Below are 56,270 nucleotides of genomic sequence, written 5' to 3'. Positions count from 1 at the left end.
GATCCCCGCGAACACCGCGCGGCGTCCGGCCAGTTCACGCGAGGCGACGACCGACAGCAACTCCGAGGAGGTGACGGGCCGCGTGGCTTTCGGATCCTGCTCGCTCACAGCCGCCTCCCGTAGTTCACCGGCTCGCTCAGCGCCTCGCCGACCGCCAGCCCCGCCCAGAACTCCTCGCCCAGCTTCGCCACGTACTCCGCGTGGTCGGCGGTGCCGTACACCCACTCCTCCAGCCACTCCCGCAGCCGAGCCGGGTCCTTGCTGATCGCGGACCAGGAGCGGTAGAAGGCGTTGTCCCGGTCGTAGTAGCCCTGCGCGAACGAGGGGTGCGCCCCGCGCGGACAGACCACCACCGCGTCGACCGCGTGGGCCGGAATCAGCGTGCGGTTCGGGTCCGAGCGGACCACCTCGTCCGCCACCAGCTCCTCCACCACCACGACCGCTTTCTCCGCCGCGTACACCGCCTCGGCCTGGACGCCGGTCAGCCCCCAGACCTGGGTGTTTCCCCGGCGGTCGGCGCGCTGCGCGTGGACGATCGTCACGTCCGGGTTGACGGGCGGCACGACGTAGATCTGCTCGGCTCCCCCGTCGGCGGCCGGGTAGGGCGAGACGACCTTGCGGATGCCGGGGTTGACGGACGTCAGGTCGCTGCCCGCGTACGAGCGCAGCGGGTAGAACGGCAGCCGCTGCGCCCCCGCGAGATAGCGGCACACCATCCCGTAGTGGCTGTACTCCTCGAACGCCAGCGGCTCCGGGTCGGCGTGCTCGATCCGCCGCCGCAGCTCCCCGAGCGAACCGGCGGAGGAGTTCCCCACGAAGGAGGAGACCAGCCCCGTCACACACCCGGCCGCCAGCATCTGGTCCACCACGATGTCCGCCGTCATCCGGACGACCGTGAGATTCCGGCGGCCCTGCCGGATGATCTCGTGACCGGCGGCGGTGGGGATGAGATGGGTGAACCCTTCGAGGCTCACGGTGTCCCCGTCGCGGACGAAGGCGGCGACGGCCTCCCTCATCGACATGACCTTGCCGGCCGTCCGGTCCACGGTTCTCCTCATCGTCCGCATACGCGGGCCCCACGGTGTCAGGACCCATTGATGGCTGTCCAATACCGAATTAAGGTCGGATCAAGACCCGGGGCATATCAATGACGCGAGGGGGTGCCGCCCATGGAACTGCGCCACCTCAAGGCCTTTCTCGCCGTGGCCGAGGAGCTGCACTTCGGCCGGGCCGCCAAACGCCTCCAGATGGCACAGCCGCCCCTGAGCCAGCAGATCCGGCAGCTGGAGAAGGAACTCGGCGTCCAGCTGTTCCGCCGCAACACGCGCTCCGTCCGGCTCACCGGCGCGGGGGAGACCTTCCTCGACCCCGTTCGGACCGTCCTCGACGACCTCGACACAGCTGTCCGGGCCGCCCGCTCGGCGGGCCGGGGCGAGTACGGCCGGGTGACCATCGGCTTCGCCGGAGCCTCCAGCCACGAGACGCTGCCCCGCCTCACCCGCGCCGTGCGCGCCGCACACCCCGGCCTCGAACTGGTCATGACCGGTCAGACGTACGCCAACGTCGCACTGTCCCGGGTCGCCGACGGCTCCCTCGACCTGGGCTTCGTCCGGCTGCCGGTGACCCGGCCCGGAGTGGAGCACCGGGTGATCGACGAGGAGGAGCTGCTGTGCGCCCTGCCGTTCGACCACCCGCTCGCCCGGCACGAGGCGGTGCCGCTCGGCGAACTGGCGGACGAACCGTTCGTCTCCTTCCCCGCCAACTCCGGCTCCACCGTGCGCGACGCCATGACCGAGGCCTGCGAGAGCGCCGGGTTCACCCCGCGCGTCGTCCAGGAGGCCCCCGACTCGTACACGATCATGGCGCTCGTCGCCGCCGGGGTCGGCGTCACCCTCACGGTCACCTCCGTACGCCACATCCAGCAGAGCGGACTGGTCTACCGGCCCCTCACCGGACCGCCCATCCGCCGCCAGGCGGCCCTCGCCTGGCGTGCCGACAACCCCTCCGCCGCCCTGCACGCCGTGCTCGCCGTCGCCCGGGACGCCCTGCCCACCCCCGTACGTGGACCGGGCGGAGGACCGATTGAGACGCCGGGCCTCTGAAAAGGGGGCACATCCGGTATTGGACCCGCTCAGTCACCGGATGCGAAGGTCACCCCACCACCCGTGCCCCGCCCGTCGCCCTGGTCGCCCTGGTCGCCCTGAAGGAAAGGCCCCGTCGTGCCGCTCGACGTCGTCATCTGCGAACCCCTGCGCACCCCCATCGGCCGGTTCGGCGGGGCCTTCGCCCAGCAGACCCCGGCCGCGCTGGCCGCACGTGTCATCGCGGAGATCGTCGCCCGCACCGGCATCGACCCCACCCGGGTCGACGAGGTGATCCTCGGCCACGCCTACCCCACCAGCGAGGCACCCGCCATCGGCCGGGTCGCCGCCCTGGACGCCGGACTGCCCACTACGGTCACCGGCTCCCAGACCGACCGCCGCTGCGGCTCCGGACTCCAGGCGGTGCTGGACGCGGCGATGCAGATCCGGGCCGGATTCAGCGACGTGGTGATCGCGGGCGGCGTCGACGTGATGAGCGCCGCCCCCTACTACACCCACGACGGACGCTGGGGCATCAAAGGGCCCGGCCTCCAGCTCCACGACGCACTCGCCCGGGGCCGCGTCACCGCCGGAGGCGTCAACCACCCGGTCCCCGGCGGCATGATCGAGACGGCGGAGAACCTGCGCCGGGAGTACGGAATCAGCCGGGCCGACCAGGACGCCCTGGCCCTGCGCTCCCAGCAGCGCGCCGCCCGCGCCGCGGCCGAGGGCCGCTACGACGCGGAGACCGTCCCCGTCACCGTGCGCACCCGGAAGGGTGAACACGTCGTCACCGCCGACGAGCACCCCCGGCCCGACACCACCGCGGAACAACTCGCGGCGCTCCGGCCGGTGATGGCGAAGTCCGACCCGGACGCCACGGTCACCGCGGGCAACGCCAGCGGCCAGAACGACGCGGCCGCCGCCTGCCTGGTCACCAGCGCCGCGACCGCCGAACGCCTCGGCCTCACCCCGCTCGTCCGCCTCGTCTCCTTCGCCCGCGCGGGGGTGCCCGCCGCGACGATGGGCATCGCCCCCGTCGCCGCCACCCGCACCGCGCTCGACCGGGCGGGCCTCACCCTCGCCGACCTCGACCTGATCGAGCTGAACGAGGCGTTCGCCGCCCAGGTGTTGGCCTGCACCAGGGAGTTGGGCCTCGGCGAGAAGGACCACGACGAGCGGATCAACGTCAACGGCTCGGGCATCTCGCTGGGCCACCCGGTCGGCGCCACCGGAGCCCGTATCCTCGCCACCCTCACCCGCGAACTCCACCGCCGCGAGGGCCGGTACGGCCTGGAGACGATGTGCATCGGCGGCGGCCAGGGCCTCGCCGCGGTCTTCGAACGCATCGCGGACTGAGGGACAGGAATCCTTTGAGTAACAACGATCCGGCTTCCGTGATCTTCGAATCCGACCTCACGTTCCGGGTGTGGACATACGGGATCGGACACTCGCAGCTTCTGCTCCGATCCGCCTCGGACGAGTCCGAAGACGACGGAGTGGACCTCCTTTTCGAAGGCGTCGCCGCCATGCGGCTCACCATGCGGTACGAGGCGTTGAAGCTGCATTCCGTGGACGAGGAGGAGTTCAGGGACGTCTTCGCCGGTTCCGGCGTGGACGACAGGTGGCGAGGCTCCTTCGTCATCGTCCGCCTGGCGTCCCGATCGGGTGGAGGCTACGTGCAGTGCGCGAGGATCACCGCTGAACGGCGACGGGGGGAGAGCCCCTCGGGTCCCGATCCGGTCGGGTCGCGCGACATTCTCTGGAGCCTGCGTCCGTAGCCCGAATCCGTCGGCGTGACTGCGGCGGGCGCACGCAAAAGGTCCGGCCGGACAGTCCCCGCTGTCCGGCCGGACCTCGTTCTCCCGCAGGAGGTCTATCAGTCCCGCACGTTGCGGGTACGGCGCATCAGCACCGCACCGCCGAGCAGCAGCGCGGCGCTGGCGCCGGCCGCCAGGCCCAGGTCGGCGGCACCGGTGTCGGCCAGGTGCGCGCCCGGGACGTTGGACCCGGACGTACCGGACCCGGGCGTACCCGAGCCGGGTGTGTCGGTCCCGGGCGTGTCGGTACCGGGGGTGTCGGTCGGCGGCTCGTCGACGGGCGGCTGGTCCACAGGCGGCTCGTCGACCGGCGGCTCGTCGACGGGGGGCTCGTCGACCGGCGGTTCGTCGACCGGGGGCTCGTCCACCGGGGGCTCGTCGACGGGCGGTTCGTCGACGGGGGGCTCGTCCACCGGCGGTTCGTCGACGGGCGGTTCGTCGACGGGGGGCTCGTCGACCGGCGGTTCGTCGACCGGCGGCTCGTCCACCGGCGGGTGGTTGTGCTTCGGGCCGTCGGCGTTCACGCACTTGTTGCCGAAGGCCGGGTTCAGCAGAGCGATCACATTGACGGTGTTGCCGCACACGTTGACCGGGACGTGCACCGGCACCTGCACCGCGTTGCCCGAACCGACCCCCGGCGAACCGACGGCCGCACCCTCGGCCGACGCGTCGGCGTGCGCGGTGCCACCGACCGCCGCCAGGAGGCCCGATGCGGCCGCCATGACGATAATGCTTTTGTTCAAGACCTGTCGCATTACTTGCCCTTCCTTAGGACATTCGCGAGGACTTCGCGTGGGTGCTTCGCGCGCGGAGACGGGCAGCCATCGGGGGGAGCCGCGGCACAGCCGGATCCTGCGGCGAAGCCATGGTGAAAGTGATGAAGACGTGCGCGCTGGACGACTGCCATAACGACTCAGACTCAGGCGGGAAACTCGGATTTGCGTGGAAATTGTGTAATCACCCGAACGGGTGGTGCCGTCGAACCCGGAACATCCCGGTTCGTGGATAAAGAGAAACGATTCGCCGTCAACTGCATTGATTGTCACTGGCGTTGACGGCAGAGAAGTGTCGTTTCCTGCACAGGTCACGGCTCGGAGTCGCCCGCCCTCGACCACCCGTTCGGGCGAGGAGGGTCGGAGGGGTGTGCGCAATTCCTTCACGAACAGGCGGTCGTACGAACAGAGATGGGGGGGCGGCCTCCGTGTCCGGCATTCGGGTGAATGGGCAGAACCTAATGCCGGGCGGCGAGTTGAGCCAGGGTGCTCCGCTACGGGGCGATCGGTACGAGAAGGGTTAATCGTGATCAAGAAGGTTCTGGCTACGGGCGCTGTCGCCGCCTCCATCCTCGGTCTCGGCACGACGCAGGCCATGGCCATCGCCAACGACGGCGGCACCACCACGGTCAACGGCAACGGCGCCTCGCAGGCGTACGGCAACTCCGAGACCCACGGTGACTGGAGCCCGCAGTTCGCGCTCATCCAGGGCTCGCTGAACAAGCCCTGCATCGCCCTGCCGGCCAAGGCGAACCTCGGCTCCCTCATCGGCGTCGTGCCGATCTCGGTCCAGGACATCAACGTCCTGTCCTCCCCGCAGAACCAGCAGTGCACCGAGAACTCCACCCAGGCCAAGGGCGACGAGGCTCTGTCGCACATCCTGGAGGACATCCCGATCCTCTCCGGCAACGGTGCCGGCAACAACTGATCCGCAGCCGCCCTACTCGGGCCCGAGTCCTCGGAGTTCCTCCACCGGGCGGCTCGGGCCCGTCGCCGTTCCGCGACGCGCGCGCACGGTTTCCTCGCCCGCCTCTCCGCCGCGATCCCAGGGGCATTGCGGCATTCGGGCGGATATCCGGGAATCCGCCCGTCGAACAGTTCCCATCCTGGGCGTTCATCGTTACGTAGGACAGCGCCGGAGTCGCGAGCGGTCAGGAAACGGCTCGGGCGGGCACGAAAGACGTGACCGCACCGGACTCCGCCCAGGAAAGGGACAAACAGTGAAGTTCACCAAGGTTGCCGCAGTCGCCGCCGGTACGCTCATGGCGATGGGTGCCGCCGCGCCGGCCATGGCCGACTCGGGTGCCGAGGCCATTGCCGCGCACTCCCCGGGCGTGCTGTCCGGCAACGTCCTCCAGGCCCCGATCCACATTCCGGTCAACGTCTGCGGCAACACCATCAACGTGATCGGTGCGCTGAACCCGGCGTTCGGCAACACCTGCATCAACAAGTGACCCTCTGACCGGCCGGGCCCCGGGCCCGTGACCGGTGGGCCCCGGGCGATGGATGCCGTCCGGGGCCTTTTCGCGGCCCGGCTCCGGGGCCCGGAATCGCGGAAGGCGCCGGAGAAAGTCGTCGCCCCATAGTTTCCCGAATGCGGCCGGATCGTTGATCAGGGAGAAAGCGGCAGAAGTCACAGGTAAAGAAAGCTTGTGTGCGGCACGGGAACGTGACCGAAACAGATGCCGCGCAGAAGGGAACCAGAAAAGTGAAGTACGCGAAGACCGCCGCCCTTGTTGCCGGTTCCGTGGCTGCCCTCGGAGCGGCCGCTCCCGCCTTCGCCGCTACTACGCCCACGGCCCCCAACTTCAGCCTCGACAGCGGCCTCAACCAGGTGATGGCCAGTGCCCCGCAGGTCGTGGACCCGGTGGTGGGCACGGTCGCCGAGACCGCCGAGACGGTCTCGAAGGACGGCACGGTCGGCAAGCTGGCGGGCCAGGCAACCGGGGTGGCCGAGGGCGCCGCTCCGCTGCTGGGCGGAGTTCCCCTCGGCGGCTGACCGCCGCAGCACGACCGTTCCACCTGGTTCTTCCACCGATCCGCATCACTCCCCAGAAGGGCTCCTTCATGTTCAAGAAGATCATGGCCTCGGCCGCCGTCGCCGCCTCGGTCGTCGGTGTCTCCGCCGCTGCCGCCGCACCCGCCATGGCCATCGCCAACGACGGCGGCACCACCACGGTCAACGGCAACGGCGCCTCGCAGGCGTACGGCAACTCCGAGACCCACGGTGACTGGAGCCCGCAGTTCGCGCTCATCCAGGGCTCGCTGAACAAGCCCTGCATCGCCCTGCCGGCCAAGGCGAACCTCGGCTCCCTCATCGGCGTCGTGCCGATCACGCTCCAGGACATCAACGTCCTGTCCTCCCCGCAGAACCAGCAGTGCACCGAGAACTCCACCCAGGCCAAGGGCGACGAGGCTCTGTCGCACCTGCTGAACGACATCCCGATCCTCTCCGGCAACGGCGCCGGCAACAACTGAGACCGGGTAGCCCGGGTCCGCTCCGGCCGACCCGCGTGGGGCCAGTCCATCCGTACGGCGATCGTTCCTTCGCCGGACCGGACGGACTGGCCCTTCGTCGTGTGCCAACGCCTCCGGCCGGGTTGTCCGGTTGGGCCGGATGCCGTAGCACCGGCTGACGATCCGGGCCGGGCCGGGTAGGGCCTCCGTATGGATCCGTACGACAGTCAGACCCCGCAGGGCGGAGCACGGCGGCCCGCGACGGGCGGCACACCGATCTACGACCGGCTCGTCGCCGAGTGGCAGGCGGCCGGAGGCCTCCACCCCCTCTCGGAGCCGCACCGGGACCAGGCGCCCCCGCACGGCGGGTTCGTACCGGCGGCCCGCACCTCGGACGAGGGTTCCGGAGCCGGGGCCCCCGGAGGGTGAGCCCCCGAGGACCGAGGAGTGGCGTCGACCTTGCGCCGGAACGAACCCATTTGAGTGGTACTGCGCAACCGATCGGGGGTGGTGGCAGTTGATCAGTACGTTCCACAACGGGACGCTCCGAAAGGTGAAGTTGATGAAGAAGATGATGGCCGGCGCTGCAGTGGCCGTGTCCCTGCTCGGTCTGTCCGCAGCCGCGGCTCCCACGGCCATGGCGATCGGCAACGACGGTGGCACCACCACGGTCAACGGCAACGGTGCCGAGTCGGAGATCGGCAACGCCGAGACGGAGGGCAACTGGAGCCCGCAGAACCAGCTCGTCCAGGGCACCCTGAACAAGCTCTGCGTCGGCCTGCCCGCCAAGGTCAACGTCGGTTCGCTCATCGGCATCGTGCCGATCACGGTTCAGGACATCAACGTCCTGTCCAACCCGCAGAACCAGCAGTGCACCGACAACTCCACCCAGGCCAAGGGCGACGAGCCGCTGTCGCACATCCTGGACGACATCCCGGTCCTCTCGGGCAACGGCGTCGGCAACAACTGACGCACCACAGCCTGAGGTGTTGAGTGCGGGCGGTCCGGAGATCACACTCCGGGCCGCCCGTCCTCGTTCCGTGCCAACGGCCCCGCCGCGGGTCGCACGCCGCACGGGTGAGGCCCACCACTCCACGGGGGGTGGTGGGCCTCGTCGTGTGTTCGGGGCGGCGGGCGGAAGGGCTCCTCAGCCCAGGGAGCGGACCGGGAGCAGGCAGTGGGCGGCGGTGCGGACGACCTCCACGTCGGTGGCGAAGGCCCGCAGCCGGTCCTCGCTGACCGGCTGCCCGGGCACGGCGTCCGGCCACGGGCTGGTGGCGAACATCCCGTAGACCTGGCCCTGGGCCTGCGCGGCGGCCAGCCACTCCGCCGGGGCGGGGTACTGCGCCGAGAGATGAGGCAGTGTCAGGACGGCCTGCCCCGCCTGGACGAGGAGCTTCGCCTGCACGCCCCGGCTCTCGGCCGCGTCCTGGATCGGGCCGCCGACGTGGAGGCCCGCGCGCTCCAGTGCGGCGCGCATGGCCTCGCGGCCGATCTCCGGACCGTCCTGCCCGTCGCCGAGCGAGTAGGCGAGGAGGAAGGCGGTGTCCTGGTCGGCGTCGGGCTGCCGACCGCTCCAGCCGATCAGGATCTGCGTGCCCAACTGGGCTTGGGTGAACGTGCCGGTGGAGGCCTGGGGTGTGGTCATGCTCGGCACCCTAACGGCCCCGGACCAGGCTCTATGCATGCGTATCACCCGATCGGGGGAGATCTACGCCCAACTCCGGCGAACACCCCGGTCGGGCCGCCTCCTTCGGAGGTGCGCGGAAAAGCTGTTGACGCCGCTCCCGGGGGCCCGGCTAATCTGGCCACTGTTCCGGGCGCCGCCATGACGCCTGCGGCAAGGAAACGGAAAGAACCAGGAGGTGAGGACATTGATGACTGTCGTTGCGATGGGCACTGCCCACAACCGGAAGAGCATCGTCCTCATCCCCGTGGCCACCGGCTGACCGACTTCCCTCATTCCCGCGCCGAGCGCGCGTGCCGGGGCCACCCTGTGAAGGGTTTCCCTTGTCTTTCTCGTTCCTCACCGCTCCTTCCTCCTCGCACCCGCTGACTTCGTACGGCTGGGACGAGGACTGGGCGGCGGCTTTCTCCCCGTACGCCGAGCAGGGGCTCGTGCCGGGACGCGTCGTGCGCGTGGACCGCGGTCAGTGCGACGTGATCACCGCCGACGGCCCCGTCCGCGCCGACACCGCGTTCGTCGTGCCCCGTGACCCGATGCGGATCGTCTGCACCGGCGACTGGGTGGCGCTCGACGCCGACGGCGATCCGCGCTTCGTCCGTACGCTGCTGCCCCGTCGCACCGCTTTCGTCCGCTCCACCTCCTCCCAGCGGTCCGAGGGGCAGGTGCTCGCCACCAACATCGACCACATCGCCATCTGCGTCTCGCTCGCCGTCGAGCTGGACCTCGGCCGGCTGGAGCGCTTCCTCGCGCTCGCCCTCTCCAGCTCCAGCGGCGCCGCCCTGCTCGGCGACGGCCGGGGCGCGGGCCAGGGTCCCGAACCGATCGTGCTGCTGACCAAGGCGGACCTGGTGCCCGACGCGGTCACGCTGTCCCACCTCGTCCAGGACGTCGAGGCGATCGCCCCCGGTGTCCAGGTGCTGCCCGTCAGCTCCACCACGGGCGAGGGGCTCGACGTCTTCGGAGCCGTCGTCTCCGGTGGTACGAGCGTGCTCCTCGGCATCTCCGGCGCGGGCAAGTCGACCCTCGCCAACACCCTGCTCGGCCAGGACGTCATGGACGTACAGGCCGCCCGGGACGTCGACGGCAAGGGCCGGCACACCACGACGACCCGCAACCTGCTCGTCCTGCCGCACGGGGGCGTCCTCATCGACACCCCCGGGCTCCGCGGAGTGGGCCTGTACGACGCCGGGACGGGGGTCGGCGAGGTGTTCTCCGAGATCGCGGAGCTGGCCACCCGATGCCGGTTCCACGACTGCGCCCACCAGGCCGAACCGGGGTGCGCCGTCCTCGGCGCGCTGGAGGACGGGGTCCTGCCCGAGCGGCGGCTCGACAGCTACCGCAAGCTGATCCGCGAGAACCAGCGGATCGTCGCCAAGACCGACGCCCGGGTGCGCTCCGAGATCCTGCGGGACTGGAAGCGCAAGGGCGCGGAGGGGCGCGCGGCCATGCAGGCCAAGCGCGGCCGGGTGCGGTAGCCCGGAGCGACCGGTTCGACGTCCGAAAACCGCGAGTGCGGTGGCCCCGGCTGCCGCACACTGGACGGTGTGATGGACGAACGGACCCGATACGAGGCGGTCAGCAGCCGCGACGCGCGGTTCGACGGCGCGTTCTTCTTCGCCGTCGCGACCACCGGCATCTACTGCCGGCCGAGCTGCCCCGCCGTCACACCCAAACGCGCCAACGTGCGCTTCTACCCCACCGCGGCGGCGGCCCAGGCCGGCGGCTTCCGGGCCTGCCGCCGCTGCCGGCCGGACGCCGTGCCCGGCTCCGCCGAGTGGAACGTCCGCGCGGACGTCGTCGGCCGGGCGATGCGCCTGATCGGCGACGGCGTGGTGGACCGCGAGGGCGTCCCCGGACTCGCCGGGCGGCTCGGCTACAGCGCCCGGCAGGTCCAGCGCCAGCTCAACGCCGAGCTGGGCGCGGGACCGGTCGCACTCGCCCGGGCCCAGCGCTCCCACACCGCCCGGGTGCTCCTCCAGACCACCGGGCTGCCGGTCACCGAGATCGTCTTCGCCGCGGGGTTCGCCAGCGTCCGGCAGTTCAACGACACCATCCGGCAGATCTACGCCCGCACACCCAGCGCCCTGCGCGCCGAGGCCGGCACGGGGCTCGGCGGCGGACGCCGCGAGGGGACCAGGGCCGGGATCCCGCTGCGGCTCGCCCACCGGGGCCCGTACGCCACCGCCCCCCTGTTCGACCTGCTGGCCGCGGGAGCGGTCGCCCGGGTCGAGGAGGTGACGGGACCGCCCGGCCGCCGCGTCTACCGGCGCACCCTGCGACTGCCGTACGGGGCCGGGCTCGTCGCGGTCGACGAGGCCGCGCCCGGCGGCCCCTGGCTGGAGGCCCGGATCCAGCTCACCGACCTCCGCGACCTGACCACCGCCGTCCAGCGGGTGCGCCGCCTGTTCGACCTGGACGCCGACCCGTACGCCGTGGACGAGGCGCTGGCCGCCGACCCCCGGCTCGCCCCGCTGGTCGCCGCCCGTCCCGGGCTGCGGTCGCCGGGCGCGGCCGACCCGGAGGAGGCCGCGGTGCGGACCCTGGTGGGGCGCGAGGCCGCCGGGGAATTGGTCGAGCGGTACGGGAAGCCGCTGGACGTGCCGTGCGGCGGGCTCACCCATGTGTTCCCGGAGCCGGACGTGCTCGCCGGTTCCGCCGATGACCCGGCCCTCGCGGCCCTGGCCGCCGCGCTCGCCGACGGCGGGCTGCGGCTGGACCCCGGGGCCGACCGCGACGAGGCGGAACGGACGCTGATGACGCTGCCCGGGATCGGCCGCCGCACCGCCGCCCTGATCCGGATGCGGGCGCTCGGCGACCCCGACGTGGACCCGTACGGAACACCGGGCGCGGAGCGGTGGCGGCCCTGGCGCTCCTACGCCGTACGTCATCTGGAGGCGGCGGGGGCGGCGGTCCTCGGCTGACCCGGACCCCGGTCAGCCGAGGACCGCCGCCGGCTGACCGGGCCCCGGGGCGCCCCGGTCAGCCCCAGAGCACCGCGCCCAGCCAGGCGCCCGCGACCAGCAGACAGCAGAACAGCTCCACCAGCACCGCGTAGCCCGTCGCCCGCATGACCGAGCGCACTGACGCCCAGCCCGCGCCGCGGCTCCCCAGCCGCAGCCGCTCAGCGCCGAAGATGGCCCCCACGTACCCGAGGATCCCGCCGACCACGGGCACGACGAAGAAGCCCACGATCCCGGCGACCCCGCCGATCACCAAGGTCCGGCGAGGCGCCCCGGAATCGCCCGGGCGGCGCGGTGGCAGCAGCGGTTTGAGGGCCTGGTTCAGCAGCATCAGCGCCGTCGCGCCGATCAGGACGCCCCAGGCGGCCGGCGTCATGTCCGTCAGCGCCCACCACAGCACCGCCGCCCAGACGATCGCCTGACCCGGCACGCCCGGCACCAGCACCCCGACCAGGCCCAGCAGCATGACCAGGCCCACGGCGACGAGCTGCCACACACTCATCTGACCAGCCTGCCGGAGAGTGCCCCGCTCCGCCCGTCAGCGGACCCCGGCCACCTGCGGCGACCTGCGCCGATGCGACGTCAGGCCGACTCGGTACGGGCCACCCAGCCACGCTCGTACGCATGCCAGCCCAGCTGGAGCCGCGTCGAGACCCCCGTGAGCTCCATCAGGCCCTTGACGCGGCGCTGCACGGTCCGCAGCCCCAGATCCAGCTGCTTGGCCACGCTGGCGTCTGTCAACCCCGCCAACAGCAACGACAGGATCTCCAGATCCGTCGGATCCGGCCCGACCCCGTCCTCGCGCACCCCGCCGCCGCCCTCGCCCAGCCGCAGGGGCATCGCCTCCCGCCACACCGCCTCGAAGAGGCCCATCAGTGACTCCAGCAGACCGCTGGCGTGCACGACCAGAGCGGCCGGCTCCGCCCCCCGAGCGGTCAGCGGGACCATGGCGAGGCTCCCGTCGGCCACCACCAGCTTCGTCGGCACCCGGTCCACCACCCGGCACTGCTCGTCCCGGCTCAGCGCCGCCGACAGCTCCAGGATCCCGAACGGCGTCGACAGCACCTCACGCTCGACCACCACCCGGTAGCTCACCCCGCGCGACGTCGCCCGCTCCTCGGACTCGTTCTCCATCCCGGTCACCGCGATCGGCTTGCCCGTCACCAGGGCGCACACCTCCGACACCGCTCCCAGCTGCAACTGGTGGAAGCGCTGGGCGACGGCGCTCGCCCCCGTCACCACCTCCACCAGGTCGTGCACCGCCGGCTCGCTCGCCTCGGCCCGGTACTCCTCGGCGAGCAGCGCGGACGCCAGCTCCGCCTGTTCCAGCTCGTGCCGCTGCTGGATCAGCAGCGCGCCGAGCGCCACGCCGGGCGGCGCCGCCACCCAGCGGCCCGGCCGGGCCGACGACTGTGCGGCCAGGCCCTGCTGCTCCAGCCGCCGCAGCACCCGTTCGGTGTCCGCCTCGGGCAGCGCCAGCCGGTGCGCGAGATCGGCGAGCTCCGCGGCTCCCGCCGCGACGAGCGCGCGGTACGCGGCTTCCTGTCTCTCGTCGAGACCTATGGCCCCCAGCATTCTCCGACCTCCCCGGGTGTGGTGATCGCGCATCGAGGCGCCCCTGCGACGGGTCCCGGGTGGCGGGAAGAGGCCACGGCGTAAACCCGCCGCCCACATCATCCCCTGTACCCCCGGCCCCTCTGCCACTGTGGCGCCACCGCAGCACCAACAACCTCCGGAATGCGGCCTTTTGGGCTGCTTCGTTCCGGATTGACCTGGGGAGAGCGATGCGCCCGATATCGCGTACGGCACTCGGAGCGGCGACCGCCGCCGTGCTCGCCGTCACGGTGATCGCGCCGTCGGTGGCCGCGCCACCGGACGAGCGGGACCCGAACAGACCGATCACCGGGAGCGCGGCCACCACCGCCGATGCCCCGAAGCCCGTCACCCTGACGCTCGTCACCGGCGACACGGTGCTGGTGACCACGGACGCCTCGGGGGCGTCCGCCGCCACCGCCCTGCCCCGCGCGGACGGCAGCGTGCCGCTCGTGCAGACCCGGCAGTCCGGCCCGGACCTGTACGTCTACCCCGAATCCGCCGTGTCCGCGCTCGCCGCGGGCACCGTGGACGAGGAGCTGTTCAACGTCACCGGGCTCATCCGCCACGGGTACGACGACAGCCACGCCGACGCCGTCCCGCTGATCGCCACCTACACCGGCGACACCGCCCGCCGCGCCCCGCTCACCCCGCGCGGGGCAGAGCGCGGAGCGGCTCTCGACGTCATCGACGGACTCGCGCTGAAGGCCGACAAGAAGCGGGCAGCCGAGTTCTGGGCCGACCTCACCGCACCCCGCTCCCGTTCGGGGGCCGGGCTCAAGAAGCTCTGGCTCGACCGCAAGGTTCAGGCCAGTCTCGACAAGTCGACGAAGCAGGTCGGCGCCGACCTCGCCTGGGCCGCCGGCTACGACGGGACCGGCGCCAAGGTTGCCGTCCTGGACACCGGGGCGGATGCCGAACACCCCGACCTCCAGAACCGGATCACCGCCTCGGAGAACTTCACCGACTCCGACACCACCGACGACCGCCAGGGCCACGGCACTCATGTCGCGTCCACCGTCGGCGGCTCCGGCGCGGCGAGCGGAGGAAAGAACAAGGGCGTCGCGCCCGGCGCCGACCTGATGGTCGGCAAGGTCCTGAACGACAGCGGCTCCGGCGCGGCCTCCTGGATCATCGCGGGCATGCAGTGGGCGGTCGACAGCAAGGCCGACGTCGTCTCGATGAGCCTCGGCAGCGCCGAACCCACCGACTGCACCGACCCGATGAGCCTGGCCGCCGAGGAGCTCGGCAAGAACAAGGACACCCTCTTCGTCGTCGCCGCCGGAAACCTCGGCCCGTCCCTGAACACCGTCTCCTCGCCCGGCTGCGCACCCGGTGTACTGACCGTCGGAGCGGTCGACCGGGACGACACCACCGCGAACTTCTCCAGCCGCGGACCCGCGATCGTCTCGCACACCCTCAAGCCCGAGATCGCCGCGCCCGGAGTCGCCATCTCCGCAGCCGCCGCGGGCGGCCGGGGCCCGGACGCGTACCGGTCCCTGTCCGGTACGTCGATGGCGACCCCGCATGTCGCGGGAGCCGCCGCCGTGGTGAAGCAGCGTCACCCCGACTGGACCGCCCAGCAGATCAGGGCCGCCCTCGTCTCCTCGGCGCGGAGCGCCGTCCCCGGCGACGTACGCGAGACCGGAGGCGGCCGTCTCGACGTCGACCGTGCCGTGCGTACGACCGTACTCGGCGCACCGGCCGTGCAGGGCGGCACCTTCAACTGGCCCCAGGACAAGAGCGACCGCGCCACCGTCGCCGTGCCCTACACCAACACGAGCGGGAAGCCGGTCACCCTCTCGGTGAAGGTCGCGGGCGTCACCGGGAACGACGGCTCGACCGTCCGCTCCACCATCGCGTCCCTCGGCCGGAAGTCCGTCACCGTGCCCGCCGGGGCGACCGTCGAGGTGCCCCTCGCGCTGGCTCCCGACGCCCGGCTGACCGCCGCCCAGTACGGTGACGTCACCGGCCGGGTACTCGCCACAGGCGCCGGGGGAGTGAGGATATCCACCCCGTTCTCCCTGTACGTGGCTCCGGAGACGGTCACCCTGCGCGTCAAGCTCGTCGACCGCACCGGCAAGCCCGCCGACGGCGTCTCCTCCCTCGACCTCATCGGCACCGACACCGCGTCCGGCGAACGCCGCTTCAACGAGGGCGCCACCGACCAGATCTACCGTGTCCGCCCCGGCGCGTACTTCGTCTCCAGCTTCATCGCCACGCCCGACACCACGGACGCGACCGGTCAACTCGTCGGATCCGTCGGTTATCTGGCGCGGCCCCAGCTGAACGTCACGAAGGACACCACGCTCGTCCTGGATGCCCGCAAGGCGCACCGCCTGAAGGTGAAAACCGAGGACCGGGCCGCCGAGACACGCGGTGCGACCCTCGCGTTCGGGCGCTCGTGGGACGACACCTGGCTGCACTCGGGGTCCATCGCCGGCACCGGGCTGATCAAGGACTACCTGGTCGACGTCCAGGGCATGGCACGTGACGGGGACTTCGAGTTCGCCTCCGTCTGGCGCGCCTACGCCCCGCAGCTCCAGAAGTTCTCCCTGGTCGGCGGAGCGGACCTGCACCCCCGGCCCGCCACCACGGGCTCGGTCAACCTGGACGGCACCGGCCGGGCCGAGGTCGTCGACGCCGGTGCGGGCAGCGCCGCCGAACTGGAGGCCGCCGGCGCGAAGGACCGGATCGCCCTGGTGAAGGTGGGCGACGACGCGTCAGGCGTCCTGGCCCAGGCACGGGCCGCGCGGGACGCCGGCGCGAAGGCGCTCCTGGTGCACCGTCCCTCGGCCGGCGACTGGAAGCCGTCCATCGGCTACGGGGCCGCGCCCCTTCCGGTCCTCGGACTGCGGGCGGACGAGGCCGCCACACTGAGGACGGCTCTCGACAAGGGGAGGGCGGAGGTCTCCTGGACCGCCACGGCCGTCAGCCCGTTCGTGTACAACCTGTCGTTCCCCGAGAAGGGGCAGATCACCTCGGACCGCACCTACAAGGTCCGTGACAAGAAGCTCGGCTCGGTCGTCTCCACCCATGAATCCATGGGCGTGGCCACCGACTTCGTCGACACGCTCCTGGTCTCCCGGCCCTACGGCGCGACCTTCGGCGCGTCCTCGCTCGCCGTGGTCGCCGCCCCCGGAAAGCGCACCGAGTACTACACGGCGGGGGACACCGTCTGGCAGAAGATGCTCTCCTCCAGCTTCCCCTGGGGCGAGCTGATGACGGGCGACGCCCGTACGTACCGAGCGGGTCGGGCCACGACGGAGGAGTGGTACCGGGGGCTGCTGGTCCCCGGCGCACCGCGCGACGCGGCGGGCGCGGAGCTGCTCGCGGGCGAACGGCAGGGCGATCTGATCGGTGTCGCACCGGCGTTCATGACCGACTCCGAGCACATCGGTCAGCAGGGCTCGTTCGGTGACATCGGCAATATGCGGCTGAAGCGCGAGGGCGAACTCGTCGGCGACAGCGGCTATCCGTTCGGTGTCTTCACCGTGCCCGCCGAGGACGCCGCGTACGAACTCACCATGATGACCACGAAGATCGGCTCGCCCGCGGCGGTCTGGAAGCGGTCCACGCAGACGGAGACCACCTGGGCGTTCCGTTCCGAGCAGCAGCCGGACGTTACCTCGCAGGGGCTCCCGCTCCTGTTCCCGCGCTACGACGTGCCGTCGGACGGGATGAAGACCGTGCCCGCCGAGAACGGCCAGAGGATCGGGCTCGACGCGACCGGGCACGCCGGGTACACCCCCGGCGAACTCACCGGCGCGAAGGTCTCCTTCAGCTACGACGACGGCGAGACCTGGCACGCGGCCACCACCGCACAGCGGGCCGGCCGCTGGACCGCGACCGTCGACCACGCGGACGCGACCGGGAAGTCCGTCACGCTGCGGACGGAACTGAGCGACGCGAACGGCAACTCCGTGGTGCAGACCGTCAACGACGCGTACGTCGTGCGCTGAAGCGGTGGCCAGCTCATGAGCCGCTGAACCGGTGATCGGCCGATCGCACGAACGGCGGTAGTGCCGGCACGCCGCTCACTCCGACCGGTCCGCCGGGCGTCCTTCCCGTGGGGGGTGGGGCCGCCCGGCGGACCCATGTGCGCGCCACATTTTCCCGATGTCCCGTTTTCGGGCCGCCTTCGCGGTGGACAATATGGGCATGAGTCAGCAGGGGGAGAAGCCCGCCGCCCACGAGGACGACTGGTGGCGCAAGCTGTACGACGAGACCGCGCACGACACCGGTCCCGGCCGTGCGGCCGACAGCCTCGACGACCGCTTCGACTCCGTGTCGGACACGGTGAGCAGTCCGGGGGGCGACCACCGGGACACCGTGCGCGAGACCGTCCGGGACCCGTACGGCGACGCGTACGACCCCTACGCCGACCGCTACGAGGACCCGTACGCGGATGCGTACCGGCCGCCGCCCGAACGGAGCCGGTCCGTGGTGGCGCGGCGGGAGCCGTTGCCGGCCCCCGTCCCGGACCCCGTCCCAGACCTCGTCCCGCATCCTGAAGCGGCTCCAGGGCTCATGCCCGACCCCCGGTCGGCCTGGGACCCGTATGCGAAGCGCGACCGGCAGCCGGAGCGGGCCGCTGATGCCGTACCGGAGCGGAATCCGGTGCCGGAGTCGAATCCGGTGCCGGAGCCGGAGTCGAATCCGGTGCCGGAGCGGAAGCCGGAGCCGGAGTCGGCCGCCCCCGCCGGGCCGGAGCCGGCCGCCCCCCGCACCACCGTCTTTCCCGCCCCCTGGGAGGCGCCCGCCGGGCAGCCGGGGCCCCGGACGTTCGCCGCGCCGCGTGTGCCGGAAGCGCCCGAGCCCGCCCTCGCGCCCGACCCCAGCGCCCTGCACGTACTTCCGCCGGATCCCGCCGGCGACGAAGCGGCCGACCGCCGGCCGGCCGTCGGGCACCTCGGGGACCGGCCGCCCACCTACGACGCCGAGCCCGCCGCGCTGCCTTCCGCCACCTCCGAGAATCTGGACGGCCTCGCCCCCGACACCGTCCTGGACGGCGCGCGGTACGGGACGTACACCCTGCGCACCGCCTCCGTCCGTGGTGACTCCGCCCGCTTCCGCGGAGAACCCCGGCGCGACGGGCTGCTCACCGCCCGCTTCGGGGCGGCCGAGAGCGCCCTCGTCCTCGTCGCCGTGGCCGGCGGCGTCCGGGCGGGCGAAGCGGCGCACCTCGCCGCGGCCGACGCCTGCCGCTGGATCGGCGGTGCCGTCGCCCGCAGCCACATCCGGCTCTCCGAGGACATAAGAGCGGGCCGCCGCGGCGATCTGAAGGCCGGGCTGCACCGGCTCACCGACCGTACGTACGGCAAGCTGCGCGCCCGCGCCGCCGAACTCGGCGTGGCACCGGACGCGTACACCGCGAGCCTCCGGTGCCTCCTGCTCTCCGCCGACCCCGACTGCCGCACCCGCGTCTTCTTCGGCGTCGGCAGCGGCGGCCTCTTCCGCCTCCGCGACGGACTCTGGCAGGACCTGGAGCCCTTCGTCCCGGAGGGCGGCGGCCCGCGGGCGGGCGACGAGCAGGAGGAGGGCCCGGACGGGGACCGGCTGACCATGGACCTCCAGATCGCCGCACCGCCGTTTCCGAACGCCGACGGCCCCGCCCGGCAGCCTGCCGAGCCCTTCCGCTTCCGGGCCTCCGTGGCGCTCCCCGGCGACACGCTGCTGCTGTGCAGCAACGGATTCGCCGAGCCGATGCGCGGCGAGCCGGCGCTCCCCGGCGAGCTCGCCGAGCGCTGGGGGAGCGCCGGACCGCCCGGGCTGCCCGCCTTCCTCGCCGACACCCAGCTCCGGATCAAGGGGTACGCCGACGACCGCACCTGCGCCGCGGTCTGGGAGGCGTAACCGTGCACACCGTGGGTTGATGGATCCCGGAGCCCGGCGCAACGGTGTTTCGGGCTCCGGAGTCCGGACAACCGAAGTGCACGGAGCACGGGCAAGGAAGGGTGCGCACCCATGGCCAAGCAGAGCGTGGCGGAGCAGTTCGTCGACATCCTCGCCAGGGCGGGCGTCAAACGCCTGTACGGCGTCGTCGGCGACAGCCTGAACCCCGTCGTGGACGCCATCCGGCGTAACCCGGCCATGGACTGGATCCACGTCCGCCACGAGGAGACCGCCGCCTTCGCGGCCGGTGCGGAAGCGCAGGTCACCGGCGAGCTCGCGGCCTGCGCCGGCTCCTGCGGACCGGGCAACCTGCACCTCATCAACGGCCTGTACGACGCGCACCGCTCGATGGCCCCGGTGCTGGCCCTCGCCTCGCACATCCCCTCCAGCGAGATCGGTCTCGGCTACTTCCAGGAGACCCATCCGGAGCTGCTGTTCCAGGAGTGCAGCCACTACAACGAGATGATCTCCAACCCGGAGCAGATGCCGAGGCTGCTCCAGACGGCGATCCAGCACGCCATCGGACGCGGCGGCGTCAGTGTCGTCTCGATGCCGGGCGACATCGCCTCCAGGCCCGCCCCCGAGAAGAGCATCGAGCACGCCCTCGTCACCGCGCGGCCGACCGTGCGGCCCGGCGACGACGAGATCGACAAGCTCTGCCGCATGGTGGACGAGGCCAAACGGGTGACGCTGTTCTGCGGCAGCGGCACGGCCGGGGCGCACGCCGAGGTCATGGAGTTCGCCGAGAAGATCAAGTCTCCGGTCGGGCACGCGCTGCGCGGCAAGGAGTGGATCCAGTACGACAACCCGTACGACGTCGGGATGAGCGGGCTGCTCGGCTACGGCGCCGCGTACGAGGCGACCAACGAGTGCGACCTCCTCGTCCTGCTCGGCACGGACTTCCCGTACAACGCCTTCCTCCCGGACGATGTGAAGATCGTCCAGGTCGATGTGCGCCCCGAGCACCTCGGCCGCCGCTCCAAGCTCGACCTCGCGGTCTGGGGCGATGTGCGCGAGACGCTGCGCTGCCTGACACCCCGGGTGAAGCCGAAGTCCGACCGCAAGTTCCTCGACCGGATGCTGAAGAAGCACGCGAACGCCCTGGAGGGCGTGGTCAAGGCCTACACACGCAAGGTCGACAAGCACGTTCCCATCCACCCCGAGTACGTCGCCTCCGTGCTGGACGAGATGGCCGACGAGGATGCCGTGTTCACCGTCGACACCGGCATGAACAACGTGTGGGCCGCCCGCTATCTGACGCCCAACGGCAAGCGGCGGGTGATCGGTTCGTTCAGCCACGGCTCGATGGCCAACGCCCTGCCGCAGGCGATCGGCGCCCAGTTCACCGACCTGAACCGGCAGGTCGTCGCGATGTCCGGCGACGGCGGATTCTCCATGCTGATGGGGGACTTCCTCACCCTGGTCCAGTACGACCTGCCGGTGAAGGTCGTCCTGTTCAACAACTCCTCTCTCGGCATGGTCGAGTTGGAGATGCTGGTGGCGGGCCTGCCGTCGTACGGGACGAACAACGCGAACACCGACTACGCCGCCATCGCCCGTGCGGCCGGCGCCTACGGCGTACGCGTGGAGAAGCCCAAGCAGTTGCAGGGCGCGCTCAAGGACGCCTTCAAGCACAAGGGTCCCGCGCTCGTCGATGTGGTCACCGACCCGAACGCGCTCTCCATCCCGCCGAAGATCAGCGCCGACATGGTCACCGGGTTCGCGCTCTCCGCCAGCAAGATCGTGCTCGACGGTGGAGTGGGCCGGATGCTCCAGATGGCCCGCTCCAACCTCCGTAACGTGCCCCGCCCTTGAGGCGGCGGACGTCCGACCCCGTCACGCCGGGGTCAGACGCACCCGTTCCCTCCGAATGTGCGGGAACACCCCTCGTGCGGAGGGTCAGCAGTCGTGGTCGACCAGATCGAAGGAGGCGTAGTGGTCGGCGGTGTAGTAGTCCTCCTCCACCTGGTCACCGGTGACGATCCGGCGGGCGCCGCGGGTGTCGGAGCCGGGCGTGATGACCGTGTACTCGTGGTAGTAGCCGGTGGACTGGCCGGGCAGCAGGCCCTCGCGGTTCTGGAAGACGGTGCCGTCCTGCTCAAACGGGAACGGTCCGCCCTGCTCGATGAGATCCAGGGTGTCGTGCGCCTGGGACGGCAGGGCGGAATAGCAGATGCTGCCCACCGCGGCTGCCCGGAAGGCGGATGCGGAGTGGGTGGTGGGGGCGGCGGCCGGGGTGGCCGCCTGGGCCGTGACCGGGCCCGTGGCGAGGAGGGCGACGGACAGGAGGGCGGCCGAGCCGCCGAGCCGAGTGATGCGTGGGGGGATGCGCATGCCACCATGATGACGCGCGTAGAAGTCGGGTAGTCAACGTCAACTCAGGGGTATTCGCGGGACGTTAACCGGAGCTGCGCCTATGTGGTGATGGCGTGCGCGGGTGGGATGTTCCGTGCGCCCCTCGCCGCTCCCGACCGTTCACCTATTGATGAGTCGACAAGCGTGACCGTGTACGTACAGGGGCATGCATCCCGTGAGGCTGTTCGACGGGCGGCCGGATCAGAGGAGGTCGGTTCACTGTGCGGGCGGGGGAAATGGCGAAGCGTCAGAGAAGGACCGCGGTCATCGAGGGGCGTGGCCCCCGGGGCCGGAGACCGGGCGAGGCACCACCGCCGACCCGGATGCGCCGCAGGGTGGGCCACACCGAACGGTCGGCGGTGGGCGAAGTGCGCCGGGAGCTGAGGGAGTTCCTCCGGGACAGCTCCGACGAGGAGCGGACCGAGGCGGCGGAGCTGCTGGTGAGCGAGCTGGTGACCAACGCTCTCATCCACACCCGGCACGGGGCCGTGGTCACGGCCACGGCGACGCCGGCCCGACTGCGGGTGGAGGTCCAGGACTTCGCCTCGGAGGATCTGCCCGCGCCGTACGTACCGAACGCCGACGACGGTACGCACGGCAGGGGGCTGATCCTGGTCCGGAGCCTGGCCGACGCCTGGGGCGTGGAGGCACAGGCCCTGGGCAAGGTCGTCTGGTTCGAGCTGCACGGCGGAAGGCGCTGAGGGGCCCTCCGCCGCGCGGCGCTCTCAGCCGAACTGCTGCTCCAGATCCTTCAGTTTCTGTTCCAGCGAGTCGAGCCGGGGGAGTGTCTGGGTGTCGTCCTCGGCGGTGAGGTCGACGGTCCTCGGGTCACTTCCCTGGCTCGAAGCGTCCGGGCTCTTCGAGCTCGAACCGTCCGCCTGCTTCGGGCCGACGGCTTGCAGGGATGGCCGGGGTCGCAGAGGCAGCTGACCCGGCTCTGCTATGGCGGGCTCCGCGACGGCCGGCGCCGCGCCGCCCGAGGCGAGGGCGGGCACATCAACCTGCCGGTCGCCCCGTCCACCGCGTCCCCAGACCCGGTTCTGCCGGTTCAGGGCCTTGATGCGGGCCCGGTCCAGCTTCTCCTGGTCGCGTCGGCGGAGCCGGTCCTGCTCACGCTCCCTGCGATCCTCCCGCACCTCGTCCACCGCCTCGTCCAGGGTGCGGACGCCCTCCAGGAGCATCAGCGACCAGGCGCCGAAGGTCTCCCTGGGCGCCCGCAGCCAGCGGACGATCCGGATCTGCGGCAACGGACGGGGCACCAGGCCCTGTTCGCGCAGCGCGGCGCGGCGGGTCTGCTTCAGCGCGCGGTCGAAGAGCACCGCGGCCGAGAGGGACATCCCCGCGAAGAAGTGCGGTGCGCCCGCGTGGTCCATGCCCCGGGGGGCGTGCACCCAGTTGAACCAGGCGGCGGCCCCGGCGAAGGTCCACACCAGCAGCCGGGAGCCGAGCGCCGCGTCTCCGTGGCTCGCCTCCCGTACGGCCAGCACGGAACAGAACATCGCGGCCCCGTCCAGCCCGAACGGGACCAGATACTCCCAGCCTCCGGTGAGGTTCAGGTTCTGCCGGCCGAAGCCGACGAGCCCGTGGAAGGAGAGCGCGGCGGCGACCGCCGCGCAGCAGAACAGCAGGACGTAACTGGCGGTGGCGTACAGCGCTTCCTTGCGTCTGCGGCGCTCCTCGCTGCGTTCCCAGGAGTCGTCGGCCGCGGCCTTGCCGGCGGCACGCTTGCCGCGTGCGACCACCGTCACCGCCGCCATGACTCCCACGAGCAGTACGGCGCCCGGAAGCAGCCAGTCAAGCGATATGTCGGTCAGTCTCATGCGCGGTCCCTTGCGTCACGTAGGGCGTTTCGTGCGCCATCGTGACGGAATTCCCGTGCCGCTCCGGTGGTTTCGGGACAAGAGCACGCCATGGGGGTGGGAGAGGCTATCGATGGGTGGAATCTTCTCGAACGGCCGCTCGGTCGAGCCGGGTCGCGTTCGATTCCACGTCATCCGGACGGGCGGTGTGGACCAGGAAGCTGGGCTACGGGACAGCGCTGAGCTTCCGCACCCGGTCCGCGTCGCAGGTACGCGGACAGGTCACACAGGTGTCCTCGGGGCGCAGCGTGTAGAAGAGGCAGCAGCTCGCCCGGTCCCGGGTCGGCAGCGACCGGCCGTCGGGTCCGGTCAGCTCGCGGAAGCCCGCGGTGCCGACGTACGGCTTCGTCGTACCGGGGAGCAGCAGCTCCAGCTCGGCCATGGCGCGGCGCTCCTCGCCCAGCAGATGCGCGACGTACCAGAGGCCCTCGACGATCTCGTCGGTCGCCATCCCCCACAGCGCCCGCTTCCCGCGCCGCATGCGCGGCCCGAAGCCCTCCAGCACCGGACCGAGGTGCTCGGTCAGGGAGGTCAGGACCTCGGCCCGCAGCGCCGCCTCGTCCGCGACGACCCGGGCCCCGGGCAGAGTGGCGGCCGGGTCGTCCGGCAGGCAGGCGAATTCCCGGACCCGCACGGTCAGATGCCCCAGCGCCCGCTGGAAGGCCACGTCCTCGACCGGGATCCGTGGCACCCGACGCTGCAGGAACCAGGGCACCGTCACCAGCAGACAGGCGGGCCAGGCGTACCGGTGCAGACCGAAGCTCGCCACCACGTCCGGACGGCCCTGCTGACCGTAGTCGCGCAGTACTTGGGCGTTGTCCCAGGCGAGGAAGGCGTCCACGGCGTGACCGCCGGCGGCCAGCTCCGCCGCACCGACCCAGCCAGCTCCGGACGGGGCCACGGCGTCACCGTCGAGCACGTCGGCCCGCAGACCGGGGAACACCTCGGTCAGGCGGGTGTACGCGGCGGTCACGGGGGACGTCGCGGTGCGGGTGAACGGCGGAGAGAGGGTCATGCAGGGGACCACCGAATCGGGATCGTTTGCAGGTAAGGCTTACCTTACCCGATGCCATCGATGTTTGAACCGCAGCCTCCTGCCTCTATCGTGCACAGGAGGTCCGGCGCACGCGAGTCGGCCCGAGGCAGGCGGAGGAGGTCCGGGTGGAGCAGGCCAGCGCGCGCGAGAGCGCACGTCCGGCGTACGCCCTGGGAGCGTTCCCGCGCACTGCGGCGGAAGGCCGGATGCCGGAGTGCCGGGTGCCGGAACAGGCCCGGGGCGAGCGGACCGGCTGCGAGCGGGCCGACGGGCGCCCGGCCGAGGGCGACCAGGCCGCCCGGGGCGAGCACACCCACAGCGAGCCTCCCGCGCCGCGCGCCGTCGTCCAGCGCCACTCCGTCCGCGGCCAGATCCTGGACGCCCTGCGCGCCGCCCTCGTCGACGGTGAGCTGGTGCCCGGCCAGGTGTACTCCGCCCCCGCGCTCGGCGCCCGCTTCGGGGTCTCCGCCACGCCGGTGCGCGAGGCCATGCAGCGGCTGGCCGTCGAGGGAGCCGTCGAGGTCGTGCCGAACCGCGGCTTCCGGGTCAGCGAACGCGGCCCCCGCGAACTGGCCGAACTGGCCGAGGTGCGGGCGCTGATCGAGGTCCCGGTGATGCTGAGCCTGGCCCGTACGGTCCCGGCGCACCGCTGGAGCGGCCTGCGCCCGCTGGCGGAGGCCACGGTCACGGCGGCGGCCGAGGGCGACCGGGCCGCCTACGCCGAGTCGGACCGGGCCTTCCACCGCGCGGTCCTCATGCTGTCGGGCAACGAGCAGCTCGTGACCGTCGCCGACGAACTGCACCGGCGCTCCCAGTGGCCGCTGGTGTCGGGCCCCGCCACCCGCCGCGCCGACCTGTTGGCCGACGCCTCCGAGCACACCGCCCTGCTCGACGCCCTCGTCTCCCAGGACCTCGCCGTCGTCCAGGCCCTGGTCCGCGAACACTTCGCCGGCGCCGACGGCTGACCGGGGCGGTGTCCGCGGACCCCAGGGGGCTTCGGACGCCCCTGCCTCAGCTCGCCTCGGCGGTGCGCGGGGCCGGGGGGCCGAGGTAGGGGGCCAGCCAGGTGGGCACACCGCCCAGCAGCCGGAACAGCCGACCGGCCTCGGCCCGCAGCCGCGCCGCCTCCGGCTCCTCCTCCGTCTCCGCGAGGGAGATCAGCGCCGGGGCCGTACCGACCAGGAACCCCAGCTCCTCCCGGATCCGCAGCGACTCCGCGAAGCCGTGCCGGGCCTCGGCCAGCTCCCCCTCACGCAGGGCGAGCGCCGCCAGATGCCGCCAGGTGGACGAGAGGAGCAACTCGTCGCCCCGGTTGGCCGCACCGGCGTGCGCCCGGCGGAACGCGGCGCGCGCCGACTGCGGCGACTCCGCGATGTTCTGGGCGATCAGCCCGCGCCGGAAGTCCAGCAGCGGCCGGGCCGGGGACGCGGGCGCCAGCAGCGCCGCCGACCGGCTCAGCGCCACGCTCGCCTCGTCGGCCCGGTCCCGTACCGCCAGGAGGGTCGAGGCGTACGCCAGATGGCCCCGCTCGGAGGCGGCGGACCCGCGCTCGTCGTCGCTGCGGGCGATGGCCTCCGCCGTGCGCAGGGCGTCCTCTGCGTCGGTCCAGCCCTGTCCGGTGTAGAGACACCGCTCGGTCAGCAGCGCGGTGCGCTGGAGAGCGGCGGCCGGTTCGGTGCTCGCGTCGTGCTCCAGCAGTGCGGCCGCGTCCGTCCAGCAGGCGCGTGAGCGCAGCCGCCATACCGCGGTCTGGAGCGGAGGATCGTCATCTGCTGTCGTTCCGGAACCAGACATGGCGGTATGCGCCACATTGCCCTCCCCGAGCGCGCCATTGTGCTGTTGGGTACGGCGCATCTCAGCACGGATTGGCACGCCGGGCCAAGGGGTCCGGGCAATGTCAGGTGAAAGATTTCACAATCGGCCGGAGTGCGACGGGGCCCCGCCGGGCCCCGTGCGCGGCCCGAAGATCAGCTCATGCGCAGGGCGAGGAAGAAGTCGAGCTTGTCCTCCAGGCGCGAAAGGTCACGCCCCGTCAACTGCTCGATCCGCCCGACGCGATACCGCAACGTGTTGACGTGCAGGTGCAGCCGGGCCGCGCAGCGGGTCCAGGACCCGTCGCAGTCCAGGAAGGCCTCCAGCGTCTCGATCAGCTCCGCCCGGTGGCGCCGGTCGTAGTCGCGCAGCGGGTCCAGCAGCCGGGCGGTGAAGGCGCGCCGGACGTCGTCGGGGACGAACGGCAGCAGCAGTACGTGCGAGGCCAGTTCGTGGTGCCCGGCCGCGCAGACCCGTCCCGGACGGGCCGCGGCCACCCGGCGGGCGTGCCGGGCCTCCTCCAGCGCGCCGCGCAGACCTTCGGCGGAATGAACGGCCGCGCTGACACCCAGTGTCAGCCGGCCGTCGTCGGCGAGTCCCGCGGAGAGCGGTTCGCGCACGGAGGCGAGCAGCGCGTCGGCGTGCAGCCCGGGATCCGCGTCGAGGGCGTCGGCGTCCTCGACGCCCGCCCGCGCGGCATCGCTCGAAGCGCCCTCCCCGGACTCCGCGGCCACGGTGGTGAGCGCGGGCAGCGGCACCAGGGCGATGGCCTCCTCGCCCGTGTGGGCGACGGCGATCCGGTCGGCCGAGTCGGGGCCGCTGACCGCCGGGTCGACGAGGATCTCCTCCAACAGCGCCTGGGCCACCGGACCGCTCGCGATGTCGCCCACGGCGGCCCCCTGGCCCGCGGCGCTCCAGTCGACCCGGGCCACCACCACCTGCCACTGCGGGGCCACGCCGAGGCCGGGCAGCAGGACCGGCGCGGCGACCCGCAGCCTGGCCGCGATCTCGGCGGGGGCGGCGCCCGCCTGGACCAGCTCCAGGACCTCCTGGGCGAGCCTGCGGCGTACGGTACGGGCCGCGTCGCGGCGGTCGCGCTCGACCGCGATCAGCTGGGTGACGCCCTGGAGCAGGTCCAGCCGGGCGGCGGGCCAGTCCGAGGCGTCGGCCTCGACCGCCAGCAGCCAGTCGGAGAGCACCGACTCCCGTACGTCGCGGGCCGCCGGCACCGCACCCCGGCCGGTGTTCCGGATCGGGAAGAGCGAATACGTCGTGCCCGCGACCGCCGCCCGGTGCGGGCCTCGGCGGCCGGTACGGGTCGCGGCCAGGTGGTGCCCGGCCAGCGCCGCGCCCAGCGGTCCGGGCAGCGGGGTGCCCGCCCCGGCGATCTGGCGGCCGGTGGGGGAGAGCACCCAGGCCCGTAGGTCCAGATCGGAGGTGAGGAGGTCCAGGACCACCTCGGGGCCGCCGCCCGCCGGACCCGAGGTCATCAGCCGTCGGTGCCGGTCCACCACGGCTGCCAGATCGCCCGCTCGCTCGCCGGAGACCTGACGGACGACGTACTCGGTGATCGTTGCGAAAGCAACGGTCTCATTCACGGCGAAGAGCGGGAGGCGGTGCTGCCTGCACGCCTCGACCAGATCGCCGGGGATATCGCCGAGCTCCGCCTCGCCGGCCGCGAGACCGGCCACCCCCGCGCCCGCCAGGATCCGGACGAACGGTTCGGAGTCCGCCGCGTCCCGGCGCCAGGCGAGGCCCGTGAGCACCAGCTCCCCGCCGGAGAGGTAGCGGCTGGGATCGCGCAGGTCGGTCGTCATGACGCCCCGGACCGAGCGGTCCAGCTCGTCCTCGCCGCCGAGCAGCCGCAGGCCCAGCGCGTCGTTCTCCAGCAGTGCGCGCAGCCGCATCTCGTCGCCGCCGATCTTTCCGTAGGGGAGCAGGTGAAGTTCGTGAAGGAGCAGGTGGGGGTGGAAGCGGGTGAAGGAGGTCGTGGGGTGGGGGAGCCGTGAGGGATACGGGTATCTGTTGATTGCGGCGAGGTTACTGATTCCCGCCATTCGTTCGAATCTACAAGACGAGGACGGACACCAGCCAACTCCTTCAGTGTTTCGGTGACTGCACCGGTAGGAGCAGGGCTTGTGTACTGGGCCACACACCACGTGAACACCACATGAACGAGCCAGTCGAGGGCCGGCCGCCCCCAGCCCCGGCGAACGACCCGATTGAGAAGAAGAGAGCCACTCATGGACTTCCTTCGCCCCGCCAGCTGGGAGGAGGCGCTCGCCGCCAAGGCCGAGCACCCCACCGCTGTGCCCATCGCGGGCGGCACCGATGTGATGGTCGAGATCAACTTCGACCACCGGCGGCCCGAGTACCTCCTGGACCTGAACCGCATCGGTGAGCTGTCCGAGTGGGAGGTGGGCCAGGAGAGCGTGCGGCTCGGCGCCTCCGTGCCGTACAGCAGCATCATGGAGCACCTGCGCACCGAGCTGCCCGGCCTGGCGCTGGCCTCGCACACCGTCGCCTCCCCGCAGATCCGCAACCGCGGCGGCGTCGGCGGCAACCTCGGCACCGCCTCGCCGGCCGGGGACGCCCACCCGGCCCTGCTCGCGGCCGACTGCGAGGTCGAAGCCGAATCCGTACGCGGAACGCGGCTGATTCCCATCGACGCCTTCTACACAGGGGTCAAGCGCAACGCCCTGGCGCCGGACGAGCTGATCCGCGCCGTGCACATCAGGAAGGCCGACGGACCCCAGCAGTACTCCAAGGTGGGCACCCGCAACGCCATGGTCATCGCCGTCTGCGCGTTCGGTATCGCCCTGCACCCCGAGACCCGCACCGTGCGCACCGGCATCGGCTCGGCCGCCCCGACCCCGGTCCGGGCCAAGGAGGCCGAGGAGTTCCTGAACGCCGCTCTCGAAGAGGGCGGGTTCTGGGAGAACGGCAAGATCATCACCCCCGCGATCGCCAAGCAGTTCGCCGCCCTCGCGTCCGGCGCCTGCAACCCGATCGACGACGTGCGCGGCACGGCGAAGTACCGCAGGCACGCGGTCGGCATCATGGCCCGCCGCACGCTCGGCTGGGCCTGGGAGCAGTACCGCGGCGCGGGCCGCACGCTGGAAGGAGCTGCGTAACCATGCGAGTCAATTTCACGGTCAACGGCCGTCAGCAGGAAGCCGACGATGTGTGGGAGGGCGAGTCCCTCCTGTACGTCCTGCGTGAGCGCATGGGCCTGCCCGGCTCCAAGAACGCCTGCGAGCAGGGCGAGTGCGGATCCTGCACCGTTCGCCTCGACGGCGTCCCGGTCTGCGCGTGCCTCGTCGCCGCCGGCCAGGTCCAGGACCGCGAGGTCGTCACCGTCGAGGGCCTGGCCGACTACGCCAAGCACCGCGAGGACGCCCACCCCGGCGGCGGCTGCGCCTCCGGCGCCTGCGGCACCACCCTGGACGCCGCCAAGCGCTGGCAGTCCAAGCCCACCGACGGCCAGACCGGCGAGGCCGTCGGACTCTCCCCGATCCAGCAGGCGTTCATCGACGCCGGAGCCGTCCAGTGCGGCTTCTGCACCCCCGGCCTGCTGGTCGCGGCCGACGAGCTGCTGGAGAACACCCCCTCGCCGTCCGACCAGGACATCCGTGAGGCGCTCTCCGGCAACCTGTGCCGCTGCACGGGTTACGAGAAGATCCTCGACGCGGTCCGCCTCGCGGCCGCCCGTCAGGAAGAGGCGGTCCAGTCATGACGACGCCCCCCGAAGCCACGACGCGCCCCGAGGCCACGGTGCCCAGGGCCCAGACCGTACCGGCCGGCACCCCCACCAAGATCACCCAGGGTTCGCCCACCAAGGGCGGCATCGGCGAGTCCACGCTCCGCCCCGACGGCACCCTCAAGGTCACCGGCGAGTTCGCGTACTCCTCCGACATGTGGCACGAGGACATGCTGTGGGGCCAGACGCTGCGCTCCACCGTCGCGCACGCCGAGATCGTCTCCATCGACACCTCCGAGGCGCTCGCCACGTCCGGCGTCTACGCGGTGCTGACCTACGACGACCTGCCCGCCGAGATGAAGAACTACGGCCTGGAGATCCAGGACACCCCGGTTCTCGCCCACGGCAAGGTCCGCCACCACGGTGAGCCGGTCGCCATCGTGGCCGCCGACCACCCGGAGACCGCGCGCCGCGCCGCCGCCAAGATCAAGATCGAGTACCGCGAGCTGCCGCTCGTCACCGACGAGGCCTCGGCGACCGCTCCCGACGCCGTGCTCGTGCACGAGGGCCGCGACGACCACCACATCGGTCACGTCCCGCACCCCAACATCGTGCACCGTCAGCCGATCATCCGCGGCGACGCCGACGAGGCGGCGAAGCGGGCCGACGTCATCGTCACCGGCGACTACACCTTCGGCATGCAGGACCAGGCCTTCCTCGGCCCCGAGTCCGGCCTCGCGGTGCCCTCCGAGGACGGCGGCGTCGAGCTGTACGTCGCCACCCAGTGGCTGCACTCGGACCTCGGCCAGATCGCCCCCGTCCTCGGCCTGCCCGAGGACAAGGTCCGCATGACGCTCTCCGGCGTCGGCGGGGCCTTCGGCGGCCGCGAGGACATCTCGATGCAGATCCACGCCTGCCTGCTGGCCCTCCGCACCGGCAAGCCCGTCAAGATCGTCTACAACCGGTTCGAGTCCTTCTTCGGACACGTCCACCGGCACCCGGCGAAGCTCCACTACGAGCACGGCGCCACCAAGGACGGCAAGCTCACGCACATGAAGTGCCGCATCGTCCTGGACGGCGGGGCCTACGCCTCCGCCTCCCCGGCGGTCGTCGGCAACGCCTCCTCGCTCTCGGTCGGCCCGTACGTCATCGAGGACGTCGACATCGAGGCGATCGCGCTCTACACCAACAACCCGCCCTGCGGGGCGATGCGCGGCTTCGGCGCGGTCCAGGCGTGCTTCGCGTACGAGGCGCAGATGGACAAGCTGGCGGCCAAGCTGGACATGGACCCGGTGGAGTTCCGGCAGCTCAACGCCATGGAGCAGGGAACCCTGCTGCCCACCGGCCAGCCCTGCGACTCGCCGGCCCCGGTCGCCGAACTGCTGCGCCGGGTCAAGTCCCGGCCGCTGCCGCCCGAGCAGCAGTGGCTGGCGGCGGGCAGCGAGGGCACCTCCGTGGACGTCCGCGCGCTGCCCGGCGGGCTCTCCAACACCACCCACGGCGAAGGCGTCGTGCGGGGTGTCGGTTACGCGGTCGGCCTGAAGAACGTCGGCTTCTCCGAGGGCTTCGACGACTACTCCACCGCCCGTGTGCGGATGGAGGTCATCAACGGCGAACCGGTCGCCACCGTGCACACCGCGATGGCCGAGGTCGGCCAGGGCGGCGTCACCGTCCACGCCCAGATCGCCCGCACCGAACTCGGTGTCAACCAGGTCACCATCCACCCGGCCGACACCCGCGTCGGCTCCGCCGGATCCACCTCGGCCTCCCGCCAGACGTACGTCACCGGCGGCGCGGTCAAGAACTCCTGCGAAGCCGTACGGGAGAAGGTCCTGGAGCTGGGCCGCACCAAGTTCGGCACCTACCACCCGGCCTGGGCCACCGCCGAACTCCTCCTGGAGGGCGGCAAGGTCGTCACCGACGGCGGTGAAGTGCTCGCCGACGTGGCCGATGTGCTGGAGGACGAGGCGATCGACATCGAGCTGGAGTGGCGCCACCGGCCCACCGAGGCGTTCGACCTGCGCACCGGACAGGGCAACGGCCACGTCCAGTACTCCTTCGCCGCGCACCGCGCGGTCGTCGAGGTCGACACCGAACTGGGCCTGGTCAAGGTCATCGAACTGGCCTGCGCCCAGGACGTCGGCAAGGCGCTCAACCCGCTCTCCGTCCTCGGCCAGATCCAGGGCGGCACCCTCCAGGGCATGGGGGTCGCCGTGATGGAGGAGATCATCGTCGACCCGAAGACCGCGAAGGTGCGTAACCCGTCCTTCACGGACTACCTCCTGCCCACCATCCTCGACACGCCGACCATCCCCGTCGACGTGCTCGAACTCGCCGACGAGAACGCCCCGTACGGGCTCCGCGGCATCGGCGAGGCCCCCACCCTGTCGTCCACCCCGGCCGTCCTCGCGGCGATCCGGAACGCGACGGGTCTTGAGCTCAACAGGACACCGGTGCGGCCCGAACACCTCACCAGCACCTGAGAGCCTGCCGGGCGACCTCCCACCGGTCGTCGCCCGGCAGCTCCGAGCGGTCCCCCCCCGAACTCTCCGGGCGGTGCGCAGCGCCGAGAACGTCACACTTTTCCGCACCCCGCACCGTCCGGAGACACCAAGTACCGCACCGCTCGCGGTTCTTCGCCGTGCCGAGCGCACGGCACCGCCTCACGGACCATCCGTGCCGCCGGCACATCCGTTCTGCTTCAACAGTCCGTCCCGGCCGTCCCCGGGTCGTGCAGCCGACGCAGTCATCCCAAATCCCGCATTCAGGAATCTCCAAGCGGGTGCCCCTGTGAACCTTGGGAGTCAGGCATCATGACCCAGCAGTCAGTGGAACCGAAGACCAGCGCGGAGGCAGCGGGCCCCGGCTCGCGCGTCCCCGCCGGAAGATCATGGCTCGACCGGTACTTCCACATATCCGAACGAGGATCCACGGTCGCGCGTGAGCTGCGCGGCGGCGTCACGACCTTCATGGCCATGGCGTACATCCTTCTGCTCAACCCGCTGATCCTGGGCGGGGAGGACGTCAACGGCAACCTCCTCAGCCAGCCCGGCCTGATCACCGCGACCGCCTTCGCGGCGGCCGCGACGACCCTGCTCATGGGCTTCGTCGGCAAGGTGCCCCTGGCGCTCGCCGCCGGGCTCAGCGTCTCCGGTGTGCTCGCGTCGCAGGTCGCGCCCAACATGACCTGGCCACAGGCCATGGGCATGTGTGTGATCTACGGTGTGGTGATCTGCCTCCTGGTGGTCACCGGCCTCCGCGAGCTGATCATGAACGCGATCCCGCTCGCGCTCAAGCACGGCATCACCATGGGCATCGGGCTCTTCATCGCCCTCATCGGCCTCTACAAGGCCGGATTCGTCCACCAGGGCGTGGCGACCCCGGTCTCGCTGGGCCCGGCCGGTGAACTCGCCGGCTGGCCCGTCCTGATCTTCTGCGTGACGCTTCTGCTCATCTTCATGCTCCAGGCGCGCAACATCCCCGGCGCGATCCTCATCGGCATCGCCGTCGGTACCGTGGTCGCGATCATCATCAACGCGATCGTCGACATCGACCCCAAGACGTGGAGCAGCGGCCCGCCGGAGCTGGAGGGCAGCGCGGTCTCCACCCCCGACTTCTCGCTCTTCGGGAACGTCGAGTTCGGCGGCTGGGGAGACGTCGGTGTGATGACGGTCGGCATGATCGTCTTCACCCTGGTGCTGGCAGGCTTCTTCGACGCGATGGCCACCATCATCGGCGTCGGCACCGAGGCCAAGCTCGCCGACGACAAGGGCCGCATGCCGGGCCTGTCCAAGGCGCTGTTCATCGACGGCGCCGGCGGCGTCATCGGCGGTGTCGCCTCGGGCTCCGGCCAGACGGTCTTCGTCGAATCGGCCACCGGAGTCGGCGAAGGGGCCCGGACCGGGCTCGCCTCCGCCGTCACCGGGCTCTTCTTCGCCGCCTGCCTCTTCTTCACCCCGCTCACCGCGATCGTGCCGACCGAGGTGGCCTCCGCCGCCCTCGTCGTCATCGGCGCGATGATGATGCAGAACGCCCGGCACGTGGACTGGAGCGACCGCTCGGTCGCCATCCCCGTCTTCCTGACCGTGGTCCTGATGCCCTTCACGTACACCATCACCACCGGTGTCGCCGCGGGTGTCATCGCGTACAGCGCCATCAAGCTCGCCCAGGGCCGGGCCCGCGAGGTCGGGGCCTTCATGTGGGGGCTGACGGTGATCTTCATCGTCTTCTTCGCCCTCAACCCGATCGAGAGCTGGCTGGGCGTCCACTGACGCCCGGGCCCCCTTCCCCGCTTAAGGAGATACGCCATGCTGGACATCGCCGAAGAGCTGCACCGGTGGGTCTCGCAGGGACGCGAGTTCGCCGTCGCCACCGTTGTGGCGGTCGGCGGCAGCGCGCCCCGGCAGCCCGGTGCCGCCCTCGCCGTCGACCGCGACGGCACGGCCATCGGTTCGGTGTCCGGCGGATGCGTGGAGGGGGCCGTCTACGAACTGTGCCAACAGGCCCTGGACGACGGGAAGTCCGTCCGCGAGCGCTTCGGCTACAGCGACGAGGACGCCTTCGCGGTCGGTCTGACCTGCGGCGGCGTCATCGACATCCTGGTGACACCGGTACGGACGGACGACCTCGCCCGCCCGGTGTTCGCCGCCGCGCTCGCGGCTGCCGCGCAGGGGACGGCGGCCGCGCTGGCGCGGGTCACGGACGGACCCGGGGAACTGCTCGGACTCCCGCTCCTGGTCCGCGCCGACGGCAGTCACGAGGGCGGGCTCGGCGGCCATCCGGCGCTCGACCGGACCGCCGCCGCCGAGGCCCGCGCCCTGCTGGACGCGGGCCGCACCGGGCCGCTCGCCATCGGCGCGGAGGGCTCGCGCTGCGGTCGGCCGATCGAGCTGCTGGTCGAGTCCAGCGTTCCGCCGCCCCGCATGATCGTGTTCGGCGCCATCGACTTCGCCGCCGCGCTGGTCCGCGCCGGGAAGTTCCTCGGCTACCGGGTCACCGTCTGCGACGCCCGCCCGGTCTTCGCCACCGCGGCACGCTTCCCCGAGGCCGACGAGATCGTCGTCGACTGGCCCCACCGCTACCTCGCCGAAACCGCGACCGACGCGCGTACGGTGCTCTGCGTCCTCACCCACGACGCCAAGTTCGACATCCCGCTGCTGGAGGCCGCCCTGCGCCTCCCGGTCGCCTACGTCGGCGCGATGGGCTCCCGCCGCACCCACCTGGACCGCGACGAGCGGCTGCGCGAGGTCGGCCTCACCGACCGTGAACTGGCCCGGCTGCACTCGCCGATCGGCCTCGACCTCGGCGCCCGTACGCCGGAGGAGACGGCCCTGTCCATCGCCGCCGAGATCGTCGCGGTCCGGCGCGGCGGCAGCGGCGTACCGCTCACCGGGGCCCATACCCCCATCCATCACGACAGCAGCGGCCAGCCGCTCGCCTCGGTGGCCTGAAGCGCCCGTCAACGCCCCGCCCACCTCGGGCGGGTTACCGCCACGGCGGTTTTCCGCCCGCCCGAAACGCAGCGGTCACCCCGGATTTGCCGGTAGATCAGCTGCATGACTTCTTCCCCCTCCTCCGTTCCCGGCCGGGCGAGATCCGCTCGCCCAGGACGCAGAGCCCTGCTCCTGGCGACCTCTGCGGCCCTGCTGGGCGGCATGCTGGTCCCCTTCGCGGGCACCGCCGGCGCCGCCCCCGCACCCCGCGACGGGACCCCGCGTTCCGACGTACGCACCGAGAGCCACACCGTCACCCTGATCACCGGTGACGTCGTGCGCTACGTGGACGGCCCCGGCGCCCAGGACACCGTCACCGTGGACCGCCCCGACGGCGCGAGCGGCGGCGTCCGCATCCAGCAGGCGGGCGAGGACGTGTACGTCCTGCCCGACGAGGCCACCACGCTGATCACGGCGGGCACTTTGGACCGACGGCTGTTCAACGTCTCGGCCCTGGTGCGGATGGGATACGACGACGAGGGCACCGGCTCCGTCCCGCTCATCGCCACCTACCCGCCCGCACGCGCCAAGGCCCTGCCCACCGCCCCACGCGGCGTCCGCACCCTCGAATCCGTCAACGGGGCCGCGCTCACGGCCGACAAGGACGACGCGCGGACGTTCTGGAACGCCATCACCCGTTCGGACAAGGCCCGTTCACTCGACGGCGGGATCGCGAAGCTCTGGCTGGACGGCCGCTCCGAGGCGCTGCTGACCGAGTCGGTGCCGCAGGTGGGCGCCCCGCAGGCCTGGGCCGCCGGCTTCGACGGCAAGGGCGCCAAGGTCGCCGTCCTGGACACCGGCATCGACGCCGACCACCCGGACGTCGAGGACCGCGTCGTCGGCGCCCGCAGCTTCGTCCCGGGCGAGGAGGTCGACGACAAGAACGGCCACGGCACGCACGTCGCCTCCACCATCGCCGGATCCGGCGCCGCCTCCGAGGGCGCCAACAAGGGCGTCGCCCCGGCCGCCGACCTGCTCGTCGGCAAGGTCCTCAGCGACGAGGGCTCCGGCGCGGACTCCGGGATCATCGAGGCCATGGAGTGGGCCAAGGCCGAAGGCGCCGACGTCGTCTCCATGAGCCTCGGCTCCCCGGTACCCGACGACGGCACCGACCCGATGTCCCAGGCCGTGAACGCCCTCTCGGCGGACGGCGGGCCGCTCTTCGTGATCGCCGCGGGCAACGCGTACGGGGCGGGCACCATCGGCTCACCCGGCTCCGCCGAGCAGGCGCTCACCATCGCCGCCGTCGACAAGCAGGACGGCCGCGCCGACTTCTCCTCGATGGGCCCGCTGGTCCGCTCGCACGGCCTGAAGCCCGACCTGTCGGCCCCCGGCGTCGACATCAACGCCGCGGCCTCGCAGTCGATCCCCGGCATCGAGGGCATGTACCAGTCGATGTCCGGCACCTCGATGGCCACTCCCCATGTGGCGGGAGCCGCGGCGATCCTGAAGCAGCGTCACCCCGACTGGTCCGGTCAGCGCATCAAGGACGCGCTGATGACCTCGTCCAAGAAGCTCGACGCGTACACCCCGTACGAGCAGGGCACCGGCCGGCTCGACGTGAAGGCGGCGATCGACACGACGATCGAGGCCACCGGCTCGGTCCAGGTCGCCTCCTACGACTGGCCGCACAGCCCGTCCGACCCGGTCGCCGAACGCACCATCACCTACCGCAACTCGGGTGACACGGACATCACGCTGAACCTGGCCACCGACACCGACGCGGCGGCGTACACCCTCTCCACCGACACGCTGACCGTCCCGGCCGGCGGCACCGCCGAGGCGGTCCTGTCCCTGGACCCGGCGAAGGCCGCCAACGACACCACCTTCTCCGGCCAGGTCGTCGCCACCGACACCTCGGGCGCCACCGTCGCGCACACCGGCTTCGCGTTCACCAAGGAGAGGGAGCTGCACGACCTGACGCTCAAGCTCCGCGACCGGTCGGGCAAGCCGATGGACGGCCTCGTCGTCCTCGCCGAGCTGGGCGACCCGCAGCTCGGCCTCGTCCAGGTCAGCGGCGGCGAGACCACCCTGCGCCTGCCGCCCGGCAACTACACCACCTGGGCCTCCGTGGACATCGACGGCGACCGCCCCGACTCCAAGGCCGTCGCGTTCCTCGCGGCCCCCGAGACGATCCTGACCGGCGCCACCACCGTCACCCTCGACGCCTCCAAGGCCCGCAAGATCGACGTGCGCACCCCCAAGGAGACCGAGACCCGCCAGCTCCGCTACGACATGGCGCGCACCGCCCCGGACGGCACCGTCCAGCGCGACGCGTACCAGATACCGCCCGTCTACGACCAGCTGTGGGCGAGCCCCACCAAGAAGGTCACGCAGGGCGGTTTCAGCTTCCTGACCCGCTGGCGACAGGGCGAGGAGCTGATCGACGTCGAGGCGGACGGCCGCGACGTGCCGGTCTTCGTCCAGGGTGGCTCGCCGGTCGCCGAGGACAGCCGACAGAAGCTCAAGTCGGTGTACGTGGGCAACGGTGCTCCGGCGGACTACCGGGGAGTGAACGCGCGCGGCAAGGCCGTCGTCATCACCCGTAGCGCCGACGTCACCCCCGCCGAACGCCTCGCGGCGGCGCTGGCGGCCGGGGCCGAGGCCCTGTTCGTCGTCAACGACGAGCGCGGCGTGGCGATGGAGAGCTACACCCCGTACGGCGAGGAGACCACCATCCCGGTCGCCTCCGTCCAGACCTCCGCGGGCGAGAGCCTGATAAGGGCGGCGCAGCGCGGCAAGAAGGTCCAGGTCGACCAGAAGAAGTTCGCGGACTACCTGTACGACCTGGTGGACCGCCACGACGGCACGATCCCGGACCGCTCGCTGGCGTTCGCCCCCTCGACCCGTCAGCTCGCGAAGGTGGAGAACACCTTCTACGGCCACAAGAAGACGCTCGGCGGCGGCTACCGCTACGACATCCCGGAGTACGGGCCCGGCCTCGGCTTCGAGGAGTACGAGCAGTTCCCGGACGTCCGCACCGAGTGGGTCAACCCGCTGCCGGGCGACTCGTTCTGGTACGAGAACCACTCGGTCCTCAACGCGGACCAGTCCGACCTGGCGCACGAAATGCGCAGCACCGAGCTGGACTACCGCGCGGGTGAGAACTACGGCGCCGAGTGGTTCGCCCCGGTGACGCGTCCCCGTCTCGGCACTGCCTACTGGGGTCCGTTCCGCACGGTGTACAACGACGTCCAGTTCAACATCACCCCGTGGACGGACGCGGGACCCGGCCACGCCGGCTCGATGCCCGACAACGAGTACGACACCACCTCCTTCGCCTTCTACCAGGGCGAGAAGGAACTGAGGAAGGGCGCGGGCCGGGCGAGCTACGTATTCGACCTCCCCACCGAGAAGCTGCCCTACCGCCTGGTCATCGACTCCCGGCGCGACGCGGAGACCTGGAAGACGTCGACCCGTACCCACTCCGAGTGGGGCTTCGTCTCCGGCGCGCTGGACGAGGGCGGCCCGTACCAGGCCGACATCCCGATGCTCCAGCTGGACTACGACGTCGACACCGACCTGGCGGGCGACGTCCGGGCCGGCCGCTCGACGGAGATCGGCCTCGCCTCCGGCACCCAGGAGTGGCTGCCGGGCGCGGTGCAGGCGAACAAGGCCTCGCTGTCGGTCAGTTACGACGACGGCAAGCACTGGTCGAAGGTGGACCTCCGCAAGAGGAAGACCGGCGAGTGGACCGCGAAGTTCCGCACCCCGTCGAAGGGCGCGACGTCGGTCTCTCTCAAGGCGCACGCGGAGGGCCCCGGCGGGCTCGTCGTCGACCAGGAGATCATCCGGGCCTTCGGCCTGAAGTGATCTGACGCACGTGGTCCCGCGCTCCCTCGGGAAGCGCGGGACCACGTGCGTCAGCCTCCGGCCGGCCCGGCGACGGGTGTCCGTCCGAACCGGGCCAGCAGATGCCAGACCCGCTTCAGGTCCTGTGCGTCGTGCCGCCCGGACCGCACCGCGCCGCCGATGATCCGGGCATCCAGCCACCCGTCGACCGCCAGGGCCGAACCGAGGGCGACGAACTCCGGCCCGCGGTAGCCGGGGTGGAGCCGTAGCTCCTCGACGGAGAGCCGGAACCCGGGGTGCCACTCCACGGGGCACGGCAGCAGACGGGCCGCCGCTTCCACCGCTGTCCCCCGGTATGCCGGGTCGAGCACGAGCGCCGCCACGTCCCGGTCCAGCCGGACCGGGGCGTGGAGCTGCGCCTCGATGTAGTCGTCCAGGGCGTCACGGCGGTCCGCCGCCGCCAGCTCGACGAGCCCCGACATCCGGGCCGCGACGCCGAAGCGCACGGGCTCGGCGGCGCTGTCCGGGTAGCAGAAGGTGGCCGAGCCGAGGACGTCCGCCACCAGCCTGAAGTGTGCGGACCCGAAGCGGGGAGCCGCGCCGTAGGGAGAGCGGTGAACGTCCAGCGCCCCGTAGACGGGCCGCTCGGCGGGCCCGGCGCGGTCGTACGCGCCTCCGAAGATCCGGCTCTCCCAGAGCCACCGGTCGCCGCCGGGGTGCGCGGTGAGCCCGCCGTTGCTGGTACCGGTCACGAACTGGGAGACGTACAGACCGTCTTCGCGCAGCCGTTCAAGGATCGGCCGCCCCGCCACCGCCCGGTCGGGGTGCAGGTTCAGGGTGACGCACGGCCCCGCGCCCAGGGGCGCGCCGAAGGCCAGCGAGGTGACATGTTCCCGTGCCCGCATGCGGGAAGAGGTGACCGGGAGACCGATGTTCATCGTGACAGTGTGACCGGACGGCTTCGCGGGAGCACGTGAATACCTCCGCCCCGCCGGTGCGGTTGGATATGCCCATGAGCGTTCACGACGTGGCCCGCAGGCTGCCGGGCATATCCGCCCTCACCGATCTCTGCCGCTCCCTGGCGATGCTCGACGCGATCCTGTGTCCCGAGTGGGACCACCGCTGGCACAGCTACGACGCGCAGTGGTCGCCGACGGAGGCGATGGCCTCGATGCGGGACGGATCGGGCGGGGAGTACTCCGTGGTCTTCTCCGCCGACGGGGCGTACGCGCGCGGCTTCGACCACGAGTCGCCGATGAGCCCGTACGTGGACGACGGCCCCTGGCCCGGGGTGCTCGACGAGGTGCCCGCCGTGTTCCGTCGTTACGTCGACGAGCCCTCGTTCACAGACGAGTTCGGCATGCCCGTCGTCACCGCCTGCCTCTGGCGCGCGAGCGACGACGACCGCTGGCGGGCGGGCGCCGTCGAGTTCCCGGAGGACGGTGAGGACTCCGACGGGGCCGACTGGCTCTTCCAACTCCTCGTCACGGGCACCCCCGAGTCCTACCAGGAGTGGGCCGAGGACCATTTCGAGGTCTCCGTCGACCTCGAAGCCGTACGCCACGTCTATGCGCTGCGACCGCTGACCGACGAGGTGATCGCCGCCCTCGCCCCCGACCGGGTCCCCGCCGAACTGGCCGAGGACGTCAAGGAGATCGGGTATCCGGTCGGCGCGGGGGAGTAGGCCGCGCCCCGGACACCGTGCGCCGCGTGCCGGTGGCGCCGCGGTCGCCGGGGCGCGGCGGGCCGGCGCCTCGGCCGTCGGCAGGCCCGGGCGAGCCCCTCCGGAGCAGGGGAGGGGCCCGCTCGGGCCGCGGCTCACTTCCCGCTCTGCAGGGCCTCCCACGTGGCCGGGCCCACCTTGCCGTCGACCGAGAGCTTCCGGCTGGTCTGGTAGCTGCGTACCGCCGTGTCCGTGGCCGGGCCGAAACTGCCGTCCACGCCGACGGTGGTGCCGAGCGCCGCCGTCAGGGACCGCTGGAGCCGCTTCACCGCGTCGCCCGAACTGCCCCGGGACAGCGCCGGGGTCGTGCCGGCCGACAGCAGGGCCGTCCAGGTCTTCGGGCCGACCGTTCCGTCGGCCTCCAGCGCGCGGGCCCGCTGGAACGCCTGCACCGCGCCCTCGGTGGTGGGCCCGAAGCTGCCGTCCGCCGCGCCCGCCTGGTAACCCTGGGCGTTGAGCAGCGTCTGCACGGCCTTGACCTGCGGGCCGGTGGAGCCGGACTGCTGGGTCGTGTACGTGGGGAAGGTCAGGCCGTCGCCGCCGCTGCCCGGGTCGCCGTCGATCAGCTCCATGTAGTGGTTCCAGTCCCAGTTGGGGCCGGGGTCCGTGTGGTCGGCGCCGGGCGCCTCGCTGTGGCCGATGATGTGCGACCGGTTCTTCGGGATGCCGTACCGCGCCGCGAGGTGCTTGGTGAGGGCGGCGGAGGACTGGTACATCGCTTCCGTGTACCAGGCCGGGTTGTCGACATAGCCCTCGTGCTCGATCCCGACGGACGAGGAGTTGGTGCCGCCGGCGTGCCAGGCGGTGTCCTTCTCCAGGACCGACTGGGTGACCTCACCGTCCGAGGAGCGGATCGTGTAGTGCGCGCTGACCTCCGAGGCCGGGTTCTGGTACCAGCTGATGGAACCGGCGTACGACCCCTGGGTGGTGTGGATGACCACCTTGTCGATGGCGGCCTTGCGGCCGACGACGAAGTTCCCTGAGTACGCGGGCACCCAGCGCGCCGAGGGGTAGTCCGGGCTCGCGGCGTAGACGTCGGACGCCGAAAGCGCACGCTTGTCCGGGGCGACCGGCCGGGAGGGCACGAGGACCTCCTCGCCGCCGGGCGCCGTGGCGGACACGCCCTCGGCGAGGGACGTGAAGACCGCGTCCGCGTAGAGCGCGGCGGCCGGCCCCTCGGCGGCGCTGTAGCGGGCCACCGCCGGATACCAGGAGTTCACGTCCCGGCGCTCGGCGGCGTCCAGGCCCAGCGCGTCGGCGTGGTCGCGCAGGACGGCCGCGCCGCCGAGGATGTTGGCCGTCGTGTCCCGGCGCAGCCGGGCCGCGCTCTCGCCGGTCAGCTCGGAGGCCTTCTCCAGGGAGCGATTGGCCGGGTTGCTCGCCAGATGCATCACGCCGTAGCCGTTCGCCTGACTGGGCGCGCCCGCGTGGCCGTCGAGACGGCTCTCGCCGTAGCCGACGGCGGCCAGCAGATCGCGCGGTACGCCGTACGCGTCCGCCGCTTCGGCGAACGCGCGGTTCATCGGGTCGGGCGTGTCCGCTCGCGGGGCGGCGGTCGCCGGGTGCCCGGTCGCGAGGAGGGCCGTGGCCGTGAGGGCCGCCACGGCACAGGCACAGGCGCGGGCCCGGGTTCGGGCGGCGGTGCGTAGGGGCATGAGGGCTCCTGCTCTGTGGGGGTGGGCGTGGGGGGAAGAGAAAAGCCCTCGGACCCGGGGTGGGCCAGAGGGATGCCGAGCACGGTCAGGCTATCGAGATGGAGTGGGCATGACAAAGAGTCGAAGGAGTGATTCTGCTGGCAACATCCTGCAAAAGCGCGGGAGTTGACTGCCGTGCTAGCCCTGTCGGGTGACGTCGAGCGTCACCCGACAGGGGAGCCGGCGAGGGTTGACGCGGGGCCGGACGCTACCAGCGGTCGCGGTGGATGACGTCCGCCACCGGCCGTCGCCGGACCGGGCCGAAACTGCCCGCGGGCCACCCCACCGGCACGGCGGCGAACGTCGCCATGTCCTCCGGGATGCCCAGCTCCCGCTTCCACTCCTGCTCCAGCATCAGGTGCCAGATGGTGATGTTCGCCGCGAGCCCCAGCCCCCGCGCCGCGAGCAGCAGGTTCTGCACCCCCGGATAGACGCAGGAGCCCTCGGCCAGTGCCTGGAAACGCGTCTGCGTGTCCATCATGTGCTGGGTGCCCGCCGGGCCGAGTGCCCGCGCCGACGCGGCCAGGCCCTCCTCGTCCAGGCGCGGCGCCGGGAAGCGGTAGCACGGCACGATCAGCACCGGGGTGTCGGCGAAGTGGTCGCGCTGATGCTCGATCGCCGCGACCATGCGGCCGTACGCCGCCTCGTCCATGCCCGCGGGGGCGTGCTTCCCGGTCGTCGCCAGATACGCGTCGACGCACCGCTTCCACAGCGGGGCGAGCCGCGCCATCACCTCGCGGTCGGTCACCACCACGTACTCGTAACACTGCATGTTGCCGCCGCTGGGCCCCCAGACGGCGGCCTGGATCAGCTGCTCGACCGTCTCGTCCGGCACCGCGTCCGGCTTGAGGCGGCGCATGGCGCGCATGGTGGACATGGTGTCGAAGAGCGCGGGACCGCCGAGGGCGGACGGGTCGGCCTGAACCGTTTCCATGGTCATGATCGCGGAGTTTAGGCAGGTCCCTCCGCCGGTGTCTCCCCACCCCGCGTGCGAAGGTGCGGCCCGAACCGATTCCCCTTGCGGCGGCGGCAGTTGGCGTCGTATCGTGCCCTTCAATGACTGACCAGTCAGTCATTCGACAGGGGGTCCATGACATGGCCAGAAGAGCCGACCCGGCGGCGCGCCGGGACCTGATCCTGAAGGCCGCGGTGCGGGTCTTCGCCCGGCAGGGATTCGCCGCGACCCGGGTGGACGACGTCGCCGGAGAGGCGGGCGTCGCCAAGGGCAGCGTCTATCTCCACTTCGACAGCCGGGACGCCTTGCTCGCGGCCGCCTTCGAGGAGTACAGAGCCCACTCGCGGGCGGTGATTGAGCAGGCCCGCTCCGGCCCGGGAGACGGACTGGAGCGGCTCGCCCGGCTGGTGCGGTCGGTGCTGGACATGGTCGTGACCGAGCCCGAACTCGCCCGGATCCTCATCGACCTGTGGGCCGCCGGGCGGCAGGGAGCCGCCTCCGGGGTGGACATCTCGGCCGTGTACCGGGAGTACCGCGCGGTGATCGCCGAACTGCTCGCCGACGCCGAGGCCGAGGGGGTCTGCCGCGCCGGGGTGGGCGCGGGGCACGCGGTGGTCGTCGTCGGGGCGATCGAGGGCTGTCTGGTGCAGTGGATCGTCGATCCCACGCTGCCGGTCGCGGAGTTGACGGCGCCTCTCCTCGACGTGTGCGTCGAAGGGCTGCGCCGCGGGGGAGCGGAATGAGGGCCGCGGGGGTCACAGCGGCCCGCCGGCTCGACGCGCTGCTGGTGGCCCCGGACGCCGAGCGGGGCGAGCGGATCATCTGTTACGCGGGGGCGCTCGGCGGCACCGTGCTCGCGACAGCCCTCGCCCTGCGCGCCCCGTACGCGTGGCCGGCGCTGACCGTGATCGCCGTGGTGGCCTTCGATCTGTTCGGTGGCACGGTCGTCAACGCCACCCGGTCCGCCAAGCGCCGGTTCCACCGGCCGGGGCGCTCCCGGCTCCACCACCTCGCCTTCGTGGCCGCCCACGTCCAGCCGTTCGCCCTGGCCCTGCTCGTCCCCGGCTTCGGCTGGATCTCCGCAGGCGTCGTCTACGCCGTCACGCTCGCCGGGGCGGCATGCGTCCTGATCGCCCCCGCGGATCTCCGGCAACCGGTCGCCTTCGCCGTCGCCGCCCTGGCGATCACCGTCGCGACGACCTCGGTGGCCGTCCCCGGCGAGCTGGCCTGGTTCGCCCCCGTCCTGGTGATCAAGCTGCTGCTGGCCCACCTGCTCCCGGAGCGGTGACCCCGGCGCCCGGCACGGGCCGGCGCCGAGGCCCTTTAGCCTCAGCGCCGCGTCAGCCGGACGACCGGGATGTCCCGCTCGGTGCCCGCCTGGTACTCCCCGTAGCGCGGGAACAGCTCCACCAACCCCGGCCAGACCCGCGCCTTCTCCTCGGCCGGGAGCGTCGCCGCGACGGCCCCGAACCGCTCGGTGTTCACGCGGAGCTCGATCTCCGGGGTGGACTGGAGGTTCAGGTACCACAGCGGCGGGCGGTCCGAGCCGCCGTTGGACGCAACGATCAGATAGTCCTCGCCGTCCCGCCCGTACATCAGCACCGTGCGCCGCACCGTCCCGCTGCGCCGGCCGACGTAGTCCATCAGCAGGCAGGGCACACCCAGCTGGGTGGTGCCCTTCGTGCCGCCGGAGGACTCGTAGAGCTCAGCCTGCCGGGCGACCCAGTCGGCGGGGCTCAGCGCGACCTCCGCGTCGCCGTCCTGCTCGGCCGTCATGGTTTCTCCTTCTCTCGTGCCGTCCCGTACGGGCTGCGCCCCCATCCTGGCATCCAGCCGAGCCGCACCCGGGATTCGTACACCTGGACAGCCCTCCCACCGCACGGGGGAACGCGGACCGGGAACCCGCCCGGGAAGGCGTATAAAGGGTCTTTCCGGAGCAGCCGGCGTCCCCGATGGCCCCTCCCCCCACCTCCCCTCACAACGCGGCCGGCGTCACCGCGTCACCGAGCCCAGGAGAGCCGAATGAGCACTTCGGAAGAGATCAGCACGCTGCTGGTGACGAAATTCGGAACCGACCCCGGGGCCATCCGCCCCGAAGTGCCGCTGCACCGACTGCGGCTGGACTCCCTCGCGCTGGAGGAGCTGCGGCTGCTCATCGAGGACCGGCTGGACGTGGACCTGGAGGACGTGGCGCTCACCTCGCGCGACACCGTCGGCCGCCTCGTCGAGGCCGTCCACGGGAAGGTCTCCGCGTGAGCGCGGCCACCGGCCGGCCCTACCGGCGGGCGCCGCTCGCCCCGTTCGCCGCCGCCGTCACCGGCGTCGGTCTGGTCACCGCCGCCGGTACCGGAGCGGACGCCGCCTGGCACGGTGTCACCGAGGGCCTCGTGCCGTCCGCCGGCCCCCGGCCCGAACTGGACGGCCTGCCCTGCGACTTCTTCTACTCCGTCACCGACTGCGACCCGGGAGCGATCCTCGGGGTGGCCGCCCAGCGGCTGATGGACCGGTTCGCCCAGCTCGCCGTCGTCGCCGCCCGCGAGGCCGTCGCCGACGCCGGACTCGACCCGGCCCTCTGGGACAGCGGCCGCGTCGGCATCGTCATCGGCTCCGCCCACGGCGGGCTGCCCTTCTACGACGAGCAGCACGCCGCGCTCACCGGCCGCGGGCCCCGCCGGGTCTCACCGAAGCTCGCCCCGCTCAGCGTCGTCAACGGCGCGGCCAGCAGCGTCAGCCTCGACCTCGGCGTCCACGGGCCCAGCCAGGCTGTCTCCACCGCCTGCTCCTCCGGCACCGTCGCCATCGGCACCGCCCACCAGATGCTCCGCTCCGGGGCCTGCGACATCGTCATCGCGGGCGGCGCGGAATCCACCTGCACCCGCCTCCTCATCGCCAGCGCCTGCAGTCTCAAGGCCGTCTCCACCCGCCGCGAGGACCCCACGAGCGCCTGCCGCCCCTTCGACACCCACCGCGACGGCTTCGTCGTCGGCGAGGGCGCCGGGCTGATCGTCCTGGAACACCCGGACCACGCCCGCGCCCGGGGCGCCGCCGTCCGCGCCCATGTGAGCGGCTACGGGGCCTCCAGCGACGCCCACTCCGCCGTCGCCCCCGACCCCGAGGGCCTCGGCATCGAACGCGCCCTGCGCACCGCGCTCGCCGACGCCGGCCTCTCCCCGGCCGACGTCGGGCACGTCAACGCGCACGGCACCTCGACGCTCTCCAACGACCTGATCGAGGCGACGATGCTGCACCGGGTCCTCGGCGAGAGCCCCCTGGTGACCTCCACCAAGGCGATGACCGGCCACACCCTCGGCGCGGCGGGCGGCATCGAGACCGCGCTCACCGTGCTCGCCCTCCAGCGGCAACTGGTGCCGCCCACCGTCAACCTGGACGCACCCGACCCGCAGATCCCGATCGACGTGGTGGCCAAGGAAGCCCGCGGCGCCTCCTTCGACTGCGCCGTGAAGACCTCGCTCGGCTTCGGCGGCCACAACGCGGCACTCGTCCTCACCAGGGCCTGAGAAGGGAACGCAGGAGCACATGCCCGAGGAGATCATCCGGACCCTGTCGGTCGACGGAGTGCGCTACAGCTACCGCGTCCTGCCGGGCACGCACCCCGGCGAGCCCCCGGCCACCGAACCGACGCTCATTCTCGGCGGCGCGCTCCAGGGCATGTTCGGCTGGCCCCAGATGGACGACCACCTGGGTCCGGCGACCGACGTGGTCACCGCCGACCTGCCCGGCATGGGCAGCGCCGACCCGCTCCCGCCCGGCCCCAGCGCCGAGCTGCTGCGCCGGGCCGTACTCGGCATCGCCGACGACATCGGCGCGCCCCGGCTGAACATCTTCGGCTTCTCCTACGGCACCGCCATCGCCTTCGGCTTCGCCCGCCGCCATCGGGAGCGGGTGGCACGCCTGGCCCTCGGCGGCGTCCCGGTCCACATCGACGCGGTCCAGGTCGCCTCCTGGGAGCGGGCCCGGCAGCAGCTGGCGGCCGGGGACCGCGAGGGATTCGCCGCGACGGCGGCCGACGCGCTGATGTGCCTCGACCCCGAACGGCACGTACACCGAAGGGAGTTGGCCCGCCGCTATGTGCGGCGCTCCTTTCTGCACGCGCTCACCCACTCGCCGCACGCGACGGACTCGCTGTACCGGGCGCTGACCGACCGGCCCGACTTCTCCGGCGGTCTCACCGGCGTACCGGCGCTGGTCTTCGCCGGCGAGCACGACACGGTGACGCCGCCCGCGCGGCAGCGGGAGTTCGCCGCGACGATCGAGGGCAGCCGGTTCCTGACGATCGGGGAGTCCGACCACTGGGTGGTCCTGGAGCGGGCCGACGAAGTGGCCGCGCTGGTCTCCCGGTTCTTCACCGGGCGGGAGCCGGTGGCCGACGAGGCCGCTGCCGTCACCCTGCCGCGCCAGGCGGGCGCCCCGGCCGGGCGGACCTGAGCGGGGCCCCGGCGGGGCGGACCCGTGATCCGGTCCGCCCCGCCGGGTCAGTGCCTCGGTACCTCAGTGCCAGAAGCCGCCGACCTTGATCCGCACCACCTGCGGGTCGTGGTCGCTCGCCTGGTCGGCGAACTCGGCGTTGATGTGCACCACGTCGTAGTCGGGGCGCCGGATGCCGGGGCTCGTCAGGATGTGGTCCAGCGTCTGCGAGTTGCCGTCGAAGACATAGCTGTACCGCTCCGACGAGGGGAGCGTCGTGATCAGCGGCTTGAGCGCCCTGCCCTTGGTCAGCTCCTTCATCGTCGGGGAGAACTCGAAGTCGTTGAAGTCCCCGAGCGCGACGACCTTGGCGGACCTGTCCGCCTTCAGCAGCGCGGCGACGAAGGTGTTGACCTCGGCGGCCTGCTGGATCCGCTTCGTCTCCGAGGAGCGCGTCGGCTGCTGGTAGCGGCCGTGCAGCGGCTGGTCGCCGCCCTTGGACGCGAAGTGGTTGCCGATGACGAAGACCGGCTTGCCGCGGAAGACGAACTCGCCCACCAGCGGCTTGCGGCTGTCCGCCCACGCCGGGCTCGCCGGGTTGATCCGGCCCGGCGACGCGGAGAGCTCGACGCCCTTCCAGGTGTCGACGGCCCGCACCGGCGTGGTGGCGTCGCCGCCCGCACGGTCGGTGAAGGAGACCCGCTCCGGGTTGAAGAGGAGGACGTTGCGGATGTTGCCGCCGGGCTCGCCGCCGTCCTTGTTGTTCTCGGGGGCGATGTAGCGCCAGGCGTAGCGCGGCCCGCCCTGCGCGACGATCGCGTCGGCGAACCGCTTCAGCGTCGCCTCGGAACCCGTCGTGCCGTCGTTCACCGCACCGTTGTCGTCCTGGATCTCCTCCAGGGAGACGATGTCGGGCGAGGACAGGTTGACCGCGACGCCTTCGGCCAGGGTGTCGAACTTCGCCTGGTCGTCGCCCGCGTCGAGGTTCTCGACGTTGTACGTGGCGACCGCCAGCTCGTCCTTCTTCTGCTTGCGGGTCACCTCGCGCCGCAGCTTCCGGTCGACGACCGTGCCCAGCTCGGTGGCCTGCACGTTGTAGCCGCCGTAGCTCGCGTAGTCGAGCACGCCGGTGGTGCGGCCCTTCAGCACGTCCCCGACGTTCGCCGTCGGCACCGGCCGCGCCGGGTCCAGCGACATCACCTTGAGCCGCCCGGTGTTCTGGTCCTCGTACGAGGCGTAGAGCGTGCCGCCGCGCCGGGTCGGGTTCTCCCTCGGCTTCACGGTCACCCAGATCTCGTCGTACGCGGTCGTCGCCCCGGTCACGCGGGTGTCGGCGAACTCCACCCGGGAGCCCTCCAGCGCCTCGTACAGGTCCAGGGCGTACCGGGACGGGTCCAGGGGCAGCGCGTCGATCGCCCCGCCGTCCGCCGAGGGCACGTAACGGCCGGGCACCGAACGGGCGTCGAGGACGACCGGGGCGGGCAGCGCGTTGCCGGCGGACAGGACGGTGGTGCGGGGCGCGGTGATCTGGGTGAGGGACTGGGTGCCGGTGCCCGGGTAGTACTCGGCCACCTTGCCGCTGACCAGGACCGCGTCGCCGACCTTCACGGCCGGTGCGGTGGATCCGGTGTAGACGAACAGGCCCTCGCCGGTGCGCGGGTCGCCGTCGGGGGCCGTGTCCTGGATCCAGAAGCCCCGCGAGCCACTGGCCCGCACTCCGGTGACGACGCCCGGGACGCCGCTCACCGCCTTGCCGTCGAGCGGGGAGACCCGGGTGGTGCCCTGGATGTCGTGGATCCGTACGTCGCCGGGCTCGGTGGGGCCGGGCTCCTCCGGCTCCTGCCCGCCGCCGGACGTCTCGCCCTTGGCGTTGACCGGCGTCGGGGCGCCCGCGGCGAGGTCGGCCGCGTTGTCGTCGGTGTCGGCGAGCGAGGCGGCCCGCGCGACGGACGCGGTGGCCGACGCGCCCGGGACCGGGCCGCCGCCCTCCCGGACGACCGCGGAACCGTAACCGACCAGGTCGACGATCCGGGTGTCCGCCGCACAGTCCGCCGCCGACTTGCAGGTGAGCGGGGCCGTCCCGGAGACCAGGGCGACGGTGCCGCTCCCCGCCGCCATGGCGACCGTGCCGGTGGCGTCGGCGGTGGGCAGCGCGACGGTACCGCCGGTGCCCGCGGCCTGGGCGACCAGGTAGCGGCCGCGGGGCGCGATCGCCCCGGACAGCTCGGAGACCTGCCACTGCGAGCCGGCCGACGGGCTGCCCGGCAGGTACTGGACGCTGAGGCCGCCGACCTCGAAGGGCCCGGAGCCGGCGTTGGCCAGCTCGACGAAGTCCCGGGTCAGCGTCGCGCCGGAGTTGCCCCCGCCGCCGTACACCTCGGAGATAACGGCGGTGGTCGACGGGGCCGCCTGGGCGGCGGGCAGGGCGGTCACCGCGAGAGCGGCGGCGACGGCGCCGGTCAGCAGAACGGAACCGGATCTGTGTATCTGCACGGGAGGTGCCCCCAACTGAACTGAGTAGTAGGGGCAAAAACTATGCGCGTAGAACAGGCATGACAAGGCGTCGGAGGTTAATTCCGGGCGTATCCCGGGTGAGCACCACGAACTGGCGCCCGGTGCGGTCCCGGGGAGGACCGCACCGGGCGGGTCATGAGGGTGTGCGTCCCGTCCGGACGGCGGGGGTCACTGGCGGATGCGGTCGCGGATCCAGACCCCGGCCTCCTTGAGGACCCCGGTCCCCGTCCAGTTGGTCCCGTTGCAGGTGCCGGTCTTGAAGACGGCCCCGGAACGGTGGTCGTCGGAGTAGTTCCAGTTGGTCCACGAGATCTTCTTGCGCTTCATCAGGTCGAGGTAGCGCTGCGACATGGCGAAGTCGTTGGCGCCCTCGCCCGCGTAGTTCTGCGTGCCGAACTCGGTGACGAACACGGGCAGTTTGTCGGAGGCCCGGTCGAGCGCGCTCAGATACTCCTCGCGGTGCGAGGCCGCGTAGAAGTGGAAGGTGTACATGATGTTCGAGGCGCGGACGGGGTTGTTCACGACCTCCGACTCGTTGGAGCCCTCGGAAACGCCGAAGGAGGACCAGGCGCGCGTCCCGACCAGGACCACCGCGTCGGGGTCCTGGGCCCGGATCACCGGGATGATCTGCTCGGCGTACGACTTGATGCCCGACCAGCTCACCCCCGAGGGCTCGTTGGCGATCTCGTAGAGCACACCCGGGTGGTTCTTGTACTTCTTCGCCATCGCCGTGAAGAAGGTCTTCGCCCGCGCCAGGTTCGCGTTCGGGTCGCCCGGGGAGAGCATGTGCCAGTCGATGACCGCGTACATGCCGCGTGCGTGCGCCGCGTCGACGAACTTCTGCGCCCGGTCGGTGAATCCGGCCGGGTCGGTCTCGTACCCGCCCTCCTGTACGTAGGTGGAGACGCGCAGCACGTCGGCGCGCCAGTCCTGGGCCAGGGCGTTGAGCGATCCGTCCGTGACGCACTGGGCGTACCACTGGGTGCCGTGCGTGCTCATTCCGTTGAGGGCGACCGCCTGGCCGGAGTCGTTGCAGAGCTGACGGCCGCAGACGGAGAGCTGTCCGTTGGCGGCGAGCGGGGTGGCGGCGGTGGGGGATACGGGGGCCGGGGCGGCTCCCGCCCGGACGGGGGCCATCAGTGCGGTGACGACACCGAGCGCGGACGCGGCGAGCAGGGCCTTGCGGGCCATTCTGCGGCGACCGGCCGGGACGGCGGTGCCGGTGGGGGGAGTGGTGCGCTGGTGCATGGTGGTGCTCCCTTCGGAGGGGGTGGGAGGCGCCATGTCGGCAGGACTGAAAGTAAAGCTTCCTTTCAATTGCCGTCAACAGTGTTGGGAAACTTTCCTGTCTATTAACGCGCGTGGCGGAAGGGCCTGTTGGGGCCCTTCCGCCACGCGCCCGTCCTTGTGCGCCGGTATGTCGGTATCCCGCCCGGCCCTCCCCGGGGCGCTCAGCCCTGTGGCAGCGGGTAGACCGCCAGCGAGAACGAGTGGCCCGCCGGGTCCCCGTACACCCTCACGTCCCGGGGGCCGCTGTTGCTGTCGCCGGTGTCGACGGGCCGGGCCCCCAGCCCGATCGCCTCCCGCTCGGCCTCGTCGATGTTCTCGGGGCCGACCAGGATCCGCAGATGCGCCTGCTGCGAGTCCTCCGGGCGCGGCCAGCTCGGCGGGGCGTAGCCGTGGTCGCGGCGGATCGCCAGCCGGACGCCGTCGTTGCCGACGATCTCGACGAAATCGGGGTCGGAGCCGATCCGTATCTCCGCGTCGAGCAGAGCGGCGTAGAACTCGGCCAGCTCGATGGGTTCTGCGCAGTCAAGGACGAGGACACTCGTTTTCTCCACAGTCATGCGGGAACCAGTACCCCCACCGGGCGCTGCCACGCCGCCACGGGCCCGTCCGGGAATCCGGAATCCGGGCCACCGGCGCGGACGCGTCCCGGGTGAGGAAACACCCCAGGCGACCTAAGGTGCGAACCATGGCACGGAGCGCGGCGCATCCCGGACCGGCCGGGGGCGACGCCGCCCCGGACGGACCCGACCCCCGGCGTTGGCGGGCCCTGGCCGTCTGCCTGGTGGCGGGCTTCATGACCCTGCTGGACGTCTCCATCGTCAACGTGGCCCTCCCCTCGATCCGGGAGGGCCTGAACACCCCCGAGTCCGACCTCCAATGGGTGCTCTCCGGCTACGCCCTCGCCTTCGGGCTCTTCCTCATCCCCGCCGGGCGCCTGGGCGACGCGCGGGGCCGGCGGGCGGTCTTCATGGCGGGGCTCGCCCTCTTCACCCTGGCCTCCGCCGCCTGCGGGGCCGCCCAGTCCAGCCTGTGGCTGGTGGTCGCCCGCCTGGTGCAGGGCATCGCGGGCGGTCTGATCTCCCCGCAGATCTCCGCCCTGATCCAGCAGATGTTCTCCGGGCGCGAGCGCGGACGGGCCTTCGGCATGTTCGGCACCGTCGTCGGCATCTCCACGGCCGTGGGTCCGCTGCTCGGCGGCCTGCTCATCGAGGCCGCCGGACCGGACCACGGCTGGCGCTGGGTCTTCTACGTCAACCTCCCGCTCGGCGCCGTCTGTCTCCTGCTCGCCCACCGGCTGCTCCCGGACACCCCGTCGGCCGGCCGGGTGAGGCCACGCGATCTGGACCCGGTGGGCGTCGCCCTGCTCGGAGCCGGGGTGCTCGCGCTGCTGTTGCCGTTCGTCCAGGCCCAGCAGTGGCCCGGCAACGGCAAGTGGCTGCTGCTCCTCCTGGCCGGGGCCCTGCTCGCCGCGTTCGTGGTCTGGGAGTCGCGGTGCACGGGCGGACGCACCCACCCGGTCCTGGACCTGTCGCTGTTCCGGCTGCGCTCCTACTGGCTGGGCTGCCTGCTGATCCTGCTCTACTTCGCCGGCTTCACCTCGATCTTCTTCGTCACGACCCTCTACCTCCAGTCCGGCCTGGGGTACTCCGCCCTCCTGGCGGGGCTCGCCATCACCCCCTTCGCCCTCGGCTCCGGCGTCGCCGCGTTCATCGGCGGCCGGCTCGTCGGGCGCTTCGGCCGCCCCCTCGTGGTGGCGGGCCTGGCCATGGTCGCCCTCGGCCTCGCCGGCACCGCCCTCGCCGTCCACCTGGTCCCCGGCAACGGCGCGGGCTGGGCGATGGCCGCCCCGCTGCTCCTCGCCGGTCTCGGCAGCGGCCTGGTCATCGCCCCGAACCAGACCCTGACCCTCGCGGAGGTGCCGGTGCACCGGGCCGGCAGCGCCGGGGGCACCCTCCAGACCGGCCAGCGGGTCGGCTCCGCGATCGGGATCGCCGCCGTCGGCGCGGTGTTCTTCGCCCAGGTCGGCCCGGACGGCTGGGCCGACGCCTACGACCACGGACTCGTCGTCTCCGTCGCCTTCGTACTGGCCGCCCTGATCGTGGCGCTGGCCGACGTCGGCGCCGACCGACGGGCCGGACGACGCACAGCACCCACTTCGAGCGACGCATCGAGGAGCGCGGTATGAACGACACGACAGCGGACAGCGCCGGGAGCGACGGCAACACCTCCTACGGCCACAAGCCCTTCAAGCGGTCCCGGAGCCACTTCGCCGACCGGATCACCGCCGACGGACGCGACGGTTGGCCCGTGGAGCCGGGCCGCTACCGGCTCGCCGTCAGCCGCGCCTGCCCCTGGGCGAGCCGCGCGCTGGTCTCCCGGCGGCTCCTCGGCCTGGAGGACGCGCTGTCGCTCGCCGTCGCCGACCCGATCCAGGACGACCGCAGCTGGCGCTTCACCCTCGACCCGGGCGGCAAGGACCCGGTCCTAGGCATCCGCTATCTGAGCGAGGCCTACGACGCCCGGGAGCGCGGCTATCCCGGAGGTGTCAGCGTGCCCGCGATCGTGGACGTACCGAGCGGGCAGCTGGTCACCAACGACTACCAGCGGATCACCCTCGACCTCGCCACCGAATGGACCGCCCTGCACCGGCCCGGCGCCCCCGACCTCTACCCAGAACCGTTGCGCGACGAGATCGACGAGGTCATGGAAGGCATCTACCGGGACGTCAACAACGGCGTGTACCGCGCGGGGTTCGCCAGCTCCCAGGAGGAGTACGAGGAGGCGTACGCCGCCCTGTTCCGCCGCCTCGACCTGGTCTCCGCCCGCCTCGCGGACAGCCGCTACCTGGTCGGCGACACCATCACCGAGGCCGACATCCGGCTCTTCACCACCCTGGTCCGCTTCGACGCCGTCTACCACGGCCACTTCAAGTGCAACCGGAACAAGCTGACCGAGGACCCCGTCCTGTGGGGTTACGTCCGCGACCTCTACCAGACGCCCGGGTTCGGCGACACGGTCGACTTCGACCACATCAAGCGGCACTACTACCAGGTGCACACGGGCATCAACCCCACCGGCATCGTCCCCGTCGGCCCCGACCTCTCCGGCTGGACCGCTCCGCACCACCGCGAACAGCTCGGCGGTCGTCCGTTCGGCGACGGCACACCCCCGGGCCCCGTGCCCCCGGGCGAGCGGGTCACCCCCGTGACCGCCGCCTGACCAGGGCGTTCACCGAGGCGCGGACGGCGCGGGCGGCGGCGGCGGTGCGAGCGTGCCCGCCGCCAGCGGTGTCCGGGCCAGCCGCACGCACCCCGCGGCGATCAGGGCCAGCGCCGCCAGCTCGGGCAGCAGCCACCAGCCGGTCCGCAACTCCTCGCCGAACAACACCACCCCGTACAGGATGCTGATCAGCGCGTCCCCCAGGGTCAGCATCGGCTGCACGGCCACCAGACTGCCCGCCTGAAGGGCGTTCTGGAGCAGGAACAGCGCGCCCACCCCGGCCGCCGCCGTCGCGTACAGCTGCCAGGACGCCAGCAGCGCCGGAGCGCCGCCGTCGTCGAGGTTCGCCATCGCGTCCTTCATCAGAGCGGCCGTCAGCGCGTAGCCGCACGCGGCGGCCAGCCCCAGCAGGGCAGCCCGCGGGTTGCCGCGCGTCCGCAGCGCCGCGCCGATCAGCCCCGCCTCGAACAGCCCCGTCAGCACCAGCGCCGGGACCCACGCCGCGTCCCGCACCGTGTCGCTGCCCCCGACCGGCGCGGCGGACGCCATGCCGAGCGCGAGGCCGACCGTGACGGCCGCGACGCCGAACCAAACGGCCCGGTCCCCCCGGACCCGCATCACGAACCCGGCGATCAGCAGCGTCGCCGGAAGCTCGATCACGAAGATCGGCTGGACCACCGCGATCGGCCCGGTGGCCAGGGCGACCGCCTGGCAGACGGCCGCCACGATCACCAGCCCGATCCCCGCAAGCCACACCTTCTGCCGCAGCAGCTGACCGATCAGGGAGAGCCGCATCGCCTCGCTGTCGGGCACCCGCATCGCCGCCCGGCGCTGGAGCACCGAGGCGGCACCGTTGCTGAGCGCGGTGAGGACGGCGAACAGGACACTGATCACCGGTTCATCATGGAGCCGACAACGGCCGGGGCGCTCGGCGCACGGGTCCGGTGGGCGTAACGCGCGCCCGCCACCCCTAGGTCGTGTCCGCAAGCCCCGGTACCGTGCGGACCATGGCAGCGAAGACGCACCGCACCGCCGCACAGCCCACCGTCCTGACCGCGCGGGCGCTGAACCGGGCGACCCTGGACCGACAGCTCCTGCTGCGCCGGTCGGCGATGTCCGCGAAGGACGCGGTCGCCCA

The 56,270-nt window shown here is 72.1% G+C and carries 50 protein-coding genes (2 of these 50 running past the window's edge); 31 read left to right on the top strand and 19 right to left on the bottom strand.

Translation table 11 applies throughout. The features are described from left to right. A protein-coding gene (locus tag ACIQRW_RS07400) for a CoA-transferase subunit beta (RefSeq protein WP_403755748.1) crosses the window boundary here: on the bottom strand, positions 1–108 show its 5' end (the start). Its footprint begins 678 nt before the window's first position; 108 of the gene's 786 nt are visible here — the first part of the coding sequence; the start codon lies at positions 106–108; the stop codon falls past the left edge of the window. Next, entirely contained in the window at positions 105–1,058 is a 954-nt protein-coding gene (locus ACIQRW_RS07395) for a CoA transferase subunit A (protein ID WP_403755746.1), read from the bottom strand. Before ACIQRW_RS07395 ends, ACIQRW_RS07400 begins: the two co-directional genes overlap by 4 nt. A gap of 111 nt (positions 1,059–1,169) precedes the next feature. On the opposite strand from ACIQRW_RS07395, the gene ACIQRW_RS07390 reads away from it, so the two are divergent. The 3 genes from ACIQRW_RS07390 to ACIQRW_RS07380 all read left to right on the top strand — a co-directional run bounded on the left by ACIQRW_RS07390 (position 1,170) and on the right by ACIQRW_RS07380 (position 3,862). Further along, positions 1,170–2,102, top strand: coding sequence for a LysR substrate-binding domain-containing protein (locus tag ACIQRW_RS07390; RefSeq protein WP_403755743.1), 933 nt, complete (start codon positions 1,170–1,172; stop codon positions 2,100–2,102). 117 nt (positions 2,103–2,219) lie between these two features. Next, positions 2,220–3,440: an acetyl-CoA C-acetyltransferase gene (locus tag ACIQRW_RS07385; RefSeq protein ID WP_403755740.1), complete on the top strand. Its 1,221-nt coding sequence runs from the start codon at positions 2,220–2,222 to the stop codon at positions 3,438–3,440. A 38-nt stretch (positions 3,441–3,478) separates the two neighbouring features. Continuing rightward, the gene (locus tag ACIQRW_RS07380; RefSeq protein ID WP_403755738.1) at positions 3,479–3,862 is read left to right on the top strand and encodes a hypothetical protein; all 384 of its coding nucleotides are present in this window, start codon (positions 3,479–3,481) and stop codon (positions 3,860–3,862) included. Between the two features lie 98 nt (positions 3,863–3,960). On the opposite strand, the gene ACIQRW_RS07375 is transcribed toward ACIQRW_RS07380, so the two are convergent. Then, entirely contained in the window at positions 3,961–4,656 is a 696-nt protein-coding gene (locus tag ACIQRW_RS07375) for a chaplin family protein (RefSeq protein WP_403755735.1), read from the bottom strand. Between the two features lie 544 nt (positions 4,657–5,200). Between ACIQRW_RS07375 and ACIQRW_RS07370 the strand changes: the two genes are divergently transcribed. From ACIQRW_RS07370 to ACIQRW_RS07345, 6 genes are all read left to right on the top strand, one after another. After that, positions 5,201–5,602: a rodlin gene (locus tag ACIQRW_RS07370; RefSeq protein ID WP_403755732.1), complete on the top strand. Its 402-nt coding sequence runs from the start codon at positions 5,201–5,203 to the stop codon at positions 5,600–5,602. A gap of 292 nt (positions 5,603–5,894) precedes the next feature. Then, positions 5,895–6,128 (top strand): chaplin, encoded by a 234-nt coding sequence (locus tag ACIQRW_RS07365; RefSeq protein WP_403755729.1) that lies wholly within the window; start codon positions 5,895–5,897, stop codon positions 6,126–6,128. Positions 6,129–6,382: 254 nt separating this feature from the next. Beyond that, a complete protein-coding gene (locus ACIQRW_RS07360) occupies positions 6,383–6,673 on the top strand; it encodes a hypothetical protein (RefSeq protein ID WP_007449036.1) in 291 nt (96 codons plus the stop codon). 68 nt (positions 6,674–6,741) lie between these two features. Then, positions 6,742–7,152, top strand: a complete 411-nt coding sequence (locus ACIQRW_RS07355) for a rodlin (protein WP_403755726.1) — start codon at positions 6,742–6,744, stop codon at positions 7,150–7,152. 189 nt (positions 7,153–7,341) lie between these two features. Next, the gene (locus ACIQRW_RS07350) at positions 7,342–7,560 is read left to right on the top strand and encodes a hypothetical protein (protein ID WP_403755723.1); all 219 of its coding nucleotides are present in this window, start codon (positions 7,342–7,344) and stop codon (positions 7,558–7,560) included. Between the two features lie 133 nt (positions 7,561–7,693). Beyond that, positions 7,694–8,101: a rodlin gene (locus tag ACIQRW_RS07345; RefSeq protein ID WP_403755720.1), complete on the top strand. Its 408-nt coding sequence runs from the start codon at positions 7,694–7,696 to the stop codon at positions 8,099–8,101. A gap of 177 nt (positions 8,102–8,278) precedes the next feature. Here ACIQRW_RS07345 and ACIQRW_RS07340 read toward each other — a convergent pair whose 3' ends face one another. Continuing rightward, positions 8,279–8,779, bottom strand: a complete 501-nt coding sequence (locus tag ACIQRW_RS07340; protein WP_403755718.1) for a DUF5949 family protein — start codon at positions 8,777–8,779, stop codon at positions 8,279–8,281. Positions 8,780–9,141: 362 nt separating this feature from the next. On the opposite strand from ACIQRW_RS07340, the gene rsgA reads away from it, so the two are divergent. Continuing rightward, positions 9,142–10,293 (top strand): ribosome small subunit-dependent GTPase A, encoded by a 1,152-nt coding sequence (gene rsgA / locus ACIQRW_RS07335; protein WP_403755715.1) that lies wholly within the window; start codon positions 9,142–9,144, stop codon positions 10,291–10,293. Positions 10,294–10,365: 72 nt separating this feature from the next. Then, positions 10,366–11,739: a DNA-3-methyladenine glycosylase 2 family protein gene (locus ACIQRW_RS07330; RefSeq protein ID WP_403755713.1), complete on the top strand. Its 1,374-nt coding sequence runs from the start codon at positions 10,366–10,368 to the stop codon at positions 11,737–11,739. Positions 11,740–11,797: 58 nt separating this feature from the next. Here the strand turns inward: ACIQRW_RS07330 and ACIQRW_RS07325 are convergent, their stop codons facing one another. Together ACIQRW_RS07325 and ACIQRW_RS07320 are read right to left on the bottom strand one after the other, a co-directional pair. Beyond that, a complete protein-coding gene (locus ACIQRW_RS07325; protein WP_403755710.1) occupies positions 11,798–12,280 on the bottom strand; it encodes a DUF456 domain-containing protein in 483 nt (160 codons plus the stop codon). Positions 12,281–12,360: 80 nt separating this feature from the next. Beyond that, on the bottom strand, positions 12,361–13,353 hold the full coding sequence (locus ACIQRW_RS07320) for a helix-turn-helix domain-containing protein (protein WP_403755707.1): 993 nt from the start codon (positions 13,351–13,353) through the stop codon (positions 12,361–12,363). A gap of 209 nt (positions 13,354–13,562) precedes the next feature. Between ACIQRW_RS07320 and ACIQRW_RS07315 the strand changes: the two genes are divergently transcribed. The 3 genes from ACIQRW_RS07315 to ACIQRW_RS07305 all read left to right on the top strand — a co-directional run bounded on the left by ACIQRW_RS07315 (position 13,563) and on the right by ACIQRW_RS07305 (position 21,081). Beyond that, positions 13,563–17,333 (top strand): S8 family peptidase, encoded by a 3,771-nt coding sequence (locus ACIQRW_RS07315; protein WP_403755704.1) that lies wholly within the window; start codon positions 13,563–13,565, stop codon positions 17,331–17,333. Between the two features lie 199 nt (positions 17,334–17,532). Next, positions 17,533–19,227, top strand: a complete 1,695-nt coding sequence (locus ACIQRW_RS07310; RefSeq protein WP_403755702.1) for a protein phosphatase 2C domain-containing protein — start codon at positions 17,533–17,535, stop codon at positions 19,225–19,227. 111 nt (positions 19,228–19,338) lie between these two features. After that, entirely contained in the window at positions 19,339–21,081 is a 1,743-nt protein-coding gene (locus ACIQRW_RS07305; protein ID WP_403755699.1) for a pyruvate dehydrogenase, read from the top strand. An 84-nt stretch (positions 21,082–21,165) separates the two neighbouring features. On the opposite strand, the gene ACIQRW_RS07300 is transcribed toward ACIQRW_RS07305, so the two are convergent. Beyond that, a complete protein-coding gene (locus ACIQRW_RS07300) occupies positions 21,166–21,600 on the bottom strand; it encodes a ribonuclease domain-containing protein (RefSeq protein ID WP_403755695.1) in 435 nt (144 codons plus the stop codon). 356 nt (positions 21,601–21,956) lie between these two features. Here ACIQRW_RS07300 and ACIQRW_RS07295 point away from each other — a divergent pair, with 356 nt between their 5' ends. Further along, a complete protein-coding gene (locus ACIQRW_RS07295; protein ID WP_403756399.1) occupies positions 21,957–22,322 on the top strand; it encodes an ATP-binding protein in 366 nt (121 codons plus the stop codon). Between the two features lie 24 nt (positions 22,323–22,346). On the opposite strand, the gene ACIQRW_RS07290 is transcribed toward ACIQRW_RS07295, so the two are convergent. Beyond that, positions 22,347–23,441: a DUF2637 domain-containing protein gene (locus tag ACIQRW_RS07290; protein WP_403755693.1), complete on the bottom strand. Its 1,095-nt coding sequence runs from the start codon at positions 23,439–23,441 to the stop codon at positions 22,347–22,349. A gap of 205 nt (positions 23,442–23,646) precedes the next feature. Then, positions 23,647–24,495 (bottom strand): (2Fe-2S)-binding protein, encoded by an 849-nt coding sequence (locus ACIQRW_RS07285; RefSeq protein WP_403755690.1) that lies wholly within the window; start codon positions 24,493–24,495, stop codon positions 23,647–23,649. Between the two features lie 146 nt (positions 24,496–24,641). On the opposite strand from ACIQRW_RS07285, the gene ACIQRW_RS07280 reads away from it, so the two are divergent. Beyond that, positions 24,642–25,481, top strand: a complete 840-nt coding sequence (locus ACIQRW_RS07280; RefSeq protein WP_403755688.1) for a GntR family transcriptional regulator — start codon at positions 24,642–24,644, stop codon at positions 25,479–25,481. Between the two features lie 46 nt (positions 25,482–25,527). On the opposite strand, the gene ACIQRW_RS07275 is transcribed toward ACIQRW_RS07280, so the two are convergent. Beyond that, positions 25,528–26,310 (bottom strand): hypothetical protein, encoded by a 783-nt coding sequence (locus tag ACIQRW_RS07275; protein WP_403755685.1) that lies wholly within the window; start codon positions 26,308–26,310, stop codon positions 25,528–25,530. 173 nt (positions 26,311–26,483) lie between these two features. Next, complete coding sequence (locus tag ACIQRW_RS07270; protein WP_403756397.1) at positions 26,484–28,235, bottom strand: PucR family transcriptional regulator; 1,752 nt, start codon at positions 28,233–28,235, stop codon at positions 26,484–26,486. A 336-nt stretch (positions 28,236–28,571) separates the two neighbouring features. On the opposite strand from ACIQRW_RS07270, the gene ACIQRW_RS07265 reads away from it, so the two are divergent. From ACIQRW_RS07265 to ACIQRW_RS07240, 6 genes are all read left to right on the top strand, one after another. After that, the gene (locus ACIQRW_RS07265) at positions 28,572–29,462 is read left to right on the top strand and encodes an FAD binding domain-containing protein (RefSeq protein ID WP_403755683.1); all 891 of its coding nucleotides are present in this window, start codon (positions 28,572–28,574) and stop codon (positions 29,460–29,462) included. 2 nt (positions 29,463–29,464) lie between these two features. Continuing rightward, positions 29,465–30,064, top strand: a complete 600-nt coding sequence (locus tag ACIQRW_RS07260) for a (2Fe-2S)-binding protein (RefSeq protein ID WP_403755680.1) — start codon at positions 29,465–29,467, stop codon at positions 30,062–30,064. After that, positions 30,061–32,511, top strand: a complete 2,451-nt coding sequence (locus ACIQRW_RS07255) for a xanthine dehydrogenase family protein molybdopterin-binding subunit (RefSeq protein ID WP_403755678.1) — start codon at positions 30,061–30,063, stop codon at positions 32,509–32,511. The genes ACIQRW_RS07260 and ACIQRW_RS07255 overlap by 4 nt, the downstream gene beginning before the upstream one ends. 330 nt (positions 32,512–32,841) lie before the next feature. Next, positions 32,842–34,299, top strand: a complete 1,458-nt coding sequence (locus ACIQRW_RS07250; RefSeq protein ID WP_403755675.1) for an NCS2 family permease — start codon at positions 32,842–32,844, stop codon at positions 34,297–34,299. A 36-nt stretch (positions 34,300–34,335) separates the two neighbouring features. After that, a complete protein-coding gene (locus ACIQRW_RS07245) occupies positions 34,336–35,478 on the top strand; it encodes an XdhC family protein (protein ID WP_403755672.1) in 1,143 nt (380 codons plus the stop codon). Between the two features lie 204 nt (positions 35,479–35,682). Beyond that, positions 35,683–39,333, top strand: a complete 3,651-nt coding sequence (locus ACIQRW_RS07240) for a S8 family serine peptidase (RefSeq protein WP_403756394.1) — start codon at positions 35,683–35,685, stop codon at positions 39,331–39,333. Between the two features lie 50 nt (positions 39,334–39,383). On the opposite strand, the gene ACIQRW_RS07235 is transcribed toward ACIQRW_RS07240, so the two are convergent. Continuing rightward, positions 39,384–40,250 (bottom strand): DUF3626 domain-containing protein, encoded by an 867-nt coding sequence (locus ACIQRW_RS07235; RefSeq protein WP_403755669.1) that lies wholly within the window; start codon positions 40,248–40,250, stop codon positions 39,384–39,386. Positions 40,251–40,324: 74 nt separating this feature from the next. On the opposite strand from ACIQRW_RS07235, the gene ACIQRW_RS07230 reads away from it, so the two are divergent. After that, positions 40,325–40,996, top strand: coding sequence for a hypothetical protein (locus ACIQRW_RS07230; protein WP_403755667.1), 672 nt, complete (start codon positions 40,325–40,327; stop codon positions 40,994–40,996). A gap of 134 nt (positions 40,997–41,130) precedes the next feature. Here ACIQRW_RS07230 and ACIQRW_RS07225 read toward each other — a convergent pair whose 3' ends face one another. Both ACIQRW_RS07225 and ACIQRW_RS07220 read right to left on the bottom strand, forming a co-directional pair. Continuing rightward, complete coding sequence (locus ACIQRW_RS07225) at positions 41,131–42,690, bottom strand: peptidoglycan-binding protein (RefSeq protein ID WP_403755665.1); 1,560 nt, start codon at positions 42,688–42,690, stop codon at positions 41,131–41,133. 247 nt (positions 42,691–42,937) lie between these two features. Beyond that, positions 42,938–43,669, bottom strand: coding sequence for a nitroreductase family protein (locus ACIQRW_RS07220; protein ID WP_403755662.1), 732 nt, complete (start codon positions 43,667–43,669; stop codon positions 42,938–42,940). 155 nt (positions 43,670–43,824) lie between these two features. Between ACIQRW_RS07220 and ACIQRW_RS07215 the strand changes: the two genes are divergently transcribed. Both ACIQRW_RS07215 and ACIQRW_RS07210 read left to right on the top strand, forming a co-directional pair. Next, positions 43,825–44,427: a TetR family transcriptional regulator gene (locus ACIQRW_RS07215; protein ID WP_403755659.1), complete on the top strand. Its 603-nt coding sequence runs from the start codon at positions 43,825–43,827 to the stop codon at positions 44,425–44,427. After that, complete coding sequence (locus ACIQRW_RS07210; protein WP_403755657.1) at positions 44,424–44,972, top strand: hypothetical protein; 549 nt, start codon at positions 44,424–44,426, stop codon at positions 44,970–44,972. The genes ACIQRW_RS07215 and ACIQRW_RS07210 overlap by 4 nt, the downstream gene beginning before the upstream one ends. Positions 44,973–45,013: 41 nt before the next feature. Here ACIQRW_RS07210 and ACIQRW_RS07205 read toward each other — a convergent pair whose 3' ends face one another. Further along, positions 45,014–45,460 (bottom strand): nitroreductase family deazaflavin-dependent oxidoreductase, encoded by a 447-nt coding sequence (locus ACIQRW_RS07205; RefSeq protein WP_403755654.1) that lies wholly within the window; start codon positions 45,458–45,460, stop codon positions 45,014–45,016. A gap of 246 nt (positions 45,461–45,706) precedes the next feature. On the opposite strand from ACIQRW_RS07205, the gene ACIQRW_RS07200 reads away from it, so the two are divergent. Genes ACIQRW_RS07200 through ACIQRW_RS07190 form a run of 3 tightly spaced genes read left to right on the top strand, consistent with a single transcriptional unit; the run spans position 45,707 to position 48,130 of the window. Further along, complete coding sequence (locus ACIQRW_RS07200; RefSeq protein WP_403755651.1) at positions 45,707–45,940, top strand: acyl carrier protein; 234 nt, start codon at positions 45,707–45,709, stop codon at positions 45,938–45,940. Beyond that, complete coding sequence (locus ACIQRW_RS07195) at positions 45,937–47,202, top strand: beta-ketoacyl-[acyl-carrier-protein] synthase family protein (RefSeq protein ID WP_403755648.1); 1,266 nt, start codon at positions 45,937–45,939, stop codon at positions 47,200–47,202. Before ACIQRW_RS07200 ends, ACIQRW_RS07195 begins: the two co-directional genes overlap by 4 nt. 19 nt (positions 47,203–47,221) lie before the next feature. Next, positions 47,222–48,130: an alpha/beta fold hydrolase gene (locus ACIQRW_RS07190; RefSeq protein ID WP_403755645.1), complete on the top strand. Its 909-nt coding sequence runs from the start codon at positions 47,222–47,224 to the stop codon at positions 48,128–48,130. A 63-nt stretch (positions 48,131–48,193) separates the two neighbouring features. On the opposite strand, the gene ACIQRW_RS07185 is transcribed toward ACIQRW_RS07190, so the two are convergent. The 3 genes from ACIQRW_RS07185 to ACIQRW_RS07175 all read right to left on the bottom strand — a co-directional run bounded on the left by ACIQRW_RS07185 (position 48,194) and on the right by ACIQRW_RS07175 (position 52,470). Next, positions 48,194–50,602, bottom strand: coding sequence for an endonuclease/exonuclease/phosphatase family protein (locus ACIQRW_RS07185; protein ID WP_403755642.1), 2,409 nt, complete (start codon positions 50,600–50,602; stop codon positions 48,194–48,196). A 189-nt stretch (positions 50,603–50,791) separates the two neighbouring features. Beyond that, on the bottom strand, positions 50,792–51,871 hold the full coding sequence (locus ACIQRW_RS07180) for a glycoside hydrolase family 5 protein (RefSeq protein WP_403755639.1): 1,080 nt from the start codon (positions 51,869–51,871) through the stop codon (positions 50,792–50,794). 203 nt (positions 51,872–52,074) lie between these two features. After that, positions 52,075–52,470 carry a VOC family protein gene (locus ACIQRW_RS07175; protein WP_403755637.1) on the bottom strand — a complete coding sequence of 132 codons (396 nt, stop codon included), beginning with the start codon at positions 52,468–52,470 and terminating at the stop codon, positions 52,075–52,077. A 128-nt stretch (positions 52,471–52,598) separates the two neighbouring features. Here ACIQRW_RS07175 and ACIQRW_RS07170 point away from each other — a divergent pair, with 128 nt between their 5' ends. Both ACIQRW_RS07170 and ACIQRW_RS07165 read left to right on the top strand, forming a co-directional pair. Beyond that, a complete protein-coding gene (locus tag ACIQRW_RS07170) occupies positions 52,599–54,098 on the top strand; it encodes an MFS transporter (protein WP_403755634.1) in 1,500 nt (499 codons plus the stop codon). Continuing rightward, positions 54,095–55,132 (top strand): glutathione S-transferase family protein, encoded by a 1,038-nt coding sequence (locus ACIQRW_RS07165; protein WP_403755632.1) that lies wholly within the window; start codon positions 54,095–54,097, stop codon positions 55,130–55,132. Before ACIQRW_RS07170 ends, ACIQRW_RS07165 begins: the two co-directional genes overlap by 4 nt. 9 nt (positions 55,133–55,141) lie before the next feature. Here ACIQRW_RS07165 and ACIQRW_RS07160 read toward each other — a convergent pair whose 3' ends face one another. Further along, positions 55,142–56,026: a DMT family transporter gene (locus ACIQRW_RS07160; RefSeq protein WP_403755629.1), complete on the bottom strand. Its 885-nt coding sequence runs from the start codon at positions 56,024–56,026 to the stop codon at positions 55,142–55,144. 113 nt (positions 56,027–56,139) lie between these two features. Between ACIQRW_RS07160 and ACIQRW_RS07155 the strand changes: the two genes are divergently transcribed. Next, on the top strand, positions 56,140–56,270 hold the 5' end (the start) of the coding sequence (locus ACIQRW_RS07155; RefSeq protein WP_403755627.1) for a winged helix DNA-binding domain-containing protein. It continues 1,006 nt past the right edge of the window; 131 of the gene's 1,137 nt are visible here — the first part of the coding sequence; it begins with the start codon at positions 56,140–56,142; its stop codon lies beyond the right edge, outside the window.

This window comes from Streptomyces sp. NPDC091287, from assembly GCF_044768525.1.
Taxonomy (GTDB): domain Bacteria; phylum Actinomycetota; class Actinomycetes; order Streptomycetales; family Streptomycetaceae; genus Streptomyces.
The sequence above is the reverse complement of the archived record's forward strand: the minus strand, read 5'-3'. Positions and strand labels throughout refer to the sequence as shown.

What these genes read in the sequence shown, in the direction of transcription:
- ACIQRW_RS07395 (WP_403755746.1), bottom strand. Translation starts at nt 1,058, where the DNA reads ATGAGGAGAACCGTGGACCGGACGGCCGGCAAGGTCATGTCGATGAGG.
- ACIQRW_RS07390 (WP_403755743.1), top strand. Translation starts at nt 1,170, where the DNA reads ATGGAACTGCGCCACCTCAAGGCCTTTCTCGCCGTGGCCGAGGAGCTG.
- ACIQRW_RS07375 (WP_403755735.1), bottom strand. Translation starts at nt 4,656, where the DNA reads ATGCGACAGGTCTTGAACAAAAGCATTATCGTCATGGCGGCCGCATCG.
- ACIQRW_RS07355 (WP_403755726.1), top strand. Translation starts at nt 6,742, where the DNA reads ATGTTCAAGAAGATCATGGCCTCGGCCGCCGTCGCCGCCTCGGTCGTC.
- ACIQRW_RS07350 (WP_403755723.1), top strand. Translation starts at nt 7,342, where the DNA reads ATGGATCCGTACGACAGTCAGACCCCGCAGGGCGGAGCACGGCGGCCC.
- ACIQRW_RS07345 (WP_403755720.1), top strand. Translation starts at nt 7,694, where the DNA reads ATGAAGAAGATGATGGCCGGCGCTGCAGTGGCCGTGTCCCTGCTCGGT.
- ACIQRW_RS07340 (WP_403755718.1), bottom strand. Translation starts at nt 8,779, where the DNA reads ATGACCACACCCCAGGCCTCCACCGGCACGTTCACCCAAGCCCAGTTG.
- ACIQRW_RS07330 (WP_403755713.1), top strand. Translation starts at nt 10,366, where the DNA reads ATGGACGAACGGACCCGATACGAGGCGGTCAGCAGCCGCGACGCGCGG.
- ACIQRW_RS07325 (WP_403755710.1), bottom strand. Translation starts at nt 12,280, where the DNA reads ATGAGTGTGTGGCAGCTCGTCGCCGTGGGCCTGGTCATGCTGCTGGGC.
- ACIQRW_RS07320 (WP_403755707.1), bottom strand. Translation starts at nt 13,353, where the DNA reads ATGCTGGGGGCCATAGGTCTCGACGAGAGACAGGAAGCCGCGTACCGC.
- ACIQRW_RS07315 (WP_403755704.1), top strand. Translation starts at nt 13,563, where the DNA reads ATGCGCCCGATATCGCGTACGGCACTCGGAGCGGCGACCGCCGCCGTG.
- ACIQRW_RS07310 (WP_403755702.1), top strand. Translation starts at nt 17,533, where the DNA reads ATGAGTCAGCAGGGGGAGAAGCCCGCCGCCCACGAGGACGACTGGTGG.
- ACIQRW_RS07305 (WP_403755699.1), top strand. Translation starts at nt 19,339, where the DNA reads ATGGCCAAGCAGAGCGTGGCGGAGCAGTTCGTCGACATCCTCGCCAGG.
- ACIQRW_RS07300 (WP_403755695.1), bottom strand. Translation starts at nt 21,600, where the DNA reads ATGCGCATCCCCCCACGCATCACTCGGCTCGGCGGCTCGGCCGCCCTC.
- ACIQRW_RS07290 (WP_403755693.1), bottom strand. Translation starts at nt 23,441, where the DNA reads ATGAGACTGACCGACATATCGCTTGACTGGCTGCTTCCGGGCGCCGTA.
- ACIQRW_RS07285 (WP_403755690.1), bottom strand. Translation starts at nt 24,495, where the DNA reads ATGACCCTCTCTCCGCCGTTCACCCGCACCGCGACGTCCCCCGTGACC.
- ACIQRW_RS07275 (WP_403755685.1), bottom strand. Translation starts at nt 26,310, where the DNA reads ATGTCTGGTTCCGGAACGACAGCAGATGACGATCCTCCGCTCCAGACC.
- ACIQRW_RS07270 (WP_403756397.1), bottom strand. Translation starts at nt 28,235, where the DNA reads ATGCGGCTGCGCGCACTGCTGGAGAACGACGCGCTGGGCCTGCGGCTG.
- ACIQRW_RS07265 (WP_403755683.1), top strand. Translation starts at nt 28,572, where the DNA reads ATGGACTTCCTTCGCCCCGCCAGCTGGGAGGAGGCGCTCGCCGCCAAG.
- ACIQRW_RS07260 (WP_403755680.1), top strand. Translation starts at nt 29,465, where the DNA reads ATGCGAGTCAATTTCACGGTCAACGGCCGTCAGCAGGAAGCCGACGAT.
- ACIQRW_RS07255 (WP_403755678.1), top strand. Translation starts at nt 30,061, where the DNA reads ATGACGACGCCCCCCGAAGCCACGACGCGCCCCGAGGCCACGGTGCCC.
- ACIQRW_RS07250 (WP_403755675.1), top strand. Translation starts at nt 32,842, where the DNA reads ATGACCCAGCAGTCAGTGGAACCGAAGACCAGCGCGGAGGCAGCGGGC.
- ACIQRW_RS07245 (WP_403755672.1), top strand. Translation starts at nt 34,336, where the DNA reads ATGCTGGACATCGCCGAAGAGCTGCACCGGTGGGTCTCGCAGGGACGC.
- ACIQRW_RS07240 (WP_403756394.1), top strand. Translation starts at nt 35,683, where the DNA reads ATGCTGGTCCCCTTCGCGGGCACCGCCGGCGCCGCCCCCGCACCCCGC.
- ACIQRW_RS07235 (WP_403755669.1), bottom strand. Translation starts at nt 40,250, where the DNA reads ATGAACATCGGTCTCCCGGTCACCTCTTCCCGCATGCGGGCACGGGAA.
- ACIQRW_RS07230 (WP_403755667.1), top strand. Translation starts at nt 40,325, where the DNA reads ATGAGCGTTCACGACGTGGCCCGCAGGCTGCCGGGCATATCCGCCCTC.
- ACIQRW_RS07225 (WP_403755665.1), bottom strand. Translation starts at nt 42,690, where the DNA reads ATGCCCCTACGCACCGCCGCCCGAACCCGGGCCCGCGCCTGTGCCTGT.
- ACIQRW_RS07220 (WP_403755662.1), bottom strand. Translation starts at nt 43,669, where the DNA reads ATGACCATGGAAACGGTTCAGGCCGACCCGTCCGCCCTCGGCGGTCCC.
- ACIQRW_RS07215 (WP_403755659.1), top strand. Translation starts at nt 43,825, where the DNA reads ATGGCCAGAAGAGCCGACCCGGCGGCGCGCCGGGACCTGATCCTGAAG.
- ACIQRW_RS07210 (WP_403755657.1), top strand. Translation starts at nt 44,424, where the DNA reads ATGAGGGCCGCGGGGGTCACAGCGGCCCGCCGGCTCGACGCGCTGCTG.
- ACIQRW_RS07205 (WP_403755654.1), bottom strand. Translation starts at nt 45,460, where the DNA reads ATGACGGCCGAGCAGGACGGCGACGCGGAGGTCGCGCTGAGCCCCGCC.
- ACIQRW_RS07200 (WP_403755651.1), top strand. Translation starts at nt 45,707, where the DNA reads ATGAGCACTTCGGAAGAGATCAGCACGCTGCTGGTGACGAAATTCGGA.
- ACIQRW_RS07190 (WP_403755645.1), top strand. Translation starts at nt 47,222, where the DNA reads ATGCCCGAGGAGATCATCCGGACCCTGTCGGTCGACGGAGTGCGCTAC.
- ACIQRW_RS07180 (WP_403755639.1), bottom strand. Translation starts at nt 51,871, where the DNA reads ATGCACCAGCGCACCACTCCCCCCACCGGCACCGCCGTCCCGGCCGGT.
- ACIQRW_RS07175 (WP_403755637.1), bottom strand. Translation starts at nt 52,470, where the DNA reads ATGACTGTGGAGAAAACGAGTGTCCTCGTCCTTGACTGCGCAGAACCC.
- ACIQRW_RS07170 (WP_403755634.1), top strand. Translation starts at nt 52,599, where the DNA reads ATGGCACGGAGCGCGGCGCATCCCGGACCGGCCGGGGGCGACGCCGCC.
- ACIQRW_RS07165 (WP_403755632.1), top strand. Translation starts at nt 54,095, where the DNA reads ATGAACGACACGACAGCGGACAGCGCCGGGAGCGACGGCAACACCTCC.